The following is a 53,076-nucleotide window of genomic DNA, read 5'->3' on the forward strand; positions in this document are numbered from 1 at the left end:
CGCAGGGTGGCCACACGCACGGCCGGATTCATCGGGCGATCGGCTTGTAGTACAGAGAGAAGGTGCGGTCCGAGGGCGGGCCCTGGGTGAAGCCAAGGCACAGCCAGGGCCCGCCCCGGCGCAGTACAGCCAGGCCCTCCGGCTCGCGCGGGTAGAGCCCCCTCGCAGTGTGGTCCAGCACCCGCTGCACCACGCGGCCGGTACGCACGTCGATACGGAACAGACGGACGTCGCCGGCCGATCCGGCGGGGTTGTCAGCGCCGTATCCGTGGCCGAGCACCTGGTAGGCGTACGGGCCGTACAGCGCCATGCCCTGGAAGGGGAGCCCCAGTTCGGCGCCGGGCTGAGCGAAGCCGGTGACCGGCCGGAAGTCCCCGGCCGCGAACTGTTTGAGCCCGTACACCCCGTAGCGCGGTACGCCGCCCACCTTGTACCGCAGCAGCAGCTGGTCGTGCGCCGGGTCGAGGGTCACCTGGTTATTTGTGGAGCCGGGGAGCGGGCGATGCGTGGCAATCCTGTGGCCGGCGCGGGTCAGCACCCGGCCCGCGGTGAAGGTGAAGCGGCAGATGCCGCGGCCGTACCCGGAGGCCGGTTGTGCGTCCCACTCCGTCCACAGAGCGCCGGCGCGGCGGGCCGTGTCCTCCACGCCGAGGGCGCTGCCGTGGCCGAAGCCCAGCAGGTACATATCGCCGGTGAGCGCGCCGCCCATGGTGAGCCGGTTCAGGCACATGTCGCCGCGGGCCGCGCGCTCGGCATGGGTGTACGCGCGCGGCTCGCCCGGCAGCCGGACGCCGCCCTCCATGACCTGGAGCGCGTACATGTGGCCGTGCCGCTCGTCGAAGGCGAAGGACTGCAGCACCGTGGAGTGGTGCAGCCGTACACCCCGGATCCACGGCTTGCCCGCCGGCGCCAGGCTGGCCGGCTGAGCCTTCGGCTGGGCTTCTGCCCTGCCGGCGGGGAATGTGGCGGTCAGTGCGACCGCAGCCCCGAAGCCGAGGACGGCTCTGCGGCCCGGACTGGATGGAAAGGAAAGGGACATGGGGGGGTCTCCTCGCTTGCTCGTGAGCTTTGTGGAACGGGCCCGCCCGCCCCGTGAGCGGGACGGGCGGGCACAGCTGCTCAGCACCAGGGGATGGCGCCCACGTTGCGGACGTAGCGGGCGGAGACGTAGCCCTTGCTGTAGGAGAGCTTGTACCAGCGGTGGTTGCCGTGGACGTTGCGCCCGTACTTCTTGCAGGAGATGTGGACCGTGCTGGCGGGACGCAGCGAGCCGATGACCCGGTACCCGGTGCCCGGGCCGGAGCGGATCCTGAGCGGCATGTGGCGGGTTACCACCCGGCCCCGGACGTAGCGGGTGCCGGCAACGGGCCGGGTCGTGGAGTGGCTGGGTGCCCACAGCTGGGGCGGGGCCGTGCGTCGGTGGGGCATCTGCTGGTGAGGCGCCGTGTGCCGCTGCTGCGCGGCGGCGGTGTCGGCGGAGACGACTGCAGCGGGCAACACCGCGATCGCCGCAATCGCGGCCACGAGGCTGCGCTGAATCGTGCGATTCATGGACTCTCCTATGAGGGTGTCTTCAGGATCGGCTGAGTGAGACCCTGTGTCGCTCAGCGTTTCCTGGCCGTCGGACAAAGATTCCGTCCCACGCGTTTCCGGGAGAAAATGGGACGTCCCACCCGAGGGGACGGTTGAGTCTCAGCCGCCGTCGACGGGGAGAGCCAGCCCCACTTCCCGCCAGGCTGCGGATGACGGCCCCGTCGGGGTGGGCGGTGACCAGTTGTTCGATCTCGTCTTCCAGCGCCTTGAGGCGGGCCTTGCCGGCCGTCGGCTCGTCGACGAGTTCGCGGATGAGTTCGGCGGTGCGCCGTTTGCCGCGAGCGCACGGCGAAGCTGCCCCGATGACGTTCACGGCATGGCCGGCTCGTCCGCGGGCAACTCCCGGGAACCAGGTGCGGGACGAGCCGGACGTGGGCGACCATGCCGACGACCTCGACCAGGGCCTGGGCGAAGCTCACGGGCCGCGGCCGGGATCGGATGCTCGGCAACGCCGGTCTCGCCCACAAGCACGACCCGAGCGCGCCGTTCCTCGAATGGCGGTGTCATTCGGCCGAAAGGACGCCCGTTCGTGATGGGCAGATCAGGCCGGGAACGTATTGGTTCAGGCTCACGTATCCGAAGGACAGATCAGACGGGACAGGCGATGGCCACCACCACCGGTGAGACACGAGAGGGCACGCTGCCCAGGAGCATCCAGTTGCCGGGAATCGTGCTGGGGGTGGGGCTCGGCGGATTCGTCGATGGCATCCTGCTCCACCAGCTCCTCCAGTGGCACCACATGCTCACCAGCACCAACCACGACCGCATCGGCGTGAAGTACTACCCCGCGAACACGGTCTCCGGTCTGGAGATGAACACCGTGTGGGACGGCATCTTCCACGCCATCTGCTGGGTCGCGGTCATTCTGGGCCTGGGCATCCTGTACTCCCGGGTCACTCACCAGCGTCGCCGAGTGTGGACCTCCCGGGTGCTGTGGGGGTGGATCCTGGTCGGGTGGGGCCTGTTCAACATCGTCGAGGGTCTCCTGGACCATCAGATCCTCGGCATTCACCACGTCCACGGCGGTCCCCACCAGATCTGGTGGGACATGGGCTTCCTGCTCCTGGGCCTCCTCATGATCATCGGCGGCTACCTGCTCCAGCGCAGCGGCCGACCCTTCGACCCCGACGCCACCGAGCAGCCCGCCCTGCATGCCTGATGGACGTCGACATGCATCACCACATGCACGACCATGGCGCAGGTAGCGGTCTGTGGGAGACGCTGCTGCCCCCAGCTGCAGTCATCCTGCTTGCCGCCGCCTACCTTCTCCTCGCAGGCCGGGCCCGGCAGCGCAATCCTGTCCAGGGCTGGAGACACCGGCGGACTGCGAGCTTCCTGACCGGATGCGCCCTGCTGGCCGGAGCAATGCTGCCACCGCTGGCCCCCTTCGCCCACGGCGACTTCCGTGGACACATGGCCCAGCACGTGCTCATCGGCATGTACGCCCCTCTGGCCCTGGTGCTCGGCATGCCGGTCACCCTGCTGCTGCGCACCCTGCCTGCCGCCCGCGTCCGCGCGCTGATGGGCGTTCTGCACAGTCGCCCGGCCAGAGTGCTCGCCCACCCGGTCACCGCCCTGGTCCTGAGCACCGGCACCCTCGCGCTCTTGTACTTCACTCCGCTGTACAACGCGACCATGAACCAGCCCGTACTGCACTGGCTGATGCACGCCCACTTTCTCTTGTCCGGCTGCCTGTTCGCCTGGATCACCGCCGGCCCCGACCCCGCCCCGACCCGGCCCGGCGTTCCCACCCGGCTCGTCGTCCTCGGGATCGCCGTCGCGGCGCATGCCACGATTTCCCAGCTGATCTACGGCGGCTTCCTCATCAACGTTCACGCGCCCATCGACCAGGTCCGAGGCGGCGCGGAGATCATGTACTACGGCGGCGACATCGCCGAACTCCTCCTCGCCGCAGCCCTCGTCACCACTTGGCGGCCCACCCGCCACCGGCGCCAGGGTGCTGAACGGCCGGTGCCCAGTGGCGTGGTCAGGACTGGCGCCGGCTGACCCGGCCCGTCGCACCGATTCCACGGGCGTCGGTGGTCACCCGGCTCCTGGTATCGGCCGGATGAAGCAGCCCCAAGTCCGGCGGCCCGGCGTCTCCGGCGTCGTCGCCTTCGACGACGCCGGGTTTGAAGCCGTCCTGCTGGTTACTGTGGTTCTTGTGCACGTGTCGGGCTTCGGGATCGACGGTGGAGACCATCCGGTTCGCCGCGGTGTCCCGGGTGATGCGCCAGCGGCCGTCGCGGCCGTCGGAGTCCTGCGCCGGTTCAACGTTGGGCGGCTCGCCAAGCCTGGCGATATTGCCAACACCATGGTCGTACGACGTCGTGGGCCGGTTGGCGAAGGGACCTCGGGAACTGGCGCGAGGAGGACATGGCAGAGTTCCTGCCCAGTCGGGTAGGCGCGAAGCCTGGGGAGCTGATGCCGGTGGCGACGGCCACGACTGGGGAAGCGATATTCCTTCGCGTTCCCGATGAGCCCTAGGCGTTGCGGAGCCTTGTGGCATGCGATAACGCCGAGCTCGCTCACCGAGCGAGGGAAACGTTGGGCGAATGACGGCTGCCAGGCTGCTCCAAGCCGCGCAGTCGACCGACGGGGACTCACTACCGGTTCTCAACGTGGTTGTCGGGCCCGGCTCGTGAGTGGCTGTGGTCACCTCGCCCAAAGCCGATATCACAGGTGGTGGACTGCTCTCGAAGGGACGACTGTCGCGCAGGAGTGCCCACAGGGCGTTCACGCGGCCGCGAGCGAGGGCGATGACAGCCTGCCGAGGGCCCGGACGGGTACCGCCCCGCTGAGGGCGGCCTATGCCCGCCCCGCGAACACACCCGCCGCGAACAGGCGACACAGACAGTCGCTGCCGGGGGCCCGGCCGGCCCCAACGGGATCCTTGCCCGCCTTCGCCCGAGCGGGTTTGAACCCGGGCCGTTCTGCTCAAGTACATTGCGAACAGCTACAGATGACCGAATAGCGAACACGGGGCCACCTTCTTCGGACAAGTTCTGGTCAAAAGGTTGACGGGCCACTGTCAATGATTCGCCGATCGGTGCAACTCTCTCCGCGCCCCCCTCACGAAACGTGTGTGCCGAGTGAAGGAGACCGAGTGAGAATCGCTCTGCGTGCTGCCGCGATCGCTGCGTCCGCCGCCATGGTGGTCGTCGGAGTACAAGCAGGTTCGGCAGGCGCCGCCCCGGACCGTGCGGCCGGAGCCACCGCCCTACCGCTCAGCGCCTCTCAGCGCGCCGCGGCCATCAAGGAGGCCCAGGCCGGGGCCGCTTCCGTCGCCGCGGAGATCAAGCTGGGGGGCAAGGAGAAGCTCGTCGTCCGCGATGTCATCAAGGACGCCGACGGCACCGTCCACACCCGCTACGAGCGCACCTACGACGGACTGCCCGTACTCGGTGGCGATCTGGTCACCCACGCCAGGAAGGACGGCTCCATCAAGGGGGTGTCCAAGGCTACTGACGCCAAGATATCCGTGGCGTCGACGATCGCCGCGACCGCCGCCAAGTCCGACGCCCGGCAAGTGATCTGGGCCGCCACAGGCAAGCCCGCGCTGGCGTACGAGAGCGTGGTCAAGGACACCCAGGCCGATGGGACGCCCAGCGAGCGCCATGTCATCACCGACGCCACCAGCGGCAAGGAGCTCTACTCCTACGAGGCCATCGACACGGGGTCCGGCACCAGCCAGTACAGCGGCACCGTCGCCCTCGGCACCACGGCCTCCGGGTCCGGCTACAACCTGACCGACGGCGCTCGCGGCGGCCACACCACGTACGACCTGAACGGCGGCACCAGCGGCACCGGGACCCTCTTCACCGACGCCGACGACAACTGGGGCAACGGTCTCGCGACCAACCGTCAGACGGCCGCGGTCGACGCACACTACGGTGCCGCCACGACCTGGGACTTCTACAAGAACGAGCTGGGCCGCAACGGCATCGCGGGCGACGGCAAGGCCGCCTACTCCCGGGTCCATTACGGCAACGCGTACGTCAACGCCTTCTGGTCCGACAGCTGCTTCTGCATGACGTACGGCGACGGCGCGGGCAACGTCAAGCCGCTCACCTCGCTGGATGTCGCCGGTCACGAAATGAGTCACGGTCTGACCGCGTCCACCGCCGGGCTGAAGTACAGCCGTGAGTCGGGCGGCCTCAACGAGGCGACCAGTGACATGTTCGGCACGGCGGTCGAGTTCTACGCCGGCAACAGCAGCGACGTCGGCGACTACCTCATCGGCGAGAAGATCGACATCAACGGCAACGGCACCCCACTGCGCTACATGGACAAGCCGAGCAAGGACGGCGGCTCGGCCGACTACTGGTCGAGGACAGTCGGCCGACTCGACGTCCACTACTCGTCCGGGCCTGCCAATCACTTCTTCTACTTGCTGTCCGAGGGCAGCGGCGCGAAGACGATCAACGGTGTCTCATACAACTCGCCGACCTCCAACGGCTCCACCGTCACCGGAATCGGACGCGCCAAGGCCGTCCAGATCTGGTACAAGGCGCTCACCACGTACATGACGTCGTCCACCGACTACGCCGCGGCGCGAGTCGCTACGCTGAAGGCGGCGACCGATCTGTACGGGGCGGGCAGCGCGGAGTACTCGGCCGTCGCTGCCGCATGGTCCGGGATCAACGTCAACTAGTACGCCCGGCAGGTCCGATTCCGTGGAACGCCACGCGCCGCGCACATGCTCCGCAACGCCGGAGATGTGCGCGGCGCTTCGGCGTGCGGAGTCCGTCACCACCACGGATACCCCGCCGAACAGCGGACACAAGCGCATTCCACAGGGGCAGGAAGTGGTCAAAAAAATGTGAGACATCGGACGGCGTGCGGCGCAGTACTTGACCGTCTTGGATGATTGTCCGTTGTCCTCCATGCCCGTGGCCCGAACGGGCCGCGCGCCGCCCGGGTGGACCGCCTGGGCGAGGATACCGCCGTCCTGCCAGGTGCCGACCGGGTCCTGCTGCTGCGGATCAAGACCTTCATCCGCTGGCACCTGTCGGACTCCGGTCTGCCCCCGAGCCGTCGCCCAAGCCCATGGCATCTCTGCCAGATATCTGCACCGACTGTTCGAGACCGAGGACACCACCGTGTGCCAGTGCATCCGCGCGAGCTGCGGCTGCACGAGTGCCGTAGGGAACTCGTCGCACGGGCAACGGGATCGGTCAGCCTGGGCCAGGTCGCGCGACGCTGGGGCTTCACCAGTCCCGCCCGGTTCAGCGGGGCCTTCTACAACTCCTTCGGCCCGTCTCCCACGGACTGGCTCGACCGGGAGCGTGCCAGCCGTGGGACGGGAGAAATGCCGTGCTGACCGGATTACTGACTATTCCCGGCCAAGGGGCGTCTTTCTCCACCCGGAGCCTCGCTCCCAGGGACCGCACCGCCGCGTGGGAACGCGCGCTGTCACAGGTCTTCGTGGGGCTGGAGGTCGCCGTGGAGGGCGGCCGTCCGTGGGTGGGCGAGCTGACTGCCGAGCGCCTGGGCGCGCTCCAGATCGCCACCGAGGAGTTCGGCCCGGGAACGATCCTGCGCAGCGCCCGCTCGGTGGCCGCAGATCCCAGCACCCACATCCTCGTACGTCTGCAACTGGACGGCACCGCAATGCTGTTGCAGGACGGCCGCACCGCCGAACTCCGGCCCGGCAGCCTGGCGTTCCACGACGCGCGGCGCCCGTACCGGATCGTGCTGCCCACGCGGCAGCGGGCCCGGATCCTCATGATGCCCCGCGCCCTGCTCCGGCTGGAGGAAGGACAGCTGGCCGCCCTGACAGCAACCGTGGTGGACGACGCCGGGGAGGGAGCAGCGGCTTTGCTGCTGCCGCTGCTGTGCGGGCTCGTCGACGAGATCACGCGGACCCCTGCGACCAGACGCGACCACCTCGCCCGCATCGCGGTGGAGATCCTGGCCACTCTGGCTCTGGAGCAGGCCAGCAGCCGGCCCGCGCCTGCGCTGTGGGAGCGGATCACGGCATTCGCCCAGGTCCGGTTGCAGGACCCCGGACTCATCCCTCAGAGCATCGCCGACCAGCACGGCATCTCCCTGCGCTACCTGCATCGGCTCTTCCAGTTGCAAGGCACCACCGTCAACGCCTGGGTGCGGACGAGGCGGCTCGAGTCGGCGCGTGAGGAACTCGCCCGGGCCGGCGCGGCCCACAGGTCGATCGCGGCGATGGCCGCCCGCTGGGGTTTCACCAACCCCTCCCACTTCAGCCGGACGTTCCGCGAAACGTATGGGATGTCGCCGGTGCAGTGGCGCGCTGCGCACCTGGGGACCTGACACCCGGCCGGCACCGTTCCCGGAATGGCAAGCCCCCGGGCGCTGCCGGCATGATCGCTCCCGCGCTCGGCGCCTAGCTTTCGCTGTATGCGGTTCCTGCGGAAAGGAACGGAAATGAAGCGCAGAGCGATGGCGTGGATGCTGCCCGCCTTCATGGTGGCACTGAGCGTGGTGGGATCCGGGGTACCGCCCTCGGCTCAGGACGAGGCGGCCGCTGCGCCGGCTTCGGCCACGGCGATAGGTCCCCAGTACGACACCACGCACGTCTATGTCACCCCCGGAGCGGTGGACGCGTTCGTCGCCGGCTGGGGCACGACCTTCGGCGGCACCCACAGGGCCACGATCCTCACGACCGTCACGCCGACGCCCAGCAAGACCGAGTCGGAACTGGTGATGTTGCCCGTCGGCAACCTATCCGTGTTCGACTTCGGGACGCCCGCCCCGTACCCGTTCGGCGCCGAATGGACGGGCTGGCTCATGAGCGACTTCGACAAGGGGCGTCCGACTGGCCAGGCTGGTGGGCCGCCGTCCCCGAGCTGGGGCCCACCATGGGTGATCAGACAACTGCGGGCACCAACGATTTCGACCCCGACGCCTTTCCGGTCGTGCCGGTCCGGACCTTCGAGGAGCTGCGCGTTGCCGAGGTCTTCCGTGCGCCCGGCCGGACCCTGACGGATGCCCATGCCACAAGCCCGGATCCGCAGCAGCGATTGCGGCGCGAGTTCGCCCCATCGCGTGAACGCGTGAGATCCGGACCGGCCCGGCTCGCACGGGCGTGCTCGTGAGATCCGGGCCGGTAGGCGGACGGCAGGTTCAGCGGGCGCTCGCCCAGGTGCGCCGCGCCCAGTCGGCGAAGCCGGTCCAGCGGATCTCCGGGTGGGCATCGTGGAGCGCGGGGATGTCGACGCGGTAGCCGGGGCCGTTCAGAAACGTCCACATCGCGTGCATGTCCGGATTGCCGATGGACGTCAGCGGTACGCGCTCATGGCGTACTTCCCGTCCCAGCGCGGCACCGAGCGCAGCCGCCATCTGTGCCGGAGTGGGGGCGTCGGAGGCCAGTTCGATACGCCGCCCGACATACGGAGCAGGGTTGAGCAGCACTTCCGCCGCGAACGCGCCGAGGTCGGGGCGGGCGAGCTGCTGCAACGGCCGATCGGGCGGCAGCGGCAGATCGAGAACACCGTCGAGGATGCGTTCCGCTCCGCCGAGTGCGTTGTCGAAGAAGTACGTCGGCCCCAGGATTGTGTATGGCACATCACCCACGGTCAGTTCCGCCTCGATGCGAGCCTTGCTCTCGAAGTGCGGTACGCCGCTGTCCTGGTCGGCCCCGGCGACCGAGCTGAATACGAGATGCGGGACGCGCTCCTGCGCCGCGGCGGAGAGGATGGCACGCCCCTGGCCCACCTCCGCCTCGACACCGGCCTCGAATGGCGTGGTGAACGCGAAGACACCGGCCACCCCCTTCATGGCCGCGGCGAGCGACCCGCGATCGCTCAGGGAACCCGCCATCACGTCGACGTCTCGGCCGGCCAGTTTCTGCGCGGAACTGCGACCGGGGTCGCGGACCAGCGCCCTGATCCGGGCCCCGCGGGCCAGCAGGGCGTCGATCACGGCCCTGCCCTGTCCACCGGTTGCTGCAAGCACCAACACCGGTTCATCAGCCATCGAAGAACTCCTCTCCCAGCAGAGGGCACCGGATCGGCAGCCGGCCCCAGTGGTCATCATCCGTGCCGGACGACGGCGCCCGGCGCCGACGCGCGGGAGCAGGGCACTGGAGGGCATGTCCCGGTGCGCTCACAGTCACGACGGTCGTGCACCCGGCGCCTGGCGTTCCCCACCGCACACGATTGCCGGAAGAAGAAGGACCCATGCAGTTCGGCATCTTCACGGTCGGGGACGTGACCATCGATCCGACCACAGCCCGCACTCCGTCGGAGCATGAACGCATCAAGGCGATGGTCGACATCGCGCTCAAGGTGGAGGAGGTGGGCCTGGACGTCTTCGCGACCGGTGAGCACCACAACCCGCCGTTCGTACCGTCGTCCCCGACCACGACGCTCGGTCACATCGCCGCCCGCACCGAGAAGCCGACCTGTCCACCGCCACGACCCGGATCACCATCAACGACCGGTGAAGATCGCCGAGGACTTCGCGATACTCCAGCACCTCGCGGACGGCCGGGTGGACCTGATGCGGGGGCGCGGAAACACCAGCCCCGTCTACCCCTTGGTTCGGGCAGGGAATCCGGCAGGGCATTGCGCTCGCACGAGACAACTACGCGCTGCTGTACTGGCTGTGGCGCGAGGACGTGGTCGACCGGGAGGGAAAGTTCCGTACCCCGCTGCAGTCCTTCACCCCGACCCCGCGCCCGCCGGACGGCGTACCGCCCTTCGTCAGGCACGGCTCCATCCGCTCCCTGAGGGTCGCCGACCAGGCGGCCTACTTCGGCGACGGCTTCCTCCACAACAACATCTTCTGATCGGCCGAGCACACGCGGCGGATGGTCCGGCCGTACCGGAGGCGGTACGCCCACTACGGTCACGGCCGCCCCGAGGAGGGCACCGCCGATCTCGGCGGTCAGGCCTTCATGCGGAGGGAACAGCGCGTCCAGCAGAGCCTCGGCGGTGGGCCGGTCCAGGCCGGCGGTGGGCTCGTCCAGCAGGAGCACCGGGGGGCGCCGCAACACGGCGCGTGCGATCGCGAGGCGCCGCCGCCGCCCCTGGGACCAGACGCCCGCCGGGGCCCACCGGGGTGTCGAGCGGCAGCGCGGAGAGACCGACCACTTCCTGTACGGCCCGCAAGGCGGCGGTGTCGGCCGAGGGGGGCGGCTTGACGGAGGTTGGCCGCCACCGTGTCGTCGGCCAGCCAGTCGTCGGCTTCCACCAGGGTGACCGTCTCGGCGACGACCCGGGCCGGCAGGTCGTGCACCGGCGTGCCGTCGAGGAGGACCGTGCCGACAGGGGCCGGTATCCGTCCGGCGAGCTGTCCGAGCAGCGTCGACTTCCCGCTGCCGTTGGGGCCGGTGACCAGCACCAGGCCGGGGCCGGACAGGGTCGTGGAGAGGGGTGCAGGCGAGCCGGGAAGCGGCATTCCGTCTGTTTCCAGGACGTGTGAGGTCGGCCGCTGCCGACCCGCGGGTGGCTCCTCGGCAGCGAGGGGCGCGAGGCGTCCGGCCGCTCCGCCCGCCTGGGTCAGCAGGTGCAGCAGCCGGGGTAGCCGCTCCAGCAACTCCCACCCAGCGACCATCAGCAGCACCTCGCCCACCACGGAGGCGACCGGCTGAGCCGGGGCCGCGCACAGGGCGATCACCAGCACCGAAGCCTGGCCGACGGCGGCCAGCAGGCGCAGCGCCGGACGTCCCAGCCGTTCGGCTCGGGCGGCGGCCCACTCGGCGGATTCGACAGCCGCCATCGCGGCCGTCGCCGACCGTCGCGCCTGCAGTACGGCGTCCAGGCAGCGCAGTTCGTCGAAGGCGGCCCGGCTGCCGAGCAGCACGGTATGGAGCTCGGACCTGGCCTCGGCAGCGGTGCCCAGATGGGCTCGTGCGCGGCGGTGGGCTCGCCGGGCGCAGACCGGCCCGGCCGCCCAGACGACCAGCTCGGCTGCCCCCAGGAGCGGCATCGCCCACAGCAGCAGGATCTCGATCAGGCACGCGGTGGTGACGGCCGCCGCGAGCGGTGCGCAGACGTTCGCGGGCAGACCCGCGGCGGTCTCCACGGCACAGGTCGTCAGAAACGTCCGGACACGCCGAGGAGCGCGGCACCGCCGAGTTCGGCCGCGATGGCCAGCAGCGTGCCGGTCAGCAGGGCGCGGCGCGGAGCCGCCATGCGCAGCAGACGCCAGGCGCCGCTCCCGTTCATCGGACTCTCCCGTGCCTCAGTGTGATGACCTGGTCCGCCAGCGGCAGCAGTGCCGGACTGTGGGTGGCGAGCAGGACCGTACGGTCGCGGGCCAGCCGACAGGACCCGCGCTTCAGCCTCCGGGTCGAGGCGCGCGGTGGGTTCGTCCAGGCACATAAGGGGCGCGTCCCGCAACAGCGCCCGGACCAGAGCCAGTTGCTGGGACCGGCCGGAGGACAGGCCGGCGCCGCGTTCGCCGAGCGGTGTGTCCAGGCCCTGGGGCAGCGCGGTCAGAAGGTCTTCGAAGCCGAGGGAGACGATGGCGCCGAGCAGGTCGTGGTCGCTCGCGGTGGGCCGGGCCATCACACGGGTCACCTCGCCGGTGTCGGCGGGGACATCGGTGTGCTCAAGGCTGTCCGTGGTCGCACATACTCCTCGTGATCACACCGCGCCCGTCCACACTTTGCGCCTTGCTCGGCCAGCTCGAGCTGTTTGTTCGGTGGCGTCAGCGTCCCAGCTGGGCGTCGAGCCACGTGAGGACCTCGGGGGTCACGGGGTCGGTGATGTCGGTGAACTCCTGGTGCTTCTTGAGGAACTCGGCCACGTACGGGCAGACGGGGACGATCCGCATCCCGGAGGCGCGGACGTCGGTCAGGGCCTGCTCGACGAGGATCGCGGCGAGTCCCTGGCCGGCGTGGGCGTCGTCGATCTCGGTGTGGAAAAAGACCCGCCGGTCGTCGCGGTCGCGGTAGGCGGTCAGGCCGGCGCGCTTGTCGTCGACGAGGATCTCGTAGCGGTGGCGGGCGTCGACGCGACGGACGAGGGGGGTAGTGCTCTGCGCGCTCATGACGGTCCTTTCGGTGGCGGGGTCAGTGGTGGGAGGGGTTCTTGCGGGGTGCGATGACGGCGTTCGGCAGGGCGGGGGCGGGCAGCCGGTCGCCGGGGTAGCCGTCGACGCTGCCGAAACGGTCGGAGGCCCGCTCCCATTCCTCCCGCGCCTCGACGATGTCCTGGTGGCTGCGGCCGATGAAGTTCCACCACATGACAATCTCTTCCCCGAACGGCGTGCCGCCGAGCAGGACCGCCCGTGCGCGGTGGTCGGAGGCGTTGGTGAGGGTGAGTGTCGTCCGCCCCGTGGCCACGTAGCCGAGTTCGGCCGGGTGGAGGACCGTGCCGGCGAGGTGGACGTCGCCTTCGTCGACGAGCAGGCCGTGTTCGAAGGCCGGGTCGATGTCGAGGGCGACGGTGGCACCGGGGTCGAGGAGGAGTTCGGCGCCGAGGAGCGGGGTGAAGGTGCGGACGGGGGAGGTCTCGCCGGCCAGTGTGCCCAGGAAGACCCTGAGTTCGGCGCCGTCGACGCGGAGCGGCTCAGGGGCATGGTGCTGGAAGTCGCGAGGGGCGTGGCGGTGTTCGTCGGGGAGGGCCACCCAGAGCTGGACGCCGTGCAGGACGGTGGTGTCGGGTGTGGAGACCTCCGTGTGGCTGATGCCGTGCCCGCCGGTCATGAGATTGATCTCTCCGGGCCGTACGAAGGCGTGGGTGCCCAAGCTGTCGCGGTGCTCGATCTCGCCGGTGAAGAGCCAGCTCACGGTCTGCAGTCCGGTGTGCGGGTGAGGGGCGACGTCCATGCCGCCGGAGTCGGCGACCAGGTCGGGGCCGTAGTGGTCGGCGAAGCACCAGGCCCCGATGAGCGTCCGGGCCCGCTGGGGCAGTGTGCGGCGTACGGTCATGGCGCGCGGGCCGCCCAGCGGGACGTCCCGGGCCGTGAGGACCTCGACCTCTGTGACACCCATCTCCCGACCCCTCTCAATGTAGTTTCTATTTCAACTATCATGGACGATGATAGCCGTGACGACAACGCCCGGCAACAAACGAAGGAGCACAGGGTGAGCGAGACGGTACAGGTCACGGCAGCCCTCCGGCCCACCGGACGGATCCACCTCGACAAGCAGAGCCCCACCGCGTACCAGGCACTGGTGAAGACAGCCGATGTCGTCCGTACCACCGCCGCCGATGCGGGTCTCGACCGGATCCTGGTCGAGCTGGTCAACCTCCGCGTCTCCCAGCTCAACGGCTGCGCCTACTGCCTCGACGTGCACATCCGGGCCGCGCTGCGGGCCGGTGAGACCACCCGGCGCCTCGGCGTGCTCGCCGCCTGGCGCGACACCGAACTCTTCACCGCCCGCGAGCGCGCCGCCCTCGCTCTTGCCGAGGCCACCACCCACCCCGCCGACGCCCTCGCCCAGGAGCGGGCGTACGCCGAGGCCCACGAGGCGCTGAGCGACGACGAGCTGTCCGCCGTGATCTGGGTGGCCATCACCATCAACGCCTTCAACCGGGTGTCGATCCTGAGCAAGCACCCGGTACGGGAGACTCCCTCCCGCTGAAGCGCATGACCCGGCTCACGGCGCGGCGGCCCACCCCGCACCCGGGACCGAGGGTCGCCACAGAACCGCCGCGCCCGTGGCGAGCAGTGCCAGCGCCACCGCCAGAACGAGGGAGATCCCGATCTTCAGGAGCACGGCTCCGGCGAGGGCGCTCAGGAACATCGCCAGCACGGACAGGATCCGTCGGCCGGGCCGGGGCGCCGCTCCGCCGGTCGGGCCGGAGTCGGCGGCGAGCCCGATGAGCGTGAGGGTGAGCACGGTCGTCGACAGGTCGGGGACGCCGAGCCGCCGGACGACCGCGTTCTGCAGCCGCATCACGAGGCCGAGGAGCACGATCAGGGTGTACCGGACGGCGGTCCCCACCTTGTCGTGCCCCGCGACGGTCGTGCCGAGCGCCCCGGCGAACAGCACCACCTGTACGGTCATGGCCGAGGCGAGCAACCGGCCTCGGTGCATGGCGGACCCGCCACCGCAGATGCTCGCCGGCCTCGCCGACGACCTCGCCGATCAACTCGGCCTGGCGGACGCCGCCGAGGCGCGCGAGGTCGGCGGACCGGTAGCCACCGAAGTGCGCGACCGGGCTCCAGGCGGGGGTCACGAGCGGCAGTTCCTCGTCGAGGCCCTCGTACTCGCCGGCGGCGTACACGATGCGGCCTCCCACGACCGTGAGCAGGGACTCGATGTGAGGGATCACGGGCTCCGGCACAGTGAAGTAGTCCTCGGAGAAGACCGCGAAGTCGCCCAGGTACCCCGGGCGCAGGACGCCCTTGACGTCCTGTTCGCCGGTGAGTTCCGCGCCCGCCGCGGTGAACATTGCGAGCGCGGTCTGCCGGTCGACCCGGTTGGACGGCGGGCGGACGAGGACGTCGCCGACGGTGCGGCCGGAGACCAGCCAGTGGAGAGCGACCCGGGGGTTGTACGTGGAGACGCGGGTGGCGTCGGTGACGGCGCCGACGGTCAGTCCGCGCTCCAGCATGGCCCGGATCGGCGGCGCGGCGGCGGCGCCGATGCCGTAGCGGCGGACGAAGGCATCGCCCTGGAACGACAGCCGGTTCTGCACCGACAGCGCGCCGCCGTGCGCGGCGATCCGATCCAGGCTGTCCTCGGTGACGGTCTCGGCGTGGTCGAAGAGCCAGCGGTTGCCGTTGTTTCGGCTCGGGGTGACGGTGTATTTCTGGCAGTGCTTCAACCGCCCCACGACGTCTGGCGTGGCCGAAGCACAATGTTCGGGCCAGCTGTACCCGATACGCTGGGTACAGCTGGCTTTTGGCCACAGCCATGCGGTGCGTCGACGCTGCACGGGTGCGGGAAGTCAGATGTGTTGCGCCACGAAATCGGCGACCTGCGTGCCGAGTTGTTGGCCTGCCCGGTTGTCGATGGAGGTGTGCTGGCCGGTCCATATCCGGCTGAGCCACGCTTCGGTGGCGGCGCGTTGGAAGCCGGCGAAGGTTCGGGTGACCCCCTTCGACGTGACCACGAGGTGGTGCTGCGCACCGTAGAACCTGGTGAGCGTCGTTGCCGCCGCCTGGCTGAGAGCGCCGTGGGCGGCGGGGTAGGACGGATCCGGGGCGGTCGGCAGCAGGGGGGTCCAGTTGGGATCGCCGGCGATGCGCGGGTTGTAGTGCGTACCACCGAGCCGGAGGGCGGTCACGGGCCGCCATACGCGGTAGGTGTACTTGGCGTCGTACATCGCGATCGCGGTGTCGGCGAGGGACAGGTTGAGCTGGGCGAAGACCTTCACCGCCTTCTCCAGGCTTGCGTGCTGGGAGGTGACGAGGCCCTGCGCGATCTGATTCCAGACGTTCCAGACGGGCGCTGCCGCCCAGAACTTCCCGGCTGCGGTCTGATCGGGGGTGCGGGTGGTACTGGTCTTTCTTCCCAGGCTCTTGACCTCATTCAAGGCTGCGGCGTACTCGGCGGTGCTGACGGCCGGCGGCGGCGCCGGGCGGAACTGGCTTCCTTTGGCAAGCACGAACGGCTTGACCGAGCCCCAGTTGGTGAACACCGGTGTGGGGAAGTCGGGCGGTGTGGCCCGGTAGCCGCCGGCGACGTTCCGGGGACTGAACGGCGGCGGCTTGGTCGAGGACCCATCATGGGATCGCAGGCTGATCAGCCTGCGGGCGACCTCGGCTCCCACGCGAATGCCCGCCTGCTTGCCGGGGCCGTTGGGAATCGCGGACAACTGGCTGCTCAGCCGTCGGTCCACGCTTGCGCGCTTGGCCGGGTACAGGGCCACCAGCACATCGTGGGCTGCTTGGTCCGCTGCGGCGTCTGCACGGGCTCCTCGCGGCGCCGACACCGAGAACAAGTAGGCAGGGCCGGCCCGGGTGACCGATACCACCGCGTCGTACTCGGCAGCCTGAAGGAGCGCGAAGCTGCGCGTGGGGTGGATGGTGGGCGGTTGGGCCTTCGGATCGCTCAGGACGGTGATGAGCTCACGGTTCCACTCCACGACCGACATCCCAGAGGGCCCGGTGGCGGCGCGCAGGGTTGGGGAGTGAGCAGGTGTGGTGGTGGGCCCGAGGGCCAGGCCAGTGAGTCCGGCTGTCAGCGCAGTTCCGGTCAGTGCAGCCAGTATCTTGTGCTTTCCGTCCATATGCTGTGGCTCCCTGTGGTGGGTGGTGGGCTGGGGCAACCGGTGGTCATACACTTCGACCACGTGGGCCGCTTCGGGCCAGACGGTCAACGGGCACCACTGAGCGAGAGGGGAGTCCGCAGCGTGTGCCGCAAGGAAGTACTCCGGGCGCCTGATGCGGAGTCCGACTGGGACATGAAGCCAGTTCCGTCTGCCTGAGTCCCGTGCTGGGGCGGTCGTTGGAGTATCGCGACCGGACTCACCGGGGGTACCGGCCCTTGAGGCGGCACGCGTCACCCGTGCCCATGTTTCGAGGGGTTGACCGGGCGCGAGTGGTCCTGCAACCTGATCACCTCTTTGCGTCATCAAGGTCGCTTGCCAGATACAGCCTGCGGGTTCCCGAAGCACGCCGCAACTCCGGTCTGTGGCCATCTGGCTACAGTCGGCTGCGCCGGTTGCTGGTCGGTGCCCGACGAGCCCCGCCTTTCGCACTGGTGCGACGGTGAGGTCAAAGCGCCGCATACGGCCGCTTCCCCCGGCACGAGCCAGCGGCCGGTTGCCCGCAGAGCGCGCAGCGGAGAAACGCTTGGGTCGGAGACGGGCATGGTTGGTCCGTAGGCCCTTCGCAGAGGCCTGCCTCCGACGTGGTGGCCGTAGACGAAGCAGATGGCCGCCCCGGCAGAGGCCGCGGTCACCGCGGCCGCGATTGTGGTGAGCAGGCTGACGATGAGGCGGTCTCCCTGCTTGCCGTCGCATGAGGACCGCCGGGCCGGTTGTCGACCCGCGCAGGGTCTCATCCATACGCAGGGAGTGCAGCCGCCCCATGGCGGTGAGCATCCGGGCGAAGTCGGCCCGCCCGTCCGGCGCGGGCAGGGGCAGGGACCGGGTGCCCGTGGCGGGGCCCTGGTTGCCACGCACGCTGACCGTCATCGTCCAGCGACCGGCGCTGGTCAGGGTGGCGGTGCCGGTGAAGCAGCCGGATGCTGCTGACCGGCGACGCGGCCTTTGTCGTCCGGCCGCACACCGCGGCCAGTGCGGAGAAGGCGGCCGCCGACGCCATTACCCTCTTCACCGCCCCGCAGCAGGTTCCGTCCCTTGATGGCGCCCTGCGGGCGTGGGAGAAGAACCGGCTCTCTGAAGGGACGGCCCTCTGCCAGCACGGCGTCGGCCTCGGACACCGGCTCGGCCTGGGCGGCCCCGCGACGCCCGCCTCCGCTGCCGGACCAACCGTCTGACGGCCGGGTACCGCAGGCGGGCCCTGGCACAAGGCCCGTCTGCCTGTCGCACGATCTGCCGGCCCGCGGGGCGACGTACCACTACTTCGCGAAGTGGCGGGACGACAGCATGGATCAGGCCATCAACGAGTTGTTGCGCTGCTCGGTTCGGGAGCGGGCCGGTCGATTGGAGGACCCGTCCCTGTGGTCCTGGACACCCGGAGTGTCCACGCCGCCGTGAACTTGCCCGCGGTGACGACCGGCAAGGACGCCGCGAAACGAGTACCGGGTCGCGAGCGCAGGATCGCCGTGGATGTGTTGGGCCTGGTCATCGCAGTGGTGGTGGTCGCGGCGAGTGCCCATGACAACGAGGCCGGTATCGCTCTGCTCGACACCGTCGCCGAACGGGCTCCCAGCACCGTCAAGGCCCTGGTCGATCAGGGCTTCGAACAGTCGGTCGTGCAGCACGGCCGCTCGCTGGGCGTGGATGTCGAGATCGTCGAGCGGAACCCGCAGGATTTCGGGTTGGTGCCGCAGCCGATGTGGTGAAGAGTGGAGCAGACCTTCGAGGTCTTGATGCTGCACCGGCGGCTCGTGTCGGGCCACGAGTCCCGGCCGGTCGCACCCGGCGGGGCCATCGAACGACCTGTGCGGCGATGCGCCCGGCTGCACCTGGTGCCGCCCCGTTCCAAGCGCATCCTCGACGGCGCTGCCGACCCGGACCAGGCCGCTGGCGGCGCACAGAGAGTCGCCCTCACCGTCTCTCACACGTGCGGCTGGACTGACTGGGCTACGGCAAGGGGCTCCTGCGATCAGGGCGAGGTCCGTTCTGAACCAGGCGAGGAAGTCCGTTCGCGTCGGCCGTCACCCATGTGGGCTTTTGGTAGTGGCTGTTGGCGTTCGCTGGGTAGCTCTGCAGAGAATCCCGGATGTGCCATTGCACTATGCCATGTCACATGGTTCACTCGCGGGCAATGAGGCCGGCTCGGGAGGTGTCGGGTGTCCACACGGTCGATCAGGGGGACCTTTGGCGCGCCGACCGACTACCCCTCTGTGCCCATGGCCTGACGGCCCGTCCCGTTGTCCCGTATCAGGATCGGACCCCACCATGACCACCACCGACATCCGCACCGTCGATTATCATGCAGGCGGTGAGCCGTTCCGGATCGTCACCGACGTGCCCGGCATCGCGGGCGACACCGTGGCAGACAAGCGTGTGAGCGCGATCTCCGATCCTGGGATCGACGGGCTGCGTGCCCTGCTGTGCTCCGAGCCCCGCGGCCACGCTGACATGTACGGCGGGTTCATTGTTCCGCCCAACGATGCGGGAGCCCATTTCGGTGTTCTCTTCTGGCACAAGGACGGGTTCTCGACCGCCTGCGGTCACGGCACCATCGCTCTCGGCGCGTGGGCGGTGCGTAGCGGCAGGGTTCCGATCGATCCCAGCGGGGTCACGGAGGTAGTGATCGACGTGCCCTCGGGGCGAGTCCGCGCCCGTGTGGCCACCGACGGCGACCGGGTCGTCAGCGTCGATTTCGTCAGTGTTGCCAGCTACGTCCTGCACGACGAGGTGGCGGTCCCGACCTCGCGCGGGGAGGTCCGGTGTGGGATCAGCTTCGGCGGCGCGATTTATGCTCACGTCCCGGCCGCAGCGGTCGGCCTCGACGTGAGTGTGGCCTCGCTTACCGCGCTGATCGAGCTGAGCCGCGAGATCAAGGGCTTCCTCAACCCCACCGCCTTCGCCGAGCACCCGCTCGACGACAGGCTGAGCGGTATCTACGGCGTCATCTATATCGACGACCAGGGGATCGGTCCGGACGGCAGCCTGCGGCAGCGCAATGTCACCGTGTTCGCCGACGGTGAGGTCGACCGTTCGCCCTGCGGGTCGGGCACCTGCTCGCGGGTTGCCGCGCTGCATTCCACCGGCCGGCTCAAGCCCGGCCAAGTGCTCGCTCATAGCTCGATCACCGAGGCGACCTGGCTTGCGCGGGTGCAAAGGACCACGCGCGAGGCAGGTCGGGAGGCTGTGGTGCCGGTGGTCACCGGCCGGGCGTACCAGACCGGCGAGCACCGGTTCATCGTCGACCCCGACGACGACATGGTTCCGGGTTTCGTGCTTCGATGAGGGGCAGTCACAAAGTCAGTGCTCTATGACAGTTGGTGACGCTGCTCGGCGACGCGGCCCATCCGATGCTGCCAATTATGGGGCAGGGCGTCGACCAGGCCGTTGAGGACGGGATGGGGACTGGCCTCGCTGCTGGAGGGGGTGAGTACCGTCGACGTGCCCCATGTCCTGGTCCGCTGCCAGACGCTGCGGCGTGACCGTGTGTCGGTGCAGTGTCCTTCGGCGATGAGGCGGAGCACGTCAATCTCGCGGGCGCCAGACCGCTGAAGTGCAGTCCCTGTGGGCGGAGCAGGTTCTCCTGCAGCGTGCCGACCTCTGACATGAGTGCTCCCAGCAGGCTGGGGGGCATGTAGCCGTCGCCTCGTGCCGCGGTCTGTATGACGTGGACCCGGTGCTCCGGTGTTGCCTCGCTGCGAGGTACGAATCCCGCCACCCCGCAGCCCACGGCCCTGAGCGCTGCCTGTTCCGAGAAGTCGGCCACGATGAGGACGGTGCGAGTGGTGCTGTTGCGCCGGGTACGGCGCAACAGCACCAGCACGTCGTCGCTGACGGTGTCGGCCACCCTGACGGTCACCTGCGGGTCATCGGAGGGATCGTCGCCTACTACAAGGTCGATCCCGGGGCGTGTCCGCAGGTGTGTGCGAACTCCCTCTTCGGAGACGGGGTCTCCGGCAAGAACCTTGACTGTGGTCCGGGTGCTGCTGGCAGGAGATCCGATAGTTCTTATTAGCGGCCTTGCTTCAGTTATGGCTTGGTTGACTCTACAGCGAAGAATTGTCAGGTCCGAGCGGCTGACCTTCCCGCAGGCAGACGACGGTCCCGGTTGTGGCAGCGGTGTGCAGTGCTTCCAGAGTGTGCGTATGCGCGGCGAGTGGCGTGCTGGTCAGTTCGTCCAGCCGGAGAAAGGCGTGCCGATCGTGCTCGGGGCTCAATCGGATCGTGGGGTTGTCTGTGACGGTGCCTCCGTACCAAAAGAAGTCGAGAACCGGTCCGGTGCCGCCGACATCGGCGCGGTGGTCGTAGCCGATCAGTTGCGGGGCGGGGCTCACCGTGACTCCCGTCTCCTCGTACAGCTCTCGCCGTGCTGCGGTCCACGGGTCTTCGCCGTGGTCGAGCATCCCGCCCGGCAACCACCAGTTGCCGCCGCTCGGCTCGCTTTCGGCATAGCGCAGCATGAGCATCCGGCCCTGCTGGTCGAGGAGCACGACGCACGAGGCGATGAGTGCCTGGGGCTGGGTCTTGACCCATTCCTGGCGGGGCATCCAGGGCCCGGCGGGCTCGCCCGGGATGTCGGGGGTTTCGGTCGTGAGGGTGGGGTTCTGGTGTGTCACGGGGTGTGGGTCTCTTCCTGGTCGGGTTCACTCTGGAAGGTGAGCGCGAGAGATTCCGGGCCGGCGCTGCTGCGCCTGCTGGAGGCGAACGACTCAAGTCGCTGCACCGTTCCGGCTTCGAGATGAGCGACTGTGCCGATCGCGAGCGCCTGAAAACCGATGAGCGCTCGTGCCCGCGCATCTTCCGGGAGATCAGCGATGGCCCTAACGGTGGGCAGAGCGCGAAGGACGGCCCGCGGGTTGCGGCAGCTGAGAGGAAGGCGGTGTCCTCGCGGGTGATCGGACCGGTTCCATGCTCCAGACAGCCCTGATGAAAACCGACCGTGAACGGCTCCTTCTGATCTCACCGGAACTCAGCGAGGTCCTCACCGCCACCCTCTTCCGGGTTCGCGCCGGACAAGCAGCGCTGCCTCTCGTGTCCGCCTACGACGTCTTCGAGCAGATGCGCCGGCTTGAGGAGATCTAAGGGGGGATGCCCCGTGATTGATCTCGGGGCATGCTGGCCTGGGGGTTCGGCGGGCTGGTGGTTCAGCAATCGCAGGGTCGGCCCGTTACTCATACCGGTACTTCAGCGAATCCGCCTCCGCCTGCTCGATGTCAGCGATCGTCAGCTCCGGCATCCGCAGCTGGGCCAGCGTCACTTCGGCCGAGGTCGGCTGGGTACCCGCCGGAAGCCACTGCTCCGGCTTCCAGGCCCCGCAACGCAGGAGCGACTTGGGGCAGTGCGGGTAGACCTCCTCGATCCCCAGCACCAGCGCACTGGCCGGCGGCTTGCCCACGGCGGTCAGCTGCGACAGCAGCTCCGGGCGGGTGGAGACGCAGGCCCGGCCGTTCACCCTGAGCGTCGTGGTGCGCCCCGGGATGACGAACAGTAGCCCGGCTCGTCCGGTGGCGACGACGTTCTGCAGGGTGTCCAGACGCTTGTTGCCTGTCGCGTCCGGTATCGCCACCGTCCGTGTGTCCAGGACGGCGACGAACCCGGCGGGGCCGCCGCGCGGGGAAACGTCACAGTTGCCCTCGGCGTCCGCGCTGGCGACCAGGACCAGCGATGAGCATCCGATCAACCGCTTTGTCTGTTCGTTGAGTTCGGTCATCTGCTTGCGCACGGCCGCGTCGCTGGGGAGTTCGTAGGCCCGGCGCAGCGCCTCCTGGTCGGGCACGGCGTCGAGGCGGAGCGAGTCGAAGGCACTGCTGGCAAGGGGTGGCGTCATGCCCCCGACCATAATGGGCCGACCTGCGATTGATCTTGGTCGGTGAGTGCGGGGACATAGAGACACCCGCGCAAGTTGTCTGGTGTGTGGAGATCGAACAGGCCCGCGCGGCCATGTCCCATCCCGCCTTCTGCGGGCTGTCGCGCCAACATCTGGGCGAGTTGGCCGCAGAACTCGCTCCGTGTTGGGTGGCACGCTGTGAGTCCGGGCGCCATGAGCGACGTGAGGCGATCGTCGGCGGGGGGCGGGGGCCGCCGAAGTACGAACCGGTCTTCACCGACCGGCTCCTGGTGACACTGGTCCATCTGCGGACTGGGCTCACCCATGAGGCGTTGGGTGTGCTCTACGAGGTGGGGTCGTCCACGATCGGCCGGGCGATCCGGGAGGTCTGCCCGCTGCCGGCTGACCGTGGGTCCGCCGTCCCCGACCGGCCCGGCATCCGGCTGCGGGCCCTGGGTGACGTGTTCGCCCATGCCGCGGCCGAGGGCGTCGACGGGATGGAGACCCAGGTGCGCCGCCCACGCGCAGGCCGTCCCGGCCGGCGGGCCTTCGTCTCCGGCAAGCGCAGGCAGAACACCGTCAAGAGCGTGAAGAGAAGAACAGCATCGCGATCGCTTCCAACGAGGCGTTTACGACTGGAGCAAGGCCTCTACCAATCCGCGGCTTTGCACGGCGATCGTGGACCGGCTCACCTTCAACGCCACGCTGATCGAGAACGGCACCGAGTTCTAGCACCTGGCCCGCACCAAGGCGAACAAGACCCAACGGGACGAAGTGGCCATCCCGCCCGACACAGCTGGTGACCGACTCCGGCAAGTCTCTTGCTATTGCAAGTAATATGCAACAAGCTTGACGGGCCCTTACCGCCTGCCTGTGACGTGGAGCCTTGTCATGCCCCGCCTGATGCCAGACACCGGACCGCAGCGCGTCCTCGCAGCCTCGAACTTCGTCTATACCGTTGGCAGCGGCCTGTATCTGACCGCTGGGGTGCTGTATTTCACGGAGGCGGTTCACCTTCCAGCAGGCCAGGTGGGGCTCGGACTCGGCATCGCCGGTCTTGTCGCTCTGGCCCTGGGCGTCGCGGTCGGTCATCTGGCGGACAGATACGGAGCACGCGGCGTCTACGCCGCCACTCTTGTGGTTCAGGCGTTGGCCACGGCCAGCTTCGTGTTGGCGGACAGCTTCCGGCCGTTCGTTCTCGCGGTCACCGTGGCTGCCGGAGCCAAGGCGGCCGGAATAGCCGCGCGCAGTCCGCTCATCAGGCACTACGGAGGCAACCGGCCGCAGGAGTTCCGCGCCTATCTCCGCGCGGTGACCAACGTCGGCATCTCCCTCGGTGCCGTGGGAGCGGGGTTGGTCGTTCAGGTGGGTACGCTCACCGCCTATCAGCTCATGGTCATCGGCAACGCGATCGCCTTCGTGGTCTCGGCGGCGCTCCTCATCTCCCTGCCGCCGGTCACGCCCCTCGCCACCACCGGCGGCCCTCGCTGGATCGCTCTCAGGGACCGCCCCTACCTGCTACTCACCGCACTCGACGGGATCATGGCCATCCAGTTCAAGGTGCTCACCGTGGCCATCCCGCTCTGGCTGGTCGGTGCCACTACCGCCCCGCACTGGCTCATCTCAGGCACCATGCTTACCGGCACCCTCATCGTCGTTGCGTTCCAGGTGCGAGCCAGCCGCAACGTCGATTCCCCCACAGCCGGCGGAAACGCCTACCGCCGAGCAGGCGTGGCCTTTCTCGTCTCCTGTTCGCTGATCTCCCTGTCCGGCGGCATACCCGCATGGGCCGCCGCAATGCTGCTCCTCACCGCAGTAGTGATCCACACCGTCGGCGAGCTGTGGCACTCCGCCGCCGGCTTCGAGGTGTCCTTCGCTCTCGCCCCACAGCACGCCACCGGCCAGTACCTCGGCGTATTCGGCCTGGGCGCCGGACTGGCCGAGGCCCTCGGACCGGCGCTGCTCATTTCGCTGTGCATCACCTGGGGCCGCCCCGGGTGGTATGCCGTGGGAGCCCTGTTCGCACTGACGGGTCTGGCAGCACCACTTGCTGTCCGCTGGGCGCAACGCCACCAGCGTGCTGGGCAGAAGCAGACTGCCTCCGTGGAAAAGGCACAAGCCGCCTGATCAGCCCGGCGAAGCAGTCCGACATCTTTACCCGCTGCCCCGGTGGGGCCGCGTGAACTGGGCCCGGTCGGGGCCGATGGAGGCCGCCCGGGCCAGCTGACGGAACCGGTAGCCGTGTCCCTCCGGCTTCAACAACCGCGAGCTACCACGAAGCCCTTCCTTCATGCGTGCACAGCGGCGAACTCACCAGATCCAGCACTCTGTTCGATCCAGAACGACCGCACGATCGGAAAGACAACAGCTTGTCACGCTCAGGGCTGCCTGGGGTCACGGCACAGCCGGCCGACCTCACGGGTCGCGTCGATGCCAGAGGCGGCCGACCTCACCGGCCGCGCGCCGTTCACCTTCGCCCGGCTGACGACGATTTGGTGGAGTCGTCGCGGATGTCGTTCGGTACGTCACTCGGACTCGGGAAACGCCCTGCTCTCTCCCCTCTGTGATGGCTCGGCGGCTGTCGTGATCTCAACTCGGCGGAACCGCCCCGTGACCGAGGAGATTCTGTGCCGTGAACCCCAGCAGCCTGCGCGCGGCCGAGGTGTCGACCGGCACCGCGCGACCCGGCAGCGGGCGCCGCAGCACGGTGGTGGGGTGATAGCGGCGCAGCAGTTCCTCCGTCGGGTACGGCACGATGATTTCGGGGGCGCAGAGATGTACCGCGTGCGCCGCACGGCCGGGTACGTCCAGGGCCAGCAGCGCGGCCCTCGCCGCGTCATGGACCTCGAGGTACGTCCACAGGTCCCTTGCCCCCGCGGCCGGGTCGGCCGTGAGCCGGGCGGCGTGGGCGTGCAGCCGTTCCTCGAATCCGCCCACGTACGGATAGCGCAGGCACACCACGCTCATCCCGTGCCGCCGCGCCATCATCTGCGCTGTCAACTCGTCGACCTGTTTGGACAGGCCGTAAGGGTCGGCAACCTGGGAGGCCATCGCCTCATCGACCGGTGCGTACGGCGGATGCGGATCCTCGACGTCCGTCCAGGGCAGGCCCGTGACACCCCAGGAGCTCGCCACCGCCGCATGCCGGATCCCGGCCCGGCCGGCCTCCTCCAGGACGGTGAAGGTGGAGAGGCTGTTGCCCGCGAAGACCTCGAATGCGGTGTTGCGCGCGGGAGTCGGGATCGCCGCCAGGTGGATGACCGCGTCGGCGCCCTCCAGAGCCGCCCGCACGGTCTTCGCGTCGGCCGCGTCACCGGTCACGACCAGGCGCGCCGCGAGATCACCGGGATCATCGAGGACCAAGGCGTTCGCCTCGATCCCGCGCTCGGCGAGCAGCGCGAGGACCGCTCGCCCGATCCGCCCGGCGGCCCCGGTGACCATCGCTCTTCCGACCATCCATTCACTCTCCTGCGTCGGTGCTTCTACTCGTAGGCGCGCACGGCGACGACATGCGCCGACGCCGCCCCGTTGGTGGCTTCGACGACGATCCGGATCGCCGATGTGGTGACCGGCTCCGCCGGCGTGTGCGTCTCGCGTCGCCGCCGATTCTGCGTCGCACGGGCGATGACGCGCCAGGTGCCGTCAGTATCCAGTGCCTCGACGCGGTAGTCGCGAAGGAGGGTGGGCAGGGTGTCGAAGGGCGTGCGGTGGTGGTGCAGGTTGATCAGGTCCTCGTTGACGTCGTCGTCGGCGATGACCTCGATCCGGCCCAGAGCGACCGGTTCGGGCCAGGCCAACTCGAGCCAGGGGGAAGGGACGTCCGCCAGTGGTGCGGAGACCCACATGTGCGGTCCCGCGTACGGGCGGGCATAGCCGTCGGTGGCCTTGGCGGGGGAGTAGGCCGCGGTCTCTCCCGTACGGAGGCAGAAGGTGCGGCGCAGCAGACCCATGTCCGTCCACTCGCGCAGCGGCTGCGGCGATTCGTCCGACGGGCGCAGCGGGACGCGCGTGAAGCACAGGACACCGGGGGTCGGGCGGTCGGAGCGGTGCAGAGCGAGGGCGTCGTTGGCGCGGACTACCAGGAAGGCGTTGCGCGGGGTTTCGGGAGACCAGTCCAGGCCCGTCTTGAGCCACTGCCGGGCACCGGCGGCGACGGGCAGGGTGGTGGAGGTGACGAGGCGGCGCGGGACGTAGTTCTGGCCGAGCTCGGGGTCGTACAGATCGATCACGATCTCGGTGTCACGGTCGGCGTCGACGAGCAGTTCCACCCCGGAGAGGTCCGGGTCCGCGGGGAGGACGAGTCCGGCGTCCGCCGCGAGCGGCCATAGCTCGTCGGAGTCCTCGACTGCCAAGCCGGTCAGGGTGGATGAGGCGGTGGCCCTCGCCCGCAGGGCCAGGTCCTCCGGGTCCGTCGAGGCGAGGCCGATGAGCGAGGCATCCTGGCGCAGCAGCGCCCGGTGCAGCTCGGGTACGGGGAGTTGGCGCGGGGTGACATTTCCGGTGGCGCAGAGTGCCGCCGCCGTGCCGGCCGCCTGCCCGATCGTGGCGCAGGTCGCCATGACGCGGGTCGAGCCGAAGGCGACATGGCTGGCGGAGATGTTGCGCCCGGCGAAGAGCAGGTTCTCGGTGTTCACCGAGTAGAGGCTGCGGTACGGAATGTGGTAAATGCCGTCCGCGTAGAGCTGTCTGGCCCCTGCCTCGGTGGCGAACATGCCCTGCGGCGGATGCAGATCGATCGACCAACCGCCGAAGGCGACCCGGTCGGCGAACTCGGTCTGGCCGAGGATGTCGCCCTGGTGCAGGACATAGTCGCCGAGGAAGCGCCGGTACTCCCGTTTACCGGGGACCGAGCCCACCCACTCCAGTGTCATGTTCGCCGCGTCGAACTCGCCGGAGTTCTTGATGTGATCCCAGATGCCGTGGATCACCGACCACAGTTCGTCGCGGATGCGTTCGTTGTCGTGGACGGTGTCGAGCTCGCCGCCGAACTCGATCCACCAGTACGCGCAGCCGTTGTCGCCCGCCTTGATGATGCGGCGCTGCGGGATGGAGGTCCGGGTGATGTCCTTGGCGAAGTTCGGCGGCACGAATTTGACCGGGTGACCCGCATCCTTCGTATAGAAGAGGAGAGTGGAGCCCAGAGTGATGTCGTCGGCCGTCTCCGGAGCCCATGCCTCGTCGTACTCGGCGCGCGATTCCCGGCCGATGCGGTGGTGGGCGCCCGCCAGGTGGCCGATCAGGCCGTCTCCCGTGCAGTCGAGGAAGAGCGGGCTCTCGAAACGTATCCGCCGCTCCGAGCCCATCATCCAGCCGGTGACCGAGGTGATCCGCCGGGCGTCGTCCGGACCTTCGGCGTCGACCTCGCGCACGTCGGTGTTGAGGTAGAGCGTGATGCCGGGCTCCGCGCGCACGGCGTCCAGGACCACGGCATCCCAGTAATAGGGGTTCCCGTCCGGGTTGCGGAACTGGTTTTCCACGAGCAACTCGCCCATGATGCCGCCCTCACGGGCATGGTGATTCTTGCCGTGGCCGGTCGCGCCGCACACCCAGACCCGGACCTCGCTGCTCGCGTTGCCGCCGAGCACCGGCCTGTTGTTGATCAGCGCGACGCTCCGGCCGAGCCGGGCCGCGGCGATCGCCGCGCAGACCCCGGCCAGGCCGCCGCCGACGACAGTGATGTCGTGCCGTGCGGTTTCATTCCTCATGTCGTACGTCACTTACTTCCAGTCGGGATTGGCGGCGAGACCGTAGTAGACGCGCGGGGCGCCGTCGAGGGTGAGGGTGATCTTGCCGCTGGAGGCCTTCAGAGAGCGCTCCTGGCCGATGCAGTTCAGCTCCCGCACCCTGCCGTTGAGCGTCCCCGAGTGGGCCACGACCGTGGTCTTGGTCGTCCAGGTGTCGATCCATGGCTCGGGCGATGCGTACCAAGGATCCTCGCCGTGCTCGGAGTTGAGGATGTACCCGTCCTTGCGGCTCCAGATGATCGACACCGGTCCGTCGGGAGTGGTGAAGAGGAGCCCCTTGATGTCCTGGTCCCCGAAGGCGAGATGCCGGACGAACTCGGCCTCGTCCAGGACCCGGGCGGCGGTCGCGAAGGCGAGGAGCGAGGGCTTGGCGCTGGTGTCGCGGTTCATCAGGCCGTAGTGGTACTCGGGGTTGGCCGGGTCGGCCTCCTGGGGGTGGTGGATCGTCGAGTCGTGCAGCTGGTACCAGTTGACGGCGCGTACCTTCTCGGACTTGGCGAGAGCGAGCGTGAGGAGCGTGTTCTCGGCGGCGTGCCGGTAGGTGTCGCTCCACCACGCGTTGGGCCGGGTCGGTGCGTACGCCTCGGTGAGCCAGAGCTCCTTGTCGCCGCCGTACTCCTCCAGGACCTGGTTCGCCTTGCGCAGTGCGCCGAGGAAGTTCCAGTACGAGCCGGACGACCCCTGCGTCCACTCCTCGGGCGGCGGCGCGAAGTCGGGCGTGAAGTTGCCGCGACCGGGGTGGAAGGCGAAGGCGTCGATGAGGTCCCAGCCGCCCGCGTCATGGAAGTTCTTGGTCCATACGTAGTCCATGCCGCCGAGGCCGGCGTTCATGACCTTCATCCGCGAGCCCGCCGCGTCGAGGCGCGTGGTGACCTGGCGCAGACCGTCCCGGACGTAGGCGTCGGCGCCGCGGCCCGACATCCAGGGCTGGTTGACCTCGTTGCTCACCTCGAAGTACGCGGCCTCGGCGTCGAGGGCCTTGGCGACATTCGTGTCGGCCCAGGCCGCGATCTGCTCCGGACTACCGCCCACGGGGATGCCGCTCAGCTCCACGTTGTGCCCGATGCCGTTCGCGTCCAGAGTCGCGGTGTCGATGCCCGGGGCGCCTGCGTAGGCGATGCGGATCCACTTGATGCCAAGCGTCCTGACCAGCCCGAGTACTGCGTCCCTGCCGGGCTTCAGCAGCCAGGGGTAGTTGGCGAGGCCGAACATCGACTCCTTGCCCGCCTTGTACGCGAACTCCGGGAGCACGCTCAGATTCGTGCGGGCCAGCGCCTTGTCATTGCCGCTGACCGCCTCCACCTCGGTGAACACGATGTTCTGCGAGGGCGAGGTCAGGGGAAAGGAGGCGTTCCAGGCGGCGCCCGCCGCGAGGTTCTTGGAGAGCGTTCCGCAGGCGATCTTCTTGCCGCCGAAGTCCCGCGCCCACCAGGTGAGCGTCACCGCCCTGGCCGCGGCGGAGCCGTTGACGACCTGCGCCTTGAGCGTCATCGTCTGCCCGGCCGCCTTGTAGAGGTTGAACGGCTGGTCGGTCCACACCTCCACGCCGAGGGGCCTCTTGGCAGCGAGCGCTCCGGCTCCGCGCGGCCGCAGATCGCCGAGGACCAGATCGGCCTCGGTGACCGCGGTGCTCGCGCCGGTCGAGGTGCCGGGGGAGTGGACCCATGTGGCATTGGTGCTCGCCGGGTTGGTGGACGAAAGGCAGAAGAAGCCCTTCGATCCCGCCCACGTCTCCACGTACGCGCCGCCCGCGTTCACCTCGTACGGAATGCCGCCTCGGGCGTCCCGCTCCCAGACGGTCAGCGCTTCGTACGACTCCGCCGCGGTCGCTTCGTACACCGTGCGGGAGAACATGAAGCCGGCCGGAGTGAGCGTACTGGAGCCGCTGACCTCCCACTTCATGTGTGCCTTGTGAGGGGTGACGTCGAAGGTGCCGCGCACCGTGACTCCGGACACGCCGCTCGCCATCGTGTACGTGACCTGAATTGCGGGCCGCCCGTCGGGGAGCGTGATCCGGGCGGGTGTACCGCCGAAGGTGCGCTGCTGGCCGAACGCGCTGTCCTTGATCATGAAGTGGTTGAGCAGGATGCGGTCGGCGCCCGCACCGTCCTGCACGAGGACGCTGCCGTCGCTACGGCCGACCAGGGTGATGCCGTCGGCCTCGATGGTGACCGGGTCTGCGGCGTACGCGGGAACGGTCGGCAGCAGTGCGGCGCCGTTGGCGACGGCCGTGCCCTGGATGAATCTGCGGCGGGCGACTGACATGGAGGTGCCCTTCTCTTGGTCGGGGTGTTCCGGATGCTCCGGATGCTCCGAAGCGGAATCTGTGTGGGGGAGTTGAGGGATCGGCCGCCGGCTCCGGCGGAACTCAGCCCTTGACCCCGGTGAAGCCGAGCCCGGCGACGATGTACTTCTGGCAGACCACGAAGACGAGCACCGGCGGGGCGACGGCGAGCACCATCGCGGCGATCAGCTGGTCCTGCGGAGCCTGCGTGGCGAGCTGGGCGAGCGCGACGCTGATCGGCTGCCTCTCGGGGTCGGTGATGGCCACCAGCGGCCAGATGAAGTCCTTCCAGGAGTGCATCACCGCGAGCAGACTGATCACGGCGAGCACCGGCTTGCTCATGGGCAGCACGATCTTGGTGAGCAGTTGCCAGGTACTCGCCCCGTCGACCCGCGCCGCGTCGAACAGCTCCTTCGGCAGGGCGTCGAAGAACTGCTTGGCGAGTAGCACGGTGAAGGCGTTCGTGCCGGCCGGCAGCCAGATCGCCCAGTAGGTGTCGCCCAGGTTGAGGTGGAGGAACGGCACATCGATCACGGTCATGAAGAGGCTGACCATGTTCACCGTGTACGGCACGAACATCGTGGCGAGGATCGCCCCGTAGACGGCCTTGCCGAACCTCGGCCTGAGCACCGAGAGGGCGAAGCCCGCCGTGGCCGAGACGAAGAGCTGCACGAACCACGATCCGCCGACCACCAGGAAGGTGTTCATCAGATAGCGGCCGACACTCAGATCGGTGTACGCCGTCGAGAAGTTGCCCAGGGCCGGCCGGTCCGGCCAGAGGGCGAGGGGCTGGGTGGTGAGCTCGGTGGGTGTCGAGACCGCGCCCTTGACCATCCAGTACAGCGGTCCGATGCCGATGAGCAGCAGCAGGATCAGGGTGAACACCTGGATGGAGCGCACTGCGGCGCGCACACCGGGGCGTTGGCGGTCGTTGGCGGAGACGAAGGTGGTGAGCGTGGTCATGACGTGCTCCAGCTGCGGGTGGCCCGCAGATACACCGCGGAGAGCAGGGCGAGGGCGAGCACCATCAGGAAGGAGAGCGCGGCGGCCTGGCCGTATTCGCCGTCCTGGAAGGCGTACCGGAAGATCAGCAGCAGGACCGTGAGGGTGGAGTTCTCGGGTCCGCCGCCGGTGAAGACGTACGGCTCGGTGAAGACCTGCACCGTGTTGATCAGCTGGACGAGCAGCAACAGGCCGATGACGGAACGGAGTTGGGGCAGCATCACATGCCAGATCCGTCGCCAGATCCCGGCGCCGTCCATCTCCGCGGCCTCATAGAGTTCGCCGGGGATGCCGACCATTGCCGCGAGGTAGATCAGTACGGCGCCGCCCATGCCCGCCCAGGTGGCCTCCAGGACCAGCGAGAGCATGGCGCTGTCGGAGGACTCCAGCCACGAGTACGGGCCGAGCCCGACCTTGCCGAGGACGTTGTTGAAGAGCCCGCTGCCGGGATCGTAGAACCACTTCCAGAGCAGGATCGCCACCACTGGCGGGATGACCACCGGCAGATACACCAGGAAGCGGTAGACGCCCGCGCCGCGCCGCACCGTCGACATGATCGCGGCCAGGATCAGCGGCGCCGGGAAGCCGATCAGCAGGCCGAGGACCACGAAGAACAGGGTGTTCACGACGGCGGTGCCGAGCAGCGGATCGTCGAACAGCGTACGGAAGTTGTCCAGGCCGACCCAGACCGCGGGCTCGACGAGGTTGGTCTTCTGGAAGCTGAGCAGCAGGCTGCGCACGATCGGCCACCAGGCGAAGAGCCCGAAGACCAGCAGCGCGGGGACGAGGAACAGCCAGGCCGTGAACTGTTTGCGGGAGCCGGTGCCACGCCGTCGCTGCGGCAGGGTTCGCGGCACGGGCTCCTTGGCCACAGCGGCCGGGCGCCGGGACGGAGTGAGCAGGGCCATGGGCCGGCTACTTCTGGTCCGCGGCGAGCTTGGCATTGACGTCCTTCTCGGCCGAGGCCAGCAGGGAGTCGATGTCGGCGTCGCGCTTGGTGAGCACAGCCTGGACCACCGGGTCGAGCACGGTGTACAGCTTCTGCGCCTGGTACGGCGGCTCCGGCTTCAGTTTCAACGTGGAGAGACCGTCGATGTACGGCTTGAAGTTCTGCAGCTTCACATTGACGTACGGCTTGATCGCTGCGTCGATCTCGGTCTGCCGTTTTTTGTCGAAGACCGGAAGCGTCGGCACGCCCACCGCGGACTTCGGGTCGGCAGAGAGCGCCTTGGCCTGCTCGGCCGCGATGTCGGTGCTGTACTGCGGCTTGGCGTAGGCGAAGGTCAGCCACTCGACGGCCGCTGCCGCATGCTTCTTGTCGGCGGACTTCGGGACCATGTAGATGTCGCCGCCGGTGAGTGTCGCATCGCCGCCGGACTGCGGCATCGGCGCCACTCCGAAGGCGTCGGTGTTCTCCATGCCGAACTGCATCTTCGCCAGTCGGTACGTCCCCGGGCTGCCCATGAACATGCCGACCTGCCCGGCCGCGAACTGCTTGATCACGTCGTTCTGATTGTTGAGCAGGGTTTTGCCGAGCGAATCGTCCTTCCAGCGCATGTCCTTGAGCAGCCGCAACCCGTTCTTCGTCGGCTCTCCGGTGAGCGTGGCGGCGTACTTGCCACCCTGCTCCTTCTCCAGCTCGCCACCGAAGGCGTACGACAGCATCGTCAGCTGCCAGCCGCCCTGGTTGTCCTTGGACTCGTGGACGAAGCCCGCCTTGCCGGTACTGTCGCTGATCCTCTTGGCGGCTGTGCGAACCTCCGCCCAGGTGCTCGGCGGTCTGTCCGGGTCGAGGCCGGCCTTCTCGAAGAGCTCGCGGTTGTAGACCAGGCCCTGGGCGTACGGATTCTGCGGTACGCCGTACACGTCGCCGTCGCTGTCGGTGAGCGGCTGGAGGACCTGAGGGTTGAACTCCGTGAAGTGCTTCCACTCCTTCAGCTGCCCGGTGATCGGCTGCACCTGCTTCTGCTGGATGAGTCGCTGCGGCTCGGTCAGCGGCACCTTGATGACGTCCTCGACATTGCCGCCGGACAGCTTCGCGGAGAAGGTCAGCGGGTCGAAGACCGTGGTCGAACCCTTGACCCTGATGCCCGGGTTGGCCTTCTCGAAGTCGGCCACCTGCTTCTTGAACAGGGCGACCCCCGGCTTGTCGGTGGCCGGCGGCATGCCCTGCACCCGCAGCACGAGATCGCCGTCCCCGCCGGCACTGCTCGGGGTGAGGGAGGAACAGCCCGCGAGGGTCGCGGTCAGCGCCATGCAGCCAAGTATGGCCGCACAGCGGGAGTTTCTGGGCATAACGGCTCCAAGAAGGGCAGGAGTGGGCTCGGTGCGGTGTAGTGCGGTGCTTTGCTCGTTGTGGTGGCGTGCACCGTGGATCAGTGGGCGGGCGCGGGTCCCGTCGAGGCGCGGGGGATCGAGGCGGGAGCCGATCTCCACGAAGGGGGAAGTGACTTCAAGTCCCTGCCCAGCACGGCCTGTTGAGCTCGCGATCGTCTCGATCAGGAGGTCCCCCGCGCGCGTGGCGATCTCTTCGGGGTCGATCCTGATCGTGGTGAGGCTGGGGGTGGAGACGGAGGCGAGCAGCGTGTCGTCGATGCCGATGACGCTGACGTCGCGCGGCACGCTCACGCCGAGGTTGGCCATCTGGTGCAGCACGCCGAGGGCGACCAGATCATTGTGGGCGATCACGGCCGTCGCGTCGTGGGCGGCGACGAGGGTGGCGGCGTGCACACCCGTCTCGAACCGCGGCTCGTACGGGCCGAGCTCGGACAGGGAGAGGTCGAGCGCTTTGAAGGACTCCTGGATGGACTTGCCGCGGCTCAGCTCGGCGCGGGACGCGTTGATGAAGACGCAGCGCCGATGGCCGTACGCCTTCAACTGCTCGGCGGCCTGTGCGATGCCGGCGGACAGTGAGATCCGGACCTCGGGGATGCCCGGCACATGACGGTTCACCACCACCAGCGGCATCTGGCCCGCGAGTTCATGGAGCCGGCCCTCGGTGAGGGTGGAGGCCCACAGGATCAGGCCGTCGACCCGCTTCGATACGGCCGCGATGGCGGCCAGCTCGTCCGCCTCGCGCTCGTCGCTGTCGGCGACCAGGACCGTGTAGCCCAGGTGCCGGGCGCGGGCCTGCATCGCCTTGATGATCGGCGGGAAGAACGGGTTGGCGATGTCCGGGACGATCAGACCGAGTGTTCCGGTGCCGCCGCCGCGCAGTGAACGGGCCGCCGGGTTGGGGGAGTAGCCGAGCTTGGCCGCGGCGTCGAGGATGCGCTGCCGCGTCGTCGGCTGCACCTGATCGGGTGCGGTGAACGCACGGGACACCGTCGACACCGAGACGCCCGCGGCGCTCGCCACCTCCCGGATTGTGACTGCCACGGACGGCCTCCTCGTCGTCTTGAGCCGGGGGACCCCGGTCGTCTCGCATCTGGATCCTGCGAATGCGGTTGATGCTTGCGAACGTTCCCAGAGCGTGTCAAGACGTGTGCCAGGACTATTTCATTGAGGAAAACCTTCTGGATGCACGGGTCTTGTGCTTCGACTCGACTGCTGCCGATGATGTGTTCTCAAGAACGGTGCTGAAATTGCGGGAACGTTTTCATAGAGGAGTGGCATGAAGATCACCGGCCTGGAAGTGCTGACTCTCCCCGACCACGGCGACAGCATGATGCTGGTCGTGGTCGACACCGACGAGGGCATCCACGGCTTGGGCGAGGTCGGCATCAGGTCGCGCCAACGGGCGGTCGCGGGCGGTCTCGCGCACCTCGCGGAGCTGATCGTCGGCGAGGACCCGCGACGGATCGAGCACCTCTGGCAGGTGATGTTCCGGCGCGGGTTCTTTCCCGCCGACCGCATACTCGGCGCCGCCATCGCAGCGGTGGACGTGGCGCTTTGGGACATCCGCGGCAAGGCGCTCGGCGTACCGGTGCATGAACTTCTCGGGGGCCGGGTGCGTGATCACGTACCCGCCTATGTGCATGTCGGCGACGGCTACCACGACCGCGGGTGGTTCCTGGAACGCTGCCGCGACCTGGTCGCCGAGGGCTGGCGTCATCTGCGGTTCGCCTCTCCGCACGACGCCGACGGCACGCTCGACGCCCGCCGCTGCCTGCGCGACTCGGTCGACCTCTTCCACCAGGTGCGGGACGCGGTCGGCGACGAGGTGGAGCTGATCCTTGACGTCCATACGCGCCTGGATCCGCCGGAGGCGCTGACCCTGTGCCGGGAGATCGAGGCGGCCCGCCCGTACTTCGTCGAGGACCCGCTGCGCTGTGAGAACCCGGACAGCTACCGCATGCTGCGGACCCGTACCGGCATACCACTGGCCGCAGGTGAGCAGTACGGCTCCAAATGGGAGTTCAGAACACTCATCGAGGACGATCTCATCGATTACGCGCGCGTGGACGTCGGGGTGGCCGCGGGCCTGACCGAGGCGAAGAAGATCGCGGCGATGGCGGAGACCCACCACATCAAGCTCGCCACCCACAACCCGCTCGGCCCGGTCACGGCCGCTTCCTCGCTCCAGCTCAACCTGGCCTGCCCCAATGTGGCGATCCAGGAGCACCAGACCGACCCCGATCCGGCCATCGCCGACCTCTTCACCGCGCGGCCGACGATCCTGCCCGGGCGGGTGGAGCTGAGTGAACTGCCCGGCATCGGCGTCGACATCGACCGGGAGGCGGCGCGCCGGTACCAGGCCGCAGCGGCCGAGCGCCCGCACTTGCGCACGGCGGACGGGGCGTTCACCAACTGGTAGCCGGGCAGGGCCGGTCGGCCGCGCGGGCCCGCCCCCGCGGAATCGAAAGCCGCGTACAACCCTTGTGTCCCATCCGGTACCGAACAGGAGGCCGGACAAGAAGCGGGTCCCCTTCCGGTTACTGGCTGGGAAGCCGCACACCACGACAACGGGGCATCCGCATCACCGTCCCGGCGGGTCCACAGCCCGTGTCTGCACACTGAGCACGAATTCCGACTCCAGAAAGTGAGGCGAGTTCCGTCGTGTCGTTCAGAGGAGCCGCGAGGCCGGTCGAACTGGGCCTTGCCGGCATAGCGTTCATGGGCGTGCTGGTAGGCGCGTCGGCGACCCCGGCCGGCAGCCAGGAACGCGAGAAGCTGCAGGTGACGGCCGTGTCGTCGCGGCCCGGCACGGTGTCGGGAGACGACGCCCTGATCCGTGTGGAGGTGCCCGCCTCCATAGCGGCCGACAAAGTCCGGGTCGAGGTAGAGGGCCGGGACGTGACCTCGAGCTTCCGGCCGTCCGGCGACAACGCGCTGATGGGCGTGGTGAAGGAGCTGTCCAAGGGCGACAACAGGCTCACGGCCAGGGCTCAGGGCGCGGACGCCGGACAACTGACCCTGAAGAACCACCCCATCACGGGGCCGGTGTTCGCCGGGCCGCACGAGCAGCCGTTCGTCTGCGACACCGCCGAGTTCAAGACGGTCACCGGCGGCACCCTCGGGCAGCCGATCGACAAGGACTGCTCGGTCAAGACCCGGGTCGATTACATGTATCGCACCACGGCCGGCAAGTTCGTTCCGCTGCCCGACGAGAACGTCCTTCCCGCCGACCTGGCGACCGCCACGACGAGCGCGGGCAAGAAGGTGCCGTACATCGTCCGCGTCGAGACCGGCACCATCAACCGCGGCATCTACGAGACAGCCGTGCTGCACGACCCGAAGTCCGGCACCCCCGACCCGCTGCAGCGTGGGCCGGGTTGGAACGGGCGCCTCGTGTACGGCTTCGGCGGGGGCTGTAACGGCGGCTGGTACGTCCAGGGCCGCAACACCGTCGGCATCATGAACGACACGTATCTGAGCAAGGGCTATGGCGTCGCATCGTCCACGCTGAACGTCTTCGGCAACAACTGCAACGACCTGCTGGCCGCCGAGACCATGAGTATGGTCAAGGAACGCTTCGTGGAGACGTACGGCGACCCGGCCTTCACCATCGGAAACGGCTGCTCCGGCGGCTCGTACCAGACCCACCAGATCGCCGACAACTACCCGGGTCTGCTGGACGGCATCCTCTCCGGCTGCAGCTTCCCCGACGTCGGCTTCGGGACGATTCAGACGCTCAGCGACGCCCAGCTCCTGAACCACTACTTCAAGGACGTCGCGCCGGACGCTTTCACCAAGGACCAGCAGAAGGCGGTCTCCGGGTTCGGCAAGTGGGAGAGCATCGGCAGCCTGGCCAGGGCGGCCGGCCGTATCGACCCCACGGTGTTCTGTCCGCCCCAGCTGCCCGAGGGGCAGCGCTACGACCCCGAAACCAACCCGGACGGTGCCCGCTGTGACGTCTACAGCCACACCGTGAACGTCTACGGCGAGGTGCCGGAGACCGGGAAGGCGCGCAGGCCGCTCGACAACACCGGTATCCAGTACGGACTTGAGGCCCTGAACAAGGGGATCATCGACATGGACCAGTTCATCGACCTGAACCGGCGCATCGGCGGCCTCGACGACGACGCCAAGCCCGCCGCCGAGCGCACTGTCGCCGATCTCAAGGCGGTACGGACGGCCTACCGCACGGGCCGCATGCTGAACGGCGGTGGCGGTCTCGCCGACGTTCCGATCATCGACTACCGCGACTACACGGACGACGCGGCGGCCGGCGACATGCACATGCGCTTCCACTCCTTCTCCACCCGTGCGCGCTTGGACAAGGCCAACGGCACCCACGCCAACCAGGTCATGCTCACCCGCTCCAACGGGCACGGATTCACTCTCGCCGGGATGCTGTCCGACATGGACCAGTGGCTCACCGGCATCAAGGGAGACTCCGGCAACGACACTCCCATTGAGAAGATCGTCCGCCACCAGCCGCAGGGTCTCACGGACGCCTGCTGGACCCGTGGCATCGGTGCGAAGAAGATCGCGGAGCCCCAGGTCGAGGGCATCGACAACACCGAGTGCAACACCCTCTACCCGGTGTGGACATCGCCGCGGATGGTCGCCGGAGCCGATGTGGCCAACGACATCGTCAAGTGCCGCAAGCGTCCCGTGGTCCGCTCCGACTACCGAGTGCTGGTGACCGACGGCCAGTTCAAGGATCTGCAGGCGATCTTCCGAACCGGTGTCTGCGACTGGTCCCAGCCCGGGGCGGGTCAGCAGGGCCTCGCCGGTACATGGCTCTCCTTCGACCCGAAGTGACGGGATCGCGGCAGGTGAGCCAAAACGGGGGCGGGCGCAACCTCCCGCTGTGGTGCCATTGATGGTGATTTCCCGCGTTCGTCCAGGTCAGCACCTATTTCCGATCCGCTGAAGCAGCGTCACCCCACCTCTCCTCCCCTCCTTGTCGTCAGTGGGGGAGGAGAGCATCGGGGTGTGGGGGGAGGCCTGGCGGCTTTCCCTCGACGGACCGTGTCCAGCGCCCGGCCGGGGACCGGACGCGGCGGACGAGGGGAGCGCGGGTCGATGACGAAGGAGCCGAATAAGACCGACCGCCCGACACGATCAGCTTCGGGTTGAGGATGTCAGCGAGCAATGAGAGTCCGGGCACGAGGTTGTCGGCGATATGGTCGAGGGCGTGCACGGTGCGCGCATCTCCTACCGGCCGCCAGGATCCGTTGCAGAGACCGGCCATGCCGACGACCGGTGCCGCTCCGCTTTGGGCGGCGGGCGGCGGGCGGCCGTCGGCATGGCTGCTGCGTCAGCGAGCCGGTGCCCGCCGTCAGGGCTTGATCGGCTTCGCTTTCCTGTCGACGCCGTTCACCCGCACGGTGACGTTCCTCCGGTTCCGCGCCCGGTCGGCCACGATTTTGTAGGACGTGACCTTCCCGTTCCGCCACTCACAGCTGACTTCGTAGCCGCCACGGGCGCGGAGCCCGGTGAAGGAACCCTCCGCCTTCCATTCGTCGGGCAGGGCGGGCAGCAGGTGGATGACGTCGTCGTGGCTCTGCAGGAGCATCTCCGCCACGGCGCCCGAGATGCCGAAGTTGCCGTCCATCTGGAAAGGCGGGTGGTTGCAGAACATATTGGGCAGCGTGTTGTAGGTCAGCAGTCCACGGAGCATGATCTGGGCGCGATGCCCGTCACCGAGGCGAGCGAAGAGGGCCGCCCGCCAGGGCCAGGTCCACGAGCGGCGGCTGTCGCCCGACACTGTCGCGGCCGTGAACGGGACGCCTTCCTTCTCGCCGCACCGGGCCTTGAGCGAGACGAGGGCGGCGGCCGCGAAGTCGGGCGTCTTCGGGGTGATCTGGCGGCCCGGGTAGACCGCGAAGAGATGCGAGGTGTGGCGGTGGATGTCGTTCGGGTCGTCGCGGTCGGTCTGCCACTCCTGCAGCTGCCCCCACTGGCCGATCTTGTTGGGCGCGAGCCGCTTCTGCATGTCGGCGACGGTGGCCCGGTATTCGGGGTCGACGTCGAGCACCGCCGCGCAGTCGAGGTAGTTTCGGAAGAGGTCCCAGATGATCTGCTGGTCGTACATCACGCCGTCTTCACGCGGGCCGTGCTCGGGTGACCATCCGTTGGGGGACACGAGCTGGCCGGCCGCGTCCTCGACGAGCCGGTCCTCCCAGAACTGACAGATCTCCTTGATCATCGGGTAGGCGACGGTACGGAGGTAGACCCGGTCCTGGGTGAATGCCCAGTGCTCGTACAAGTGCTGCGCGTACCAGGCGCTGGCGACGGTGTTCCACTCCCACGCGTTGCCGCCGAAGATGCTCTGGCTGGTGCGGGCGGTCCAGCCGCGTGTGTTCTTGCCGAAGGCGTTGCGGGTCGCCACGCGGCTGGGCACTGCCACTTGCTCGATGAACCGGACGAGTGGCTCGTGGCACTCCGACAAGTTCGTCGTCTCGGCTCCCCAGTAGTTCATCTGGACATTGATGTTGGTGTGATAGTCGGAGGCCCACGCCGGCTGGTTGCTGTCGTTCCAGAGGCCCTGGAGATTGGCGGGCAGGCCGTTCGGGCGGGAGGAACTGATCAGCAGGTATCGGCTGTAGTCGAACATCGTCTGCTCGAGTGTCGGGTCCTCCCCGCCCGCCGCGTAACGTGCCAGCCTGGCGTCGGTCGGCAGAGCGACGACGGCGGCGGAGGAGGTGCCCCAGGCGACCGAGACGCGGTTCATGAGGGCGCGCATCTCGGTGGTGTGCTCGTCGCGCAGCCGGCCGTAGGACCGGGCGGCCGCCTTGTCGAGCGCCCTGACGACGACCGGTTCCGGATCGGCTCCGCGCCATCCCGCTGCGGCGTCGAGCTTGTAGTCGGTGCGGGCGTCGAGGAGCAGGGTCAGGGTCGTGCAGCCGCTGAACCGGAGCATCGACCCGTCGGCGCGCACATCGCCGTCGGTGTGCACAGCCTGGACGGTGCACGCGTGCTTGAGGCCGTTGCCCATGACACCGCTGAAGGCGATTCGCCCGGCGTCGGCGTCGACAGCCGTCGGGGCCTTGTCCTGTCCGGACGTCAGCGAGATCGTTCCGGAGAGTCCCCGGGCGCTGTCCGACGTGTACCGGAAGACCATGACGTCCGCAGACCGGCTGGCGAAGGCCTCCCGCACGACGCGCCGTCCGGGCGCGCCGAAGCGTGTGATGTGGACACCGTCGACGAAGTCGAGGGTGCGCTGGTAGTCGACGACCGTGGGCTGCGTGCGCGTGTTGAAGCCCGTGCCTTCCAGTGCGATCTCCGCGATCTGGAAGCCCGTGGAGGACGCGCCGGGGGTCAGGTTGAGCCGGTAGATGCGGTAGGCCGTGCTGTTGGATATCCGGAAGGTTCGGGTCTCGCCGCGGCTGGCGAAGGGCGCCCCGGGGTTTTGCGTGTCGAGGGTCACCCAGGCACTTCCGTCCTGCGACGCCTCGAGCGCCCAACGCCGGGGGTCGTCCTGCGGACGGTCCGGGGCCGCTGTCAGCGCGTACGAGGTGACGACGACCGCGCGGGGCAGGTCGGCCTGCCAGACGACTGCCGGTGCGGCGGCGTCGACCCGCCAGACAGTGGCCGGATCGCCGTCCACCGAACTTGAGATGCTTCTGGCCCGGGACCTGGTCCCGGCACCGGATCCCTCGGAGTGTCCGCTCGGTGACGACAGGTACATCGAACCGCCCCCGCCGAGGTCAACGCCGGACAGACCGATCTCGCTCACCTGAAAGTGGCTGACCCCTGCCTTGGGGACGAAGTCGAACTGGTAGAAGCGGTAGGCTGCAGTGTCGGCGCAGGTGAATTCCTTGGTCTGGGAACGGTTCTCGAAGGGTGCCGCCAGAGCGCGGCTGTCCAGCGTGGTCCAGGTGGCGCCGTCGGCGGAACCGCGGAACGTCCACTCCTGCGGGTCGCGCTGCGGCACGTCGTTGGCACTCGTCAGACGGTAGGACGCGACCGCGACGGGGGCGGGGAGTTCGACCTGCCACTGCACCTTCGAGCCAGGCGCCTCGATGCACCACTTGGTGCTCGAGATACCGTCGTACGTCTTGTCGACGCCTTCCGTCGAGGAGGTACGGTAAGGCCCACCCGGTGCCGTGACCTTCGAACCGGATGCGAAGGTGACGACGACGTCACCGAAGTTCCGGTACGAGCCGAAGCCGGTCATGCCGGTGTCGAAAGCGCTGTCCGGCTTGCCCGCGAGGGCGTTGTCGTAATTGTTGACACCGCCCCACAGACTCTGCTCGTTGAACTGGATGCGCTCCTCGTAGGGATCGGCGAAGAGCATGGCACCGAGTCGGCCGTTGCCGATCGGAAGGGCCTGCGACTGCCAGTCCATGGCAGGAACGGAATACTTCAGCGCCTTGCGCGACAGGGTCGGCCACTGGACGGCCGCCGGCCCGCCGGTTCCTGCGGCGACAGCCTGTCCCGCAGGGGTTCCGCCGGTCAGCTCAGCGATCAGAGGTGCAAGGGCGAGGGCACCGCCGAACTTGAGGATGCTTCGGCGCTGCGGTTGGGATTCATTGATCACGGTGAGGTCTCCTGGGCTATTCATCGGCTCTTTCGTGGAGGGGGTGACGTGAACATTGGCATCCATCGGGCTTTGGTCATCTTCGCCAGAGAATAGATCGGACGTCTAGACGTCTGCGTCATCGAATCGCCTGGGAGCGGTCAGCAGGTGTCCAGTTCGTCGTTCACGCCACGATCTCGGACACCCCGTTCGCATTTCCCAACGCACCGTCAAGCGATGCCGCTACTCGGGCTATCCGTGCGTCCGAGACCTCCGTGCGGCCAAACCAAAGACGAGACCACCGACCAGGAACCAGGGATTCCACAGCAGCAACGTCCACAGCCGCTGTTCCGGGCTTACGTCTATTTCCGAGCCCGCAGCGTCCGTCAGCAGCAGCACCTCGACGGCGATGCCACGTATGAGCAGCACAGCACAGGCACACCACCCCAGGGACTTGAGCACCCGTCCTGCCAGGCCACGAGGCCGCGGCCTGGCGAGAAGCCATCCCAGCACACCGCCGACAAGGCACAGCAATCCCACGCCCCACAAGCCCACCACCACGAACCACCCGGGGCGTTCCTCGGCCAAGGGCCCCGCCGAGACACTGAGGCCCCAACTGCCGCCCAGCGCCCAGTAAAAATGGAGCACGGCGAAAGCGACCGCCCAGGCACACGCTATGCGTCCCCACAACCCCAGCGTTGTCTTGTCATGCGGATCTTCATACATGGCGAGGAGCATGCCACTGCTGCGGCACATCGCCACCAGCGTCGCGAGAGAAACCAGCACGCCCACCTTCCAATCGGCCACAACGTGCGACCGAACACATCGGACTTGATCGTCTAGCCTTTGGAGGCGCCCCTGTACCCTGAGTTCCCGATCGGCCCGTCCACCCCGGACAAGGCCCAGCCCGTGTACTGGGTCGACCCCCGGCACCTGGCCGGTGACGACGGACGTCTCTACGACGCCGTCGCCGACACGCCCGCCGGCCTTGCCTGGACGACTGGTTCCGCGACATCGACCAGCCCCATGCGGGAGCGACGGACCCGACCTTCACCCCGCACATCAGCCTCGGTCAGGTGCCACCCCTCATCCTCGAGGACGCCGACCCGCGGGCCCTGACGGCTGAGGCCGACGAGGCGGGGCCGGGCGGGTGGCAGGCGTGGGCCGCGTCCCTCGGTGCCAGCGTGCCGCACGACCTCGTCGCGGGCTTCGCCAACGCGCTCCACACGTGAAGCTCGGCCATCCCGCTTCGGGGTGGCCGAGCTTCATGCGTTCTGGGCTGCTGTCCCCCGCGACGGGTGAACGTGCCTCTCCACACGGGGCGCGGAATCCCGAACACCGGCGCGGGCCGCTCCGGGGGCAGCAATCTGGCACCGCAACCGCACGTCGCGTCGCGTCGAAGGAGATGCCGGAGTGACCGAAGTTCGTTGCCCACTGACCCAGGGCCTGCCAGCCGATGGTTCCGTTCTGGACGGAGTGGGCCTCGTCCGCGCGGACAACCTCGCCGACGGGCTTGCTGTCCGCGATGTGTCCCAGGATCGAGAGCAGGTCGTCGTCGGCGAAGCGCCCGGCCGTGGCCGCCAGGCCGAGGGCCTGATCGACTCTGCCGTTGCCCAGGACGGTGGCCAGCTCGACCGCGCGGGCCACCTTGGCGCGGATACGGACCGCCCCGACGGGTCCGGCCTCCTTGAGCCAGCGCCCGGCCCCGGGGCCGATGCCCACGGTCGCGATCCCCGCTTCCGAGCGGGGCCGCAGCCTCGGCTGGTTGAGGCTGCGGCCGTCCGGGTGGTCGGGGTAGTGCGCGTCGACGATCTGCGGAGCACCCGGATCTGAAGCGCGATCTGCGGCTGCCCGGTGGCATCCACCGCGATTCGGCTTTTCCGTACGCCGGCCCAGAGGCGGGCACGGGGCTAAGGGGTGTCGAGTCCACACACCTCGATGTCCAGCCGTGCGGGGCGGGCGCGGTCCGCAGCGGCGGGTGAGCGGCACCTCCGGACACAACGTGACGGTGGCCGCCTTCGGGCGGTATCGCGAACTGGGGCAGCCACCAGGAGGCCCCGGGGGGCCTGCACCAGTGCGTCGAAGGTTGCGGCGCGTGAGGCTGAACGGGCATTCGGCGAGCCACTTTTGGGGGAACTCATGGCCATCTCCGCCTCTTCATCGTTGCGCAGCGGAACCCGGTACCGCGGCGGTCTCAAAATGGCAGCGGTCTGCTTCGGCCTGCTGCTGATCGGGCCGGCCGTCGCCACCGCCGCTACTTCGACCGCCGCCCATGCCCAGGCGCAGCACGAGGAGCGCAGCCGGGGGATGCTGGTCTCCGCCGAGAAGCTGTACACGCTCGCAACCCCGCGGGCCGTGGCCGCCGAGCTGGGCGCGGCCGGGTTCGGAGACGACACCGTCCGGCACGGCGTGGTCGCGTACCGGCTGGTCTATCGCACCGTCGATGCGTACGGGCGGCCCACCACCGCGAGCGGGCTGTTCGTGCTGCCGCTCAACAGCGAGGGCCGGTTGCGGGCGGTCTCCTTCGCGCACGGCACCGGCAGTCACAAGGACGATTCTCCGTCCATGCAGCGCGGCGAGTTCGTGTCCGCGCCGGTGATCGCGCACGCGGCGGCCGGTGCCGCAGGCGTCGCTCCCGACTATCTGGGGATGGGCAAGGGACCCGGTCTACACCCCTGGATGGACATCGGCTCCGAGACCACTGCATCCCTGGACATGCTGCGGGCGGCCCGCGCCTTCGCGCCCCGCACCGGACATGTGCTGGAGCGCGAGGTCATGGTCACCGGCTTTTCGCAGGGCGCCTCGGCGACGCTGGGGCTCGGCCGGGCTCTGGAGGCGGGTGAGGACCGCTGGTTCAGACTGGGCGCCCTGGCACCGGTCAGCGGCGCGTACGACTTCGGTGGCGCGGAGTTGCCCGCGCTGCTTGAGGGCAGGCTGGAACCCAAGTCCAGTGTGCTTTACGCGGCGTACGCCCTGGTGGCGTTCAACCGGCTCCACCACATCTACGACAGCCCCGGCGAGGTCTTCCAAGCCCCCTATGACAGTACCGTCGAGGCGCTCTTCGACGGCACCCATACGGGGGAGCAGCTGATGCGGGGCACCCCAGGCGCTCTGGACGAGCTGCTGACCGAGCACGGCCGCGAGATGCTCGCACATCCGACGGGGCCACTGGCGGCGGCGCTGCGCACAACCGACGCCGTATGCACCGACTGGGCCCCCCGTGCCCCGGTCCGGCTCTACATGGCGACCGGGGACGAGCAGGCCGTCACCGCCAACACCGAGCACTGCCAGGCAGCTCTGATCAGAAATGGCGTGGGCGCTCCAGTCGTCGATCTCGGCGATGTCGACTACCACGGATCCCGTCACCTGGGGTCCAATGTCGCGGCCGCGTCGGCGATCGTGCGCTGGTTCGGTGAGTTGCGCAAGCAGTGACTGGAACGATGACCAGGGACGACGCGGGAAGCAGCCGCAGTGCCCGGCGGGCGTAGAAGGAACGGACCGACACCCGGCCGGTGGTGGCGAGTTCGCGCAGCAGCAGCGACGTGATGAGGAAGCCGGAAATCACGAAGAAGACATCGACACCGATATAACCGCCGCTGACCTGGGACACGCCGGCGTGGGAGAGCACCACCAGCCCGACGGCCACCGCGCGCAGCCCCTGGATGTCGAGCCGCAGGGCGTGGCCTTTGGGCGGTGCGGATCTGCCGCTCGCCGGGACGGTACATATCTTGGCGGACGTGATGCTCGACATCAGGTGACTCCTCGGGGTGACTGACATGTTTCGGCTAAGAAGATTGGTCCGACCGCCGCACGGGGTTCCGCTGTTGTCGCCGCAACTTCGCCTCAGCCGCGAAGGTTCAACCGTGTGAAACCATCGGTTCACCCCCATTCAGCCCGGTGACAAGAGACATCGAGCCCTTTGAGCGTTGCCAGTCCAGCGTGAGGACCGCCGCAGTAATGGAGGACATTCGATTCGGACTACACCGGGCCCTGCGGAACTCCTTGACTCACGTGCAACCCCGGGGATGGTCCAGGAGCGGGGCTCCGTCCGCAGCGGTAGCTGCGGACAGGCCATCCACTACGACGAGGCCATCCTCGTCCTGCGCAACCACGCGGTCGCCGGACCGTACCAGAATCGGTCCAACTGGTTGCACGGCGAGTGCAAACCCATCAAGTTCCCCACCTCGAGCATGAACATCAACGAGGACACCGACTGGGCGAACCGGCACATCAGTGTCGGCCCGGCGGCGACGCGAGCCGGTGCTCACCGATGCCATCGCCGCGGCGATCACCAACCACCCCGCGTTCGTCGTCGCCACTCTGGACTCGGCAATGCGGGCGTCTCGGTCAAGGCTCTCAGAGACGGCCACGGCGTGGATCTGCGGGCCGGAACAAGGGTCGGCGAGATCACGAAAGTTGCCGGTCAGCCAAAAAAGGTCTGCCCCCAGGGGGTACAGCTGGCCGACGGGGCGGTAACTCTGGCCGACGATGTTCTGGTCACCATCGGCCACGTATAACGTTCCAGGGCCGCCGTGTCATGGCGAGTGACTTGCCCGCGGTCACCGTACTGTTCTCCTGCTGGAAGGACGGTGCGAGCCTCGCCACGGCCCCGAGCGATGCCTCGGGACGTACACACTCGTCCGCCAGGCCGGTGCAACAGTCTGGCGAAGCTGGGGCAGCCCGATCCGGGGAACGCCGGGGAGGATGACAAGCAGCCCCGTCAATGAGGCGGGACGTGCCAGGACTACCGGACGGTGCGGGTCCGTTCAGCAAGCTCAGAGGGAAGGGTGATGACCGTGGAGCTGTTCCTGCCGATCCCGCTCGCCGAGTGGCGTGACACCAAGGAGACGCTCCATCGCTTCGCGCAGATCGTCGGGAAGATCCGTCTCGCCGCCAGCGCCCGGCGCAACCACTGGTGGAATGTCCCGTTCCACCTCACTGGGCGCGGTATCACGACGCGCCCGATGGGGCAGGTCGACGGCAACCCGATCTTCACGATGGACTTCGACTTCGTTGCGCATCGGCTGGTCGTCTCGACGCTGGACGGCCGGGAGATCTCCTTTCCGCTCGTCGGTCAGTCCGTTGCTTCCTTCCACGACGCGGTCATGGAGTCGCTGGCAACGTTGGGCATCCGGGTGCGGCTAGACGTGCCCAGGCCCTTCGACCTGCCCGACTCCGGCCGGCCGTTCGCCGAGGACACCGAGCATGCGACGTACGAGCCCGCGCAGGCCAACCGCTACTGGCGGGTCCTCAGCCAGGTGGCGTCGGTGCTGGAGGAATTCGCCGCGGGGTATTCGGGGAAGGTGAGCCCGGTGCACCACTTCTGGCACACCTTCGACATCGCGCACACCCGGTTCTCCGAGCGTCACATCGAGCAGCCTCAGCAGCCGGACCCTGTCACCCGGGAGGCGTACTCCCGGGAGGTGATCAGCTTTGGCTTCTGGTTCGGGGACGACACCTTCCCCGCGCCCGCGTTCTACTCCTACACCGCGCCGGAGCCGGCCCACCTGGCCGAGGAGCCGCTCGAGCCCGCGGCGGCGCACTGGGTCGCCCGGAGCGACAGCCACCTGGCCGTACTGCCGTACGACGAGGTCCGTGCCGAGGCCGACCCGCGTGCCGCCGTACTCGCCTTCTACGAGAGCGCGTACCGGGCCGGCGCCCGGCGCGCCGGATGGCCGATCGACCCGCTCGCATGCCCGGGCGGGGTGACGGACCCGCAACTGCGATCCCACAAACCCCACCCGACTTCCGGCTGAGGCCCCACAGCAACCGCGAACCCCATGTCGGCATGGCCACCCAGCCACCGCCCCGGTCAGATGTCGGTGCGCGCCAGCTCGCCCAGCCTGCTGCGACACACGAGGTTTCTCACTACCTCGCTACCTCGAAGTGATCGGAGCGGGGTATCTAATTGTTGTTTGTCATGATTTTCCGTCAGAGGTCCCGTCATGCTTGCGTCTTGTCGCGTGAGGGGTGCGGGGCGCTTTGCTGTGAGGAGAGGTGAACCCGCGGATGGGAGCTCGTACTCGTGGGCAGGGCGATTTGTCGCGGTATCGGGGAACCCGGGGGGGCAATTGCTCCGATTCTGGGGGATAGACCAGTGGGTTCGCGGTCAACTCATGGGCCGGCCCTGCGGGGGGCCGGCCGAGTTGGTCGGGGAGGAGTGGCTGCAGCACGCCGTACTCGTACTGGCTGACCTTGATTCCGGCTGGTCGTGTGTCTGGTTGCGGAAGATGAGACCTGCCCGCTTGGCCCAGGTGAACAGCGAGCAGCCGGTGATGTCCTGCGAACGGGAGTACGGGCCCCGCGCGTTCCTCAACCCCTGGCCGCGGCCGGGGGTGCGACGCCAGGCCGTTACCGGGCAACAGTATCCGTTGTGAAACACGTAACTCCCAACGAATACCGTCAGATCGATGGCTTGAAATCGCCAACATCGATAGCGTCTGCCAGCATGACTGAGAAGACACTGGGCAACCTCCTGCCCGTCACGGAGCGCACCCGCCATCGACGCCTGCGGGAGCAGGGCAGCCGGAGCCTGGCGGATCTCGACGCCATCCTGGACACGGGGTTCCTGTGTCATCTCGGCGTGGTCGTCGACGGCGCCCCGATGGTGGTCCCGACCGTGTACGGAGCGGATGAGAGCACAGTCTATTTTCATGGCTCGGTGGCAAGCCGGAGCCTGCTCGCCGCGCCGAACGCGTCGGTGTGCCTGACCGTCACGCACGTCGACGGCCTCGTCCTGGCGCGCTCGGTGTTCGAGCACGGGGTCAACTACCGCAGCGCGATGATCTACGGCATACCGCGAGCCGTGACCGACCCCGAGGAGAAGCTCTACGGCTTGCGCTGCCTCACCGAGCACGTCGCCGCGGGCCAGTGGGGCTACGCACGCCTCCCCAACCGCAAGGAACTCGCGGCGACCGCACTGCTGGCACTCCCTCTCGACGAGGCCTCCGTCAAGGTGCGCACCGGCCCGCCGGACGACGGCGACGGACCCGACGCCGAACTGGGCCTATGGGCGGGCGTTCTCCCCATGCGTACGGAATGGGGAGAACCGGAACCGGACCCGGCGCTCTCGGAGCACGTCACCGTACCGCCCCACATCGTCCATCTCGCCACTCAAGCCGTCCCGCTCGTCAGCCGCCGCACTTCACCGCAACATCGGATCCATGAACGAGGAACGTCAACATGAGATTCGACAACCACCGCGTCGTCATCACCGCCGTCGGCCGCGACTTCGGGTGAACCCTGGCCATCCGGCTTGCGGATCTTGGTGCGAGGTCTTCGTCTCCGCACGCAGTCTCGCTGCTGCTGAGAGCGTCCGCGATGAGATTCGCTCCTGCTCAACTCGGACAGGCCGGATCTGGTGACCGTGGTCTCCGCCTGAGGGACGGCTGGCCATCACCGCGCGGACGCCAACGACACCTTCTGCGCGGCTAAGCCTTGATCCACCGAGGTGGTTCGAGAGTGGTCTTCTGATCGGCTTCGGGTCGGGTGGCCGGGTGAGGGCACGTTGTGTCCACTGGTCTGCCCAGCATTTCCGCCCGCCGCCATGCCGGCCACGATGCTGCTGACCTTGGCGTCCGCCGACGCCCCTGCGCCGTTCGTCGCCCCGTTCAGCTTCACCTTCTGGGCAGGGACGTCGTGGGCCTCGGATCCTGCGTCGGACAGAAGAGCCGACATGTACCGAGGTCAGGATGCGGCAGCGGACACGTGGCGAGCCAACTCGGTGGCGAAGCGTCGCATGACCGTGCGGTTGGCGCGTCGTATCGTGGCCCGGACGACGAGTCCCAGCAAACGGTCGGCAAGCGGGGTGCGCGTCCAGGCGTACGTGAACGCCACGTGACTCCCACCGGTCCGCAGCGGTTCGATGGTGTAGGTGCCGTGGGCCAGGCGTCGGCCGGCCGCGCTGACGTTCCGTTCGACGATGCGCCGCGGCGGGTCGGCCTCGACGACCTCGATGGTGACGTCGGTCTTCGTGCCGCCCACCGCAGCTGTGACTGTGGCGCACGATCCGATGCCGTGGCCGGGGCCGCTGTAGCGCCATCCGGTCAGGTAGTGGTTGGTGAATCGCTCGTGGTGAGCCATGACATCGAGGAAGTCGTAGACCTGCTCGGGCGTCTGCAGTACGTCGATCGACACGGTGACAGACTTCATGTACCACACGGTACACAGGGCATGTACCAATTGGTACGCTCGTGACGTGGTGCATATGGACGGCTCGCATCCTGAAGGCGAGATGGCGCCCGGCACGGACGGGGACCGGCGCGCTCAATTGGTGAACGCGGCCGTCGACTACGTCGCGGCACACGGCATGGCCGACCTGAGCCTGCGCGGTCTGGGCGCCGCGATCGGCGTCAGTCACCGCATGTTGATCCACTATTTTGGCTCCAAGGAACACCTGCTCATCGAGGTCGTCCGGACGTCGGAGCAGCGCCAGCGCGATCTGCTGTCCCGGCTCAGCCTGGACCCCGGTCTCTCGCCCGCCGATGCTGCGCGGCTCCTCTGGCAGCAGTTGACGGACCCTCGACTGGCCGGCCAAGAGCGGCTCTTCTTCGAAATCTATGGGCACGCGCTGCGGGGCCGTCCCGAGGCTGCCCCGGTCCTCGACGGGCTCGTGAACGACTGGCTGGAGCCACTCGTGGCCGCCGAGGTTGCCGCAGGGGCGGACCCTGCCGTGGCCCGGAACCGCGCCAGGCTGGGACTCGCCACCGTCCGCGGTCTGCTGCTCGACCTGCTCGCCACCGGTGACCGCGTCGGCGTCAACGCGGCGATGGAGGACTTCCTCCGGCTGTATTACGGCTCGAAGTGACGGAGTCGTTGATCAGGCCAAGCGGCTGGGCCGGACGGCGACCGCTGTTCGAACAGCGGTCGCCGAGGCAGACGTACGCCTCGACCTGCTTCGCAGGTTTTCCAAGACACATTCGAAGTGTCCGGAGAACCGTCAAATTTGGGCTCGTACCACCAGCGGGGCCCCTCAGGCAGGGTTGGGACGCCCTTGGCCAGCGCCACTTTGATCGGGAACTCCAAGAACCGACCCTGCGAGCCCCGCACCACCGGAGCGCGCCGGGCGGTCCGTACGGCCTACGCCTGCTCGAGCCCCCGTCTGCGGGGTACAGATCTGACACGGCTCGATGTCCGGCTCCGCCAGGGCGGTGATCGCCTCTTCGTGGTTGATGTACCCGGGCTCGCTCTTGTACATGCCGCACCCGCCGTGATGCAGCATCGCCATCTCACCCGCTTCAACGAACTCCTCGCGAAGGCGGTCGCCGAGCTCGACACCCCTCGGTCGATCCTGCTGCTCGCCTCCCGTCGCGCCGGCTGGGACCTCCACCGCGACACGTAAGACGGCACGCACCCGGACACCTCCGGCGAGCACAGGCTCGCGGCCGCCTTCGCCGACGCGATGCACCAGGCGTGGGGTTCGGGCGGCCCGTACACCGCTGAGGCCGAGCCGCACGGGTGACGTATCTTCACGTCACCTGCCAAGTCTGCGGCCGGGGGATTCACACGGCCGGGGGCCGGCTCGACACATTGGGGATTCATTGCGCGCAACATCCATAGGCGCCGTACTCACCGGCGCCCTGGTCCTCTCCGCTTCCGCCGTCACCGCTCCAGCCGCGTACGCCGCGGAGACCGGTGTGGTGATCCAGAAGGTGTCCGTGAACGGCGGTAAGCCCATCGTCCTCGGCACCTCCCAGGCCGAGTCGTTCACCATCTCGGTGACGGCTTCGGACGACTCGGGGATCAGCAGCAAGCTCGCGTTCTTCCAGATCAAGCGCGAGGGCGGGGACAACTACTGGTCGTACCACGGCACCCCGACGTGCACTGCGAGCAGCGCCACCACCTCCACCTGCAAGCTCACCTTCAAGCTCGACTCGGGCTGGGGCGTGCCCCGCAACACCCTCGCGGGTCCGTGGAAGGTGGTCGTCCAGCTCCAGTCCAAGGACGGCGATCTCTACAACAACGGCGGCGACATCACCCACCCGGTCCTGCGCCGCGGCAAGCTCAGTGTCGATGCCGGGCCCGAGCCGGTGACCAAAGGCAAGTCGCTCAAGGTCACGGGCAAGCTGACCCGCGCCAACTGGGACAAGCGCACCTACGCGGGCTACACCAACCAGCCCGTGAAGCTGCAGTTCCGCAAGGCGGGCACCAGCACCTACACGACCGTCAAGACGGTCAGGACCAACTCGACGGGGAACCTGTCGACGACGGTCACGGCCTCGGCCGACGGCTACTGGCGCTGGGCCTTCGCGGGCACCTCCACCACGTCGGCGGTCAACGCCGCAGGCGACTACGTCGACGTGCGCTGACAATCCGGCACCGGCCGGTCCGCTCGGCCCGCCCCGGGCCGGGCGGACCGGCCGGGCCATCTTGCGTCTCAGTCTGGGGCCCGGGATGCCTGACAGGGCGCCGCATGTGAAGCCGGCGCCCGCGCCGACGGCCCAGGCCCCGTCGGCACCTGGCGAGGCAGACGTGCTGGCCACCGACCCTCCCGGGATCTGGGCAACGGCGCTCGAAGCACAGCTCGCGCCGCTCACCGCCGACGGCATCGTGCTCGCCCTCACCTGGAACAGCGACCGCCTCGACTGCGCCCGCACCCACCCCGGTCGCCGGCGGCGCGCTCACCCTCCGCC

43 protein-coding genes and 10 pseudogenes are annotated in these 53,076 nt (G+C 68.5%); 28 read left to right on the forward strand and 25 right to left on the reverse strand.

Annotation, left to right across the window (positions count from 1 at the left end; all coding sequences use genetic code 11):
• Positions 1-28 precede the first annotated feature (28 nt).
• Complete coding sequence (locus tag GA0115254_RS38650; protein ID WP_093899933.1) at positions 29-1,039, reverse strand: phage baseplate protein; 1,011 nt, start codon at positions 1,037-1,039, stop codon at positions 29-31.
• An 80-nt stretch (positions 1,040-1,119) separates the two neighbouring features.
• Positions 1,120-1,551, reverse strand: coding sequence for an SH3 domain-containing protein (locus tag GA0115254_RS38655; RefSeq protein WP_093899934.1), 432 nt, complete (start codon positions 1,549-1,551; stop codon positions 1,120-1,122).
• Positions 1,552-2,197: 646 nt separating this feature from the next.
• On the opposite strand from GA0115254_RS38655, the gene GA0115254_RS38660 reads away from it, so the two are divergent.
• Both GA0115254_RS38660 and GA0115254_RS38665 read left to right on the forward strand, forming a co-directional pair.
• Positions 2,198-2,752 (forward strand): DUF2243 domain-containing protein, encoded by a 555-nt coding sequence (locus GA0115254_RS38660; RefSeq protein ID WP_093899935.1) that lies wholly within the window; start codon positions 2,198-2,200, stop codon positions 2,750-2,752.
• Positions 2,753-2,763: 11 nt separating this feature from the next.
• The gene (locus GA0115254_RS38665; RefSeq protein WP_093899961.1) at positions 2,764-3,600 is read left to right on the forward strand and encodes a cytochrome c oxidase assembly protein; all 837 of its coding nucleotides are present in this window, start codon (positions 2,764-2,766) and stop codon (positions 3,598-3,600) included.
• On the opposite strand, the gene GA0115254_RS45000 is transcribed toward GA0115254_RS38665, so the two are convergent.
• Positions 3,581-3,796 carry a hypothetical protein gene (locus GA0115254_RS45000; protein WP_176740462.1) on the reverse strand — a complete coding sequence of 72 codons (216 nt, stop codon included), beginning with the start codon at positions 3,794-3,796 and terminating at the stop codon, positions 3,581-3,583. The genes GA0115254_RS38665 and GA0115254_RS45000 overlap by 20 nt on opposite strands.
• A 948-nt stretch (positions 3,797-4,744) precedes the next feature.
• Here GA0115254_RS45000 and GA0115254_RS38670 point away from each other — a divergent pair.
• The 4 genes from GA0115254_RS38670 to GA0115254_RS38685 all read left to right on the forward strand — a co-directional run bounded on the left by GA0115254_RS38670 (position 4,745) and on the right by GA0115254_RS38685 (position 8,553).
• Positions 4,745-6,247 carry a M4 family metallopeptidase gene (locus GA0115254_RS38670; protein ID WP_256103002.1) on the forward strand — a complete coding sequence of 501 codons (1,503 nt, stop codon included), beginning with the start codon at positions 4,745-4,747 and terminating at the stop codon, positions 6,245-6,247.
• A 450-nt stretch (positions 6,248-6,697) separates the two neighbouring features.
• Positions 6,698-6,916 (forward strand): helix-turn-helix domain-containing protein, encoded by a 219-nt coding sequence (locus GA0115254_RS46985; RefSeq protein WP_256102992.1) that lies wholly within the window; start codon positions 6,698-6,700, stop codon positions 6,914-6,916.
• Complete coding sequence (locus GA0115254_RS38680; protein ID WP_256102993.1) at positions 6,910-7,881, forward strand: helix-turn-helix domain-containing protein; 972 nt, start codon at positions 6,910-6,912, stop codon at positions 7,879-7,881. Before GA0115254_RS46985 ends, GA0115254_RS38680 begins: the two co-directional genes overlap by 7 nt.
• A 114-nt stretch (positions 7,882-7,995) precedes the next feature.
• A complete protein-coding gene (locus GA0115254_RS38685; protein WP_256102994.1) occupies positions 7,996-8,553 on the forward strand; it encodes a hypothetical protein in 558 nt (185 codons plus the stop codon).
• A 141-nt stretch (positions 8,554-8,694) separates the two neighbouring features.
• Here the strand turns inward: GA0115254_RS38685 and GA0115254_RS38695 are convergent, their stop codons facing one another.
• On the reverse strand, positions 8,695-9,546 hold the full coding sequence (locus GA0115254_RS38695; RefSeq protein ID WP_093899937.1) for an NmrA/HSCARG family protein: 852 nt from the start codon (positions 9,544-9,546) through the stop codon (positions 8,695-8,697).
• A gap of 203 nt (positions 9,547-9,749) precedes the next feature.
• Between GA0115254_RS38695 and GA0115254_RS38700 the strand changes: the two are divergent.
• A pseudogene (locus GA0115254_RS38700) lies at positions 9,750-10,486 on the forward strand (LLM class flavin-dependent oxidoreductase); the annotation flags it as partial.
• 75 nt (positions 10,487-10,561) lie between these two features.
• Here the strand turns inward: GA0115254_RS38700 and GA0115254_RS48050 are convergent.
• The 5 genes and pseudogenes from GA0115254_RS48050 to GA0115254_RS38720 all read right to left on the reverse strand — a co-directional run.
• Positions 10,562-10,750, reverse strand: a pseudogene (locus GA0115254_RS48050) (hypothetical protein); the annotation flags it as partial.
• 32 nt (positions 10,751-10,782) lie between these two features.
• Positions 10,783-11,502 (reverse strand): annotated as a pseudogene (locus GA0115254_RS48055) (ATP-binding cassette domain-containing protein); the annotation flags it as partial.
• A 107-nt stretch (positions 11,503-11,609) separates the two neighbouring features.
• A complete protein-coding gene (locus GA0115254_RS38710) occupies positions 11,610-12,083 on the reverse strand; it encodes an ATP-binding cassette domain-containing protein (protein WP_256102995.1) in 474 nt (157 codons plus the stop codon).
• A gap of 142 nt (positions 12,084-12,225) precedes the next feature.
• A complete protein-coding gene (locus tag GA0115254_RS38715; protein WP_093899939.1) occupies positions 12,226-12,567 on the reverse strand; it encodes a GNAT family N-acetyltransferase in 342 nt (113 codons plus the stop codon).
• Between the two features lie 22 nt (positions 12,568-12,589).
• Positions 12,590-13,513: a pirin family protein gene (locus GA0115254_RS38720; RefSeq protein WP_093899940.1), complete on the reverse strand. Its 924-nt coding sequence runs from the start codon at positions 13,511-13,513 to the stop codon at positions 12,590-12,592.
• A gap of 93 nt (positions 13,514-13,606) precedes the next feature.
• On the opposite strand from GA0115254_RS38720, the gene GA0115254_RS38725 reads away from it, so the two are divergent.
• A complete protein-coding gene (locus GA0115254_RS38725; RefSeq protein WP_093899941.1) occupies positions 13,607-14,107 on the forward strand; it encodes a carboxymuconolactone decarboxylase family protein in 501 nt (166 codons plus the stop codon).
• Between the two features lie 15 nt (positions 14,108-14,122).
• On the opposite strand, the gene GA0115254_RS47000 is transcribed toward GA0115254_RS38725, so the two are convergent.
• From GA0115254_RS47000 to GA0115254_RS45005, 3 genes and pseudogenes are all read right to left on the reverse strand, one after another.
• The gene (locus GA0115254_RS47000; protein ID WP_370741019.1) at positions 14,123-14,533 is read right to left on the reverse strand and encodes a DUF1275 family protein; all 411 of its coding nucleotides are present in this window, start codon (positions 14,531-14,533) and stop codon (positions 14,123-14,125) included.
• Between the two features lie 16 nt (positions 14,534-14,549).
• A pseudogene (locus tag GA0115254_RS47005) lies at positions 14,550-15,251 on the reverse strand (amidohydrolase family protein); the annotation flags it as partial.
• Between the two features lie 168 nt (positions 15,252-15,419).
• Positions 15,420-16,703: a vanadium-dependent haloperoxidase gene (locus tag GA0115254_RS45005; RefSeq protein ID WP_176740463.1), complete on the reverse strand. Its 1,284-nt coding sequence runs from the start codon at positions 16,701-16,703 to the stop codon at positions 15,420-15,422.
• Between the two features lie 959 nt (positions 16,704-17,662).
• On the opposite strand from GA0115254_RS45005, the gene GA0115254_RS38740 reads away from it, so the two are divergent.
• The 4 genes and pseudogenes from GA0115254_RS38740 to GA0115254_RS47010 all read left to right on the forward strand — a co-directional run.
• Positions 17,663-17,917 (forward strand): hypothetical protein, encoded by a 255-nt coding sequence (locus GA0115254_RS38740; protein WP_093899944.1) that lies wholly within the window; start codon positions 17,663-17,665, stop codon positions 17,915-17,917.
• 183 nt (positions 17,918-18,100) lie between these two features.
• On the forward strand, positions 18,101-18,445 hold the full coding sequence (locus GA0115254_RS45010) for a transposase (RefSeq protein WP_218105613.1): 345 nt from the start codon (positions 18,101-18,103) through the stop codon (positions 18,443-18,445).
• A gap of 559 nt (positions 18,446-19,004) precedes the next feature.
• On the forward strand, positions 19,005-20,021 hold the full coding sequence (locus tag GA0115254_RS38750; protein ID WP_093899946.1) for a proline racemase family protein: 1,017 nt from the start codon (positions 19,005-19,007) through the stop codon (positions 20,019-20,021).
• A 35-nt stretch (positions 20,022-20,056) separates the two neighbouring features.
• Positions 20,057-20,131 (forward strand): annotated as a pseudogene (locus GA0115254_RS47010) (FAD-dependent monooxygenase); the annotation flags it as partial.
• Between the two features lie 651 nt (positions 20,132-20,782).
• Here the strand turns inward: GA0115254_RS47010 and GA0115254_RS38755 are convergent.
• A complete protein-coding gene (locus GA0115254_RS38755) occupies positions 20,783-21,352 on the reverse strand; it encodes an NUDIX hydrolase (RefSeq protein ID WP_256102996.1) in 570 nt (189 codons plus the stop codon).
• Between the two features lie 292 nt (positions 21,353-21,644).
• Between GA0115254_RS38755 and GA0115254_RS43600 the strand changes: the two genes are divergently transcribed.
• On the forward strand, positions 21,645-21,818 hold the full coding sequence (locus GA0115254_RS43600; protein ID WP_176740465.1) for a hypothetical protein: 174 nt from the start codon (positions 21,645-21,647) through the stop codon (positions 21,816-21,818).
• Between the two features lie 85 nt (positions 21,819-21,903).
• Here the strand turns inward: GA0115254_RS43600 and GA0115254_RS38760 are convergent, their stop codons facing one another.
• Positions 21,904-22,563, reverse strand: a complete 660-nt coding sequence (locus tag GA0115254_RS38760; protein WP_093899964.1) for an MSMEG_1061 family FMN-dependent PPOX-type flavoprotein — start codon at positions 22,561-22,563, stop codon at positions 21,904-21,906.
• 113 nt (positions 22,564-22,676) lie between these two features.
• Between GA0115254_RS38760 and GA0115254_RS48060 the strand changes: the two are divergent.
• The 3 genes and pseudogenes from GA0115254_RS48060 to GA0115254_RS38770 all read left to right on the forward strand — a co-directional run.
• Positions 22,677-22,967 (forward strand): annotated as a pseudogene (locus tag GA0115254_RS48060) (transposase family protein); the annotation flags it as partial.
• Between the two features lie 179 nt (positions 22,968-23,146).
• Positions 23,147-23,295 (forward strand): annotated as a pseudogene (locus tag GA0115254_RS45345) (ATP-binding protein); the annotation flags it as partial.
• 171 nt (positions 23,296-23,466) lie between these two features.
• Positions 23,467-24,690: an MFS transporter gene (locus tag GA0115254_RS38770; protein WP_256102997.1), complete on the forward strand. Its 1,224-nt coding sequence runs from the start codon at positions 23,467-23,469 to the stop codon at positions 24,688-24,690.
• A gap of 462 nt (positions 24,691-25,152) precedes the next feature.
• On the opposite strand, the gene GA0115254_RS38775 is transcribed toward GA0115254_RS38770, so the two are convergent.
• The 6 genes from GA0115254_RS38775 to GA0115254_RS45350 all read right to left on the reverse strand — a co-directional run bounded on the left by GA0115254_RS38775 (position 25,153) and on the right by GA0115254_RS45350 (position 34,971).
• On the reverse strand, positions 25,153-26,019 hold the full coding sequence (locus GA0115254_RS38775; protein WP_256102998.1) for an NAD-dependent epimerase/dehydratase family protein: 867 nt from the start codon (positions 26,017-26,019) through the stop codon (positions 25,153-25,155).
• 26 nt (positions 26,020-26,045) lie between these two features.
• Positions 26,046-28,268, reverse strand: a complete 2,223-nt coding sequence (locus GA0115254_RS38780; RefSeq protein ID WP_093899966.1) for an FAD-dependent oxidoreductase — start codon at positions 28,266-28,268, stop codon at positions 26,046-26,048.
• Between the two features lie 12 nt (positions 28,269-28,280).
• Positions 28,281-30,572, reverse strand: a complete 2,292-nt coding sequence (locus tag GA0115254_RS38785; protein ID WP_093899948.1) for a hypothetical protein — start codon at positions 30,570-30,572, stop codon at positions 28,281-28,283.
• A gap of 103 nt (positions 30,573-30,675) precedes the next feature.
• Complete coding sequence (locus tag GA0115254_RS38790) at positions 30,676-31,554, reverse strand: carbohydrate ABC transporter permease (RefSeq protein ID WP_093899949.1); 879 nt, start codon at positions 31,552-31,554, stop codon at positions 30,676-30,678.
• Positions 31,551-32,501, reverse strand: a complete 951-nt coding sequence (locus GA0115254_RS38795; protein WP_176740467.1) for a carbohydrate ABC transporter permease — start codon at positions 32,499-32,501, stop codon at positions 31,551-31,553. Before GA0115254_RS38795 ends, GA0115254_RS38790 begins: the two co-directional genes overlap by 4 nt.
• A 7-nt stretch (positions 32,502-32,508) precedes the next feature.
• Positions 32,509-34,971 carry an extracellular solute-binding protein gene (locus GA0115254_RS45350; protein WP_218105614.1) on the reverse strand — a complete coding sequence of 821 codons (2,463 nt, stop codon included), beginning with the start codon at positions 34,969-34,971 and terminating at the stop codon, positions 32,509-32,511.
• 235 nt (positions 34,972-35,206) lie between these two features.
• Here GA0115254_RS45350 and GA0115254_RS38810 point away from each other — a divergent pair, with 235 nt between their 5' ends.
• The gene (locus tag GA0115254_RS38810; protein WP_093899951.1) at positions 35,207-36,349 is read left to right on the forward strand and encodes a mandelate racemase/muconate lactonizing enzyme family protein; all 1,143 of its coding nucleotides are present in this window, start codon (positions 35,207-35,209) and stop codon (positions 36,347-36,349) included.
• Positions 36,350-36,591: 242 nt separating this feature from the next.
• Positions 36,592-38,742: a DUF6351 family protein gene (locus GA0115254_RS38815; RefSeq protein WP_256102999.1), complete on the forward strand. Its 2,151-nt coding sequence runs from the start codon at positions 36,592-36,594 to the stop codon at positions 38,740-38,742.
• 520 nt (positions 38,743-39,262) lie between these two features.
• Here the strand turns inward: GA0115254_RS38815 and GA0115254_RS38820 are convergent.
• A complete protein-coding gene (locus GA0115254_RS38820; RefSeq protein ID WP_093899952.1) occupies positions 39,263-42,466 on the reverse strand; it encodes a glycosyl hydrolase family 95 catalytic domain-containing protein in 3,204 nt (1,067 codons plus the stop codon).
• Between the two features lie 231 nt (positions 42,467-42,697).
• The gene (locus tag GA0115254_RS38825; protein WP_218105615.1) at positions 42,698-43,252 is read right to left on the reverse strand and encodes a DUF3995 domain-containing protein; all 555 of its coding nucleotides are present in this window, start codon (positions 43,250-43,252) and stop codon (positions 42,698-42,700) included.
• Between the two features lie 39 nt (positions 43,253-43,291).
• Here GA0115254_RS38825 and GA0115254_RS38830 point away from each other — a divergent pair.
• The 3 genes and pseudogenes from GA0115254_RS38830 to GA0115254_RS47020 all read left to right on the forward strand — a co-directional run bounded on the left by GA0115254_RS38830 (position 43,292) and on the right by GA0115254_RS47020 (position 45,877).
• Positions 43,292-43,677, forward strand: a pseudogene (locus tag GA0115254_RS38830) (hypothetical protein).
• Between the two features lie 181 nt (positions 43,678-43,858).
• Positions 43,859-44,278, forward strand: coding sequence for a hypothetical protein (locus tag GA0115254_RS38835; RefSeq protein WP_093899953.1), 420 nt, complete (start codon positions 43,859-43,861; stop codon positions 44,276-44,278).
• Positions 44,279-44,584: 306 nt separating this feature from the next.
• Positions 44,585-45,877, forward strand: coding sequence for a lipase (locus GA0115254_RS47020; protein ID WP_256103000.1), 1,293 nt, complete (start codon positions 44,585-44,587; stop codon positions 45,875-45,877).
• Here GA0115254_RS47020 and GA0115254_RS38845 read toward each other — a convergent pair.
• Positions 45,864-46,196, reverse strand: a pseudogene (locus GA0115254_RS38845) (acyltransferase family protein); the annotation flags it as partial. The gene GA0115254_RS47020 and the pseudogene GA0115254_RS38845 sit on opposite strands and share 14 nt — an antisense overlap.
• A 439-nt stretch (positions 46,197-46,635) precedes the next feature.
• On the opposite strand from GA0115254_RS38845, the gene GA0115254_RS38850 reads away from it, so the two are divergent.
• From GA0115254_RS38850 to GA0115254_RS38865, 3 genes are all read left to right on the forward strand, one after another.
• Positions 46,636-46,962, forward strand: coding sequence for a hypothetical protein (locus tag GA0115254_RS38850; RefSeq protein WP_141720986.1), 327 nt, complete (start codon positions 46,636-46,638; stop codon positions 46,960-46,962).
• Positions 46,963-47,241: 279 nt separating this feature from the next.
• Positions 47,242-48,201, forward strand: a complete 960-nt coding sequence (locus GA0115254_RS38855; RefSeq protein ID WP_176740469.1) for a DUF5996 family protein — start codon at positions 47,242-47,244, stop codon at positions 48,199-48,201.
• A 692-nt stretch (positions 48,202-48,893) separates the two neighbouring features.
• On the forward strand, positions 48,894-49,631 hold the full coding sequence (locus GA0115254_RS38865) for a pyridoxamine 5'-phosphate oxidase family protein (protein ID WP_093899957.1): 738 nt from the start codon (positions 48,894-48,896) through the stop codon (positions 49,629-49,631).
• 500 nt (positions 49,632-50,131) lie between these two features.
• On the opposite strand, the gene GA0115254_RS38870 is transcribed toward GA0115254_RS38865, so the two are convergent.
• Positions 50,132-50,596 carry an SRPBCC family protein gene (locus GA0115254_RS38870; protein WP_093899958.1) on the reverse strand — a complete coding sequence of 155 codons (465 nt, stop codon included), beginning with the start codon at positions 50,594-50,596 and terminating at the stop codon, positions 50,132-50,134.
• 55 nt (positions 50,597-50,651) lie between these two features.
• Between GA0115254_RS38870 and GA0115254_RS38875 the strand changes: the two genes are divergently transcribed.
• Entirely contained in the window at positions 50,652-51,251 is a 600-nt protein-coding gene (locus tag GA0115254_RS38875) for a TetR/AcrR family transcriptional regulator (RefSeq protein ID WP_256103003.1), read from the forward strand.
• Positions 51,252-51,416: 165 nt separating this feature from the next.
• Here the strand turns inward: GA0115254_RS38875 and GA0115254_RS48065 are convergent, their stop codons facing one another.
• The gene (locus GA0115254_RS48065; protein WP_370741020.1) at positions 51,417-51,671 is read right to left on the reverse strand and encodes a DUF6233 domain-containing protein; all 255 of its coding nucleotides are present in this window, start codon (positions 51,669-51,671) and stop codon (positions 51,417-51,419) included.
• Between the two features lie 3 nt (positions 51,672-51,674).
• Between GA0115254_RS48065 and GA0115254_RS38880 the strand changes: the two are divergent.
• The 3 genes and pseudogenes from GA0115254_RS38880 to GA0115254_RS44035 all read left to right on the forward strand — a co-directional run.
• Positions 51,675-51,905 (forward strand): annotated as a pseudogene (locus GA0115254_RS38880) (hypothetical protein); the annotation flags it as partial.
• Between the two features lie 79 nt (positions 51,906-51,984).
• Positions 51,985-52,752, forward strand: a complete 768-nt coding sequence (locus tag GA0115254_RS38885) for a hypothetical protein (protein ID WP_256103001.1) — start codon at positions 51,985-51,987, stop codon at positions 52,750-52,752.
• Between the two features lie 85 nt (positions 52,753-52,837).
• Positions 52,838-53,076, forward strand: a 239-nt coding sequence (locus GA0115254_RS44035) for a hypothetical protein (protein WP_218105617.1), incomplete at its 3' end; no start/stop codon positions are given.

The organism is Streptomyces sp. Ncost-T10-10d (assembly GCF_900091955.1).
GTDB lineage: Bacteria > Actinomycetota > Actinomycetes > Streptomycetales > Streptomycetaceae > Streptomyces.

What these genes read in the sequence shown, in the direction of transcription:
- GA0115254_RS38650 (WP_093899933.1), bottom strand. Translation starts at nt 1,039, where the DNA reads ATGTCCCTTTCCTTTCCATCCAGTCCGGGCCGCAGAGCCGTCCTCGGC.
- GA0115254_RS38655 (WP_093899934.1), bottom strand. Translation starts at nt 1,551, where the DNA reads ATGAATCGCACGATTCAGCGCAGCCTCGTGGCCGCGATTGCGGCGATC.
- GA0115254_RS38660 (WP_093899935.1), top strand. Translation starts at nt 2,198, where the DNA reads ATGGCCACCACCACCGGTGAGACACGAGAGGGCACGCTGCCCAGGAGC.
- GA0115254_RS38665 (WP_093899961.1), top strand. Translation starts at nt 2,764, where the DNA reads ATGCATCACCACATGCACGACCATGGCGCAGGTAGCGGTCTGTGGGAG.
- GA0115254_RS45000 (WP_176740462.1), bottom strand. Translation starts at nt 3,796, where the DNA reads ATGGTCTCCACCGTCGATCCCGAAGCCCGACACGTGCACAAGAACCAC.
- GA0115254_RS38670 (WP_256103002.1), top strand. Translation starts at nt 4,745, where the DNA reads ATGGTGGTCGTCGGAGTACAAGCAGGTTCGGCAGGCGCCGCCCCGGAC.
- GA0115254_RS38685 (WP_256102994.1), top strand. Translation starts at nt 7,996, where the DNA reads ATGAAGCGCAGAGCGATGGCGTGGATGCTGCCCGCCTTCATGGTGGCA.
- GA0115254_RS38695 (WP_093899937.1), bottom strand. Translation starts at nt 9,546, where the DNA reads ATGGCTGATGAACCGGTGTTGGTGCTTGCAGCAACCGGTGGACAGGGC.
- GA0115254_RS38710 (WP_256102995.1), bottom strand. Translation starts at nt 12,083, where the DNA reads ATGGCCCGGCCCACCGCGAGCGACCACGACCTGCTCGGCGCCATCGTC.
- GA0115254_RS38715 (WP_093899939.1), bottom strand. Translation starts at nt 12,567, where the DNA reads ATGAGCGCGCAGAGCACTACCCCCCTCGTCCGTCGCGTCGACGCCCGC.
- GA0115254_RS38720 (WP_093899940.1), bottom strand. Translation starts at nt 13,513, where the DNA reads ATGGGTGTCACAGAGGTCGAGGTCCTCACGGCCCGGGACGTCCCGCTG.
- GA0115254_RS47000 (WP_370741019.1), bottom strand. Translation starts at nt 14,533, where the DNA reads ATGACCGTACAGGTGGTGCTGTTCGCCGGGGCGCTCGGCACGACCGTC.
- GA0115254_RS45005 (WP_176740463.1), bottom strand. Translation starts at nt 16,703, where the DNA reads ATGGACGGAAAGCACAAGATACTGGCTGCACTGACCGGAACTGCGCTG.
- GA0115254_RS38740 (WP_093899944.1), top strand. Translation starts at nt 17,663, where the DNA reads ATGCTGCTGACCGGCGACGCGGCCTTTGTCGTCCGGCCGCACACCGCG.
- GA0115254_RS38750 (WP_093899946.1), top strand. Translation starts at nt 19,005, where the DNA reads ATGACCACCACCGACATCCGCACCGTCGATTATCATGCAGGCGGTGAG.
- GA0115254_RS43600 (WP_176740465.1), top strand. Translation starts at nt 21,645, where the DNA reads ATGCTCCAGACAGCCCTGATGAAAACCGACCGTGAACGGCTCCTTCTG.
- GA0115254_RS38760 (WP_093899964.1), bottom strand. Translation starts at nt 22,563, where the DNA reads ATGACGCCACCCCTTGCCAGCAGTGCCTTCGACTCGCTCCGCCTCGAC.
- GA0115254_RS38770 (WP_256102997.1), top strand. Translation starts at nt 23,467, where the DNA reads ATGCCAGACACCGGACCGCAGCGCGTCCTCGCAGCCTCGAACTTCGTC.
- GA0115254_RS38775 (WP_256102998.1), bottom strand. Translation starts at nt 26,019, where the DNA reads ATGGTCGGAAGAGCGATGGTCACCGGGGCCGCCGGGCGGATCGGGCGA.
- GA0115254_RS38780 (WP_093899966.1), bottom strand. Translation starts at nt 28,268, where the DNA reads ATGAGGAATGAAACCGCACGGCACGACATCACTGTCGTCGGCGGCGGC.
- GA0115254_RS38785 (WP_093899948.1), bottom strand. Translation starts at nt 30,572, where the DNA reads ATGTCAGTCGCCCGCCGCAGATTCATCCAGGGCACGGCCGTCGCCAAC.
- GA0115254_RS38790 (WP_093899949.1), bottom strand. Translation starts at nt 31,554, where the DNA reads ATGACCACGCTCACCACCTTCGTCTCCGCCAACGACCGCCAACGCCCC.
- GA0115254_RS38795 (WP_176740467.1), bottom strand. Translation starts at nt 32,501, where the DNA reads ATGGCCCTGCTCACTCCGTCCCGGCGCCCGGCCGCTGTGGCCAAGGAG.
- GA0115254_RS38810 (WP_093899951.1), top strand. Translation starts at nt 35,207, where the DNA reads ATGAAGATCACCGGCCTGGAAGTGCTGACTCTCCCCGACCACGGCGAC.
- GA0115254_RS47020 (WP_256103000.1), top strand. Translation starts at nt 44,585, where the DNA reads ATGGCCATCTCCGCCTCTTCATCGTTGCGCAGCGGAACCCGGTACCGC.
- GA0115254_RS38850 (WP_141720986.1), top strand. Translation starts at nt 46,636, where the DNA reads ATGAACATCAACGAGGACACCGACTGGGCGAACCGGCACATCAGTGTC.
- GA0115254_RS38865 (WP_093899957.1), top strand. Translation starts at nt 48,894, where the DNA reads ATGACTGAGAAGACACTGGGCAACCTCCTGCCCGTCACGGAGCGCACC.
- GA0115254_RS38870 (WP_093899958.1), bottom strand. Translation starts at nt 50,596, where the DNA reads ATGAAGTCTGTCACCGTGTCGATCGACGTACTGCAGACGCCCGAGCAG.
- GA0115254_RS38875 (WP_256103003.1), top strand. Translation starts at nt 50,652, where the DNA reads ATGGACGGCTCGCATCCTGAAGGCGAGATGGCGCCCGGCACGGACGGG.
- GA0115254_RS48065 (WP_370741020.1), bottom strand. Translation starts at nt 51,671, where the DNA reads ATGGCGATGCTGCATCACGGCGGGTGCGGCATGTACAAGAGCGAGCCC.